Origin of the sequence: Streptomyces sp. DSM 15324 (genome assembly GCF_001514285.1) — a bacterium.
Taxonomy (GTDB): Bacteria; Actinomycetota; Actinomycetes; order Streptomycetales; family Streptomycetaceae; genus Streptomyces.
On the sequence record NZ_KQ949034.1, the window covers coordinates 108,540 to 166,210 of the forward strand.

The following is a 57,671-nucleotide window of genomic DNA, read 5'->3' on the forward strand; positions in this document are numbered from 1 at the left end:
GGAGTGGGCGCGGGGGTGGGGGTCGGGGTGGCGTTCGCTGTGGGAGGGGGTGCTGTTGGGGCGGCTGGCGGCGGCGCGGTGGACGTCGACAGCGAGCCCGCAGCCGGCGGTGCGGAGGCCGTCGGCGGCGAGCCCTCGGTCGACGGCAGCGAGTCCGCAGCCGACAGCGCGGAGGCCATCGCCAGCGCGGCGGCCACCGGCAGCGAGCCCGCAGCCCGCGGTGCGGAGGCCGTCGGCAGCGAGCCCGCAGCCGGCGGCGCGGCGGCCGGCGGCGCGGCGGTCGTCGGCGCGGCGGTCGTCGGCGCGGCGGTCGTCGGCGCGGCGGTCGTCGGCAAGGTGGTGGTTCCCGTGGCGAGTTCGCGGGCGAAGTCCCGTACGAGGTCGTGGGGGGTGTAGCGGCCGTAGGTGGTCTCCTCCAGGAGGGCCACGTCCACGAGCCGGTCCAGGGCGGTCTCGGCGCGGCGCTCGTCGGTGCCGGTGAGGCGGGCGAGCAGTGGGGCGCTGTACGAGGGCAGGTCCAGGGCGCCGACGCGGCGCAGGGCGAGGGCGGCGTCCCGGTCGGCCTCGCGCTCGGAGGCGGCGAGCGCGTCATGGGCGACGGCGAGCGAGCGCCGCACGCTCAGGTCGTCGTACTCGAGGTGGTGCAGTCTGCTCTGCGTCGCATTCAGCTGCCCGGCGAGCGCGTCCGGGGTGAGGGCCCTGCGGGCGGCGAGGCGGGCGGCGACGATCCGCAGCGCCAGCGGGAGCCGGCCCGTCAGCTCGACCAGGGGGTGATGGGCGTCGAGCCCGTCGCCGTCGCCCGCGTCGTCACGGCCGGAGAGTGCGCGCAGCAGGGCCGCGCTGTCCTCGGCGGACAGGGGCGCGAGGGGGAAACGGTGGGCGCCGTCCAGGGCGGTGAGCGGGGAACGGCTGGTGACGAGGACCGCGCAGCCGGGTCCGGCCGGCAGGAGCGGGCGGATCTGGGCGGCGGAGGCGGCGTCGTCGAGGACGAGGAGCGTCCGGGTGGGCGCGAGGAGGGTGCGCAGCAACGCCGCTGCCGCGTCCGGGTGTTCGGGGATGCGGCGCGGCTCGGTGCCGAGGTCGCGGAGGAGCGCCGCGAGGGCCTGCGGTGCCGCGAGCGGGGTCATGCCGGGGGTCGCGCCGTGCAGGTTGAAGTAGAGCTGGCCATCGGGGAAACGTTCCCTCATGGCGTGGGCCAGGTGCAGGGCGAGCGCGCTCTTGCCGACGCCGGCCATGCCGGTGATGACGGCGAGCGCCGGGCGGCCGTCCGGCGAGGGCGCCGAGAGGAGGTCGGCGAGGCGGCGCAGGGTGCGGTCGCGGCCGGTGAAGTGAGCAGGGGGCGGCGGAAGTTGGGCCGGGTCGGGGTGCGGCGGGGTGAGAGGTGGACGGGGGGCGGGGGTGGCGTCGGGGTCTTTTTGCCCCTCTTCCCGGGCCTGCCCGGCGGCGGCCTCCCCGTGGGCCTGCCCGCCGTCGGCCTCCCCCCGGGCCTCCCTGGCGGCGGCCTCCGCCCGGGTCTGTCCGGCGGCTTCCGCCTCCCCTACCCCGCGCAGCACCTCCACATGGGCTTCGCGCACCGCCGGGCCCGGTTCGGCGCCGAGTTCCTCCACGAGGCGGGTGCGCAGATCACGGTGGACGGCGAGGGCCTCGGCCTGGCGGCCGGTGCGGTGCAGGGCCAGCATCAGCTGGCGGTGGTACGCCTCCCGCAGCGGGTGCTCGGCGGCCAGCGCCGTCAGCTCCGGCACGATCCGGGCCACCCTCGCCACCCGGGCCACCCGGCCGACCCGGCTCACACCCTCCGGACCGTGCGTCCCGTCCCCCTGGTCCATTCCGCTGCCGCCGAGGGCGAGTTCGGCGTCGTAGCGCCACTCCAGCAGGAGCAGCCGGGCCTCCCGCAGCCGTCGTACGAGGGCATAGCCGCCCAGGTCGGCGGGGAGGCCGCTGAGCGGCGTGCCGCGCCACAGCGCGAGCGCGGCGGCGCACTCGGCGAGGACGCGCTCCCAGTTGCGGGCGGCGTGCGCGCCGCGCGCGGTGGCGAGGTGCCGCTCGAAGACATGGACGTCGAGTTCGCCCTGCTCGACACGGAGTTGGTAGCCGGGCGGGACGGCCCGCAGCCGCTCCGGATCGTCGAGGAGCCGGCGCAGCCGGGCGACGTGGTTGTGCAGGGAGGCGTGCGCGGAGGCCGGGGGCGCACCCGCCCACAGGGCCTCCTTGAGCGCGTCGACGGGGACGATCCGGTTGGCGTCCAGGAGGAGGGCGGCGAGGAGGGTGCGGAGTTTGGCGCTGCGGATCGGCCGGGTGATGTCGTCCGGCGGGCCGGGGCAGTGGAGGACGGGCGGTCCCAGCAGTCCGAACCGCAGCCCGTCCTGCCGCATCACGTCCGCCATCGCCTTTCCGTCCATGTGCAAACCTTCGCGGCAGACGCTCTGACCAGCGACGACATGGACACTCGTTGGCAACATATTAGCGATCCGTTGGTGCCGCCTGATGTGATCACATCATCGGAGCCGGCCCGTCGGTGCGCGCGTGTGAACGCGGTACTCGGGGGAGTGTCGCCGCCGCGGCCGGATCCGGAGGCGCGTCGGGCCCCGGTCGGCGGAGGTGAACGACCGGGGCCCGCGCCGTGCCGCTCCCCGCGTGGGGTCGCACGGCCGTGCGATCAGATGACGGGCGGTCGGCCCAGGCGCGTGAGGCGCCACACCGTGCGCCACCGCATGGGCCGCCGGGGACCGGCCGGCTTGCGCACGCCTTCCGCGAACCCGCCGAACCAGGCCTTGAGGCCGGCCGGCGAGCGGGTGCGCAGCAGGGTGACGGCGATCCACACGCCGAGGTGGACGGGGATGAGCGGCAGTGGCAGGTTGCGCCGGACGAGCCAGACGCGGTTGCGGGCGGTGACGCGGTAGTAGATCGCGTGCCGGGCGGGCGAGGTCTTGGGGTGCTGGAGCAGCAGCTCCGGGGCGTAGAGGATCTTCCAGCCGGCGTCGGCGGCGCGCCAGGCGAGGTCGGTCTCCTCGTGCGCGAAGAAGAACTCGGCGGGCCAGTCGCCGGTTTCGGCGAGCATGGCCATGCTGAGGCCGTGGCCGCCGCCGAGGAAGCCGGTGACGTACCCGCCCTCCATCGGGTCGGCGGAACCGACGCGCGGGACGTGCCGGCGCTGGGTCTCGCCGTTCTCGTCGGCGATGCGGAAGCCGACGATGCCGAGGCGGGGGTCGGCGGCGAACAGGTCCCGGACGCGGCGCAGTACGTCGGCGTCGACGAGCAGTCCGTCGTCGTCGAGTTCCACGACGACGTCGATGTCGCCGTACTGGCGGAGCCGTTCGAGACCGACGTTGCGGCCACCGGGGCAGCCGAGGTTCTCGTCGAGGTCGATGGTGGTGACCTCGCCGGGCAGGCCCAGGCGTTCGGCGAACTCGGGGAGCCGGCAGCCGTTGCCGACGACGACGATCCGGTCGGGTGCGAGGTCCTGCTTGGCGACGGACTCCAGCAGGGCGTCGACCTCGGCGGGCCGGTTGCCCATGGTCACCACGGCAACGGCGATCCTCGGCTCCACCACGTCGCTCAACCTCTTCACTTGGTCCGGCAGAAGACGGCACTCTTCCGCGCTCCCGTCGCGCGACGCCCGTCATTCACCAAGATGTTGCCTCAGATACGGAGGTTGCCCGAACGCCGGTTCACTTTGCGTCGCTTTTACGGCGATTTTCCCGCCTTCGGACGAACTTCAGGCCGGACCAGTCCTCCCCCAGCGCGGCGACCTTCACGTCGACGAGGCCGAGGGGCAGGAAGAGGTCGCGCAGAGCGTTCTCGGTGAGGTCGCTGACATGGCCGGCGGCCTTGCGGGGCCAGGCGATCCAGAGCATGGCGTGGTCGGCGAGGTCGCGGGCGAGGCCTTCGCCTTCCGCGGCGAGATCGGCGTACGACCGGTAGAAGGCGACGGTGAGATCGGCGCCGCCGGGGCCGCCGGCAGCGAGGTCGACGTCGCCGGGGAGTCCGGGCACCGTCCAGTCGGGCCCCGCGTGCAGCAGGCGCAGCCGCTGCCCCTGCCCCGCCCTGACGCCGAGTTTCTTGGCGAGGGGGGTGCCGGAGCGGCGGTCACCGCTCGCCGGGGTGTCGCTCACCGTCCCACCGTAACGCGCCGGTGCGGGGCGCACATGGAGTGGACGCGTGAACGCGTGAACGCGTGAGGCAGGTGCGGCGCCGGTGCTCAACCAGCTGGGACGAGCCCGGTGCGCAGGGTCTCCAGGGCGGGGCCGGCCCGGCTGCTCGCCCCGCGCCCCCGCCGTACTGAGTACGCCTACTCATGCCAAGTCCCGGGGTGGCGGAGACGATGAACGAAAGTCGACGAACCGACGGGGGACAGGGGCATGGGCAGATTTCTGGGGGCGGTGCTGGCCGTCGCGGCGGCGGCCGGAGCGCTGGTCCTCGCCCACGTGGCGGGGGCACCGACGACGGTGGTGTTCGCGCTCGGAGCGGGCGTACTGAGCCTGCTGTGGCTGACGCTCCTGCTGACCCTCCCCTGGAACCTCTGCTTCCGCGCGCATGCGGTGCTCGCCGAGATCGCGGTGAGCCGGGAGAAGGGGATGGAGATCTCCGAGGCCCGGGACGCGGAGGCGGCGCGGATAGCCCGCGTGATGTTCCGGTCGGCGGTGGCGGGCCATGTCGTGACGGCGGCGGTCGTCCTCGCGGTCACCTGGGCGACGGGCGCGTTCACGGGCTACTGGTTCGCCGCGTTCTTCCTCCTGAGCACCTTCTTCCGCCCGGCCGGCGCCTACTTCGGACAGCTCCGCCGCCGCCTCGGGACCCTCCTGAAGGAGGTGACGTACCCGCGGGACGACGTCGTGGAGCTGCGGGCCCGACTGGACCGCGCCGAGACCGGCACGCGGGTCCTGGAGGAGAAGGCCGAGGAACAGTACGAGGCCCTCGCCGAACTCCGCCGCACCGTGGACGCGCTGGCCCTGAGCACGCACGACCGGGCGGACGCGACGGACCGCCGACTCGCCGCGCTGGGCCGCGAGTTCGAGTCCACGGTGAACCGCCTCACGGACAACCAGGAGATCATCGCGGGGGTGAAGGCGTTCCTGCGCCTGCTGCGCACCGACGACCTGGGCGGTGGCGGGACGACCCCGGCTTCGGGGTGACGACCCCACCCCGGGGTGAGACCCCGGCCTCATGCCGAGGCCCCGGCCTCGGGTGAAGCCCCGGCCTCGGCATGAAGCTCCCGGCCCCGGGGTGAGGCCCCCGCCCCGGCACGAGGCCCCCGGCCCCGGGTGAAGCCCCGGCCCAGGGTGAGGCCCTGGCCTCGGCATGAGGCCCGGCCTCGGGGTGAGGCCCCGGCCTCGGCATGAGGCCCCCGGCCTTGGGTGAAGCCCCGGCCCCGGCATGAGGCCCCCGCCCCGGCACGAGGTCCCCGCCCCCGGGTGAAGCCCCGGCCCCGGCATGAAGCCCCGGTCTCGGGGTGAGGCCCCGGCCCCGGCCCCGGGGTGAGGCCCCCGCCCGGCATGAGGTCCCCGGCCCGGAAGCCCCGGCCCCGGCATGAAGCTCCCGGTCTCGGGGTGAAGCCCCGGCCCCGGCATGAAGCCCCCAACCCCGGGGTGAGGCCCCGGCCCCGGCATGAGACCCCCGGCCTCGGGTGAAGACCCCGCCCGGGGTGAGGCCCCGGCCCAGCATGAGAGCCCCGCCCCGGCGTGACGACCCCGGCCTTCCCCAGGAAATACCCAGCCGTCCGGCGCGGGCGACTGGACCGGGTCCCGGATCGCCGCGGGCGGGAGCCGGGCTCCCGTTGTCTCCGGCGTGGTTTCGCCTGGCAAGGTGTCCCCGTGAGGAACCGGACCATGCCCACCGTCGTGATCACCGGAGCCGGCGGATTCATCGGCCGGCACGTCGTCCGCGAGGCCGAACGCCGCGGCCTCACCCTACGGCTGACGGCCCATCGCAGCGAGGTGCGCGCCGGTGCGCCCGGCACGACGGTCGTGCCCGCCGACCTGACCGACCCGGCCTCGCTGCGCGGCCTGTGCGACGGCGCCGACGCCCTGGTGCACTGCGCCTCGCAGATCGGCGGCCCGGACGCACGCTGCGAGGCGGTCAACGCACGCGGCACGGCGGCGCTCGTGGCCGAGGCCCGTCGGGCCGGCGTCGGCCGCGTCGTCCACCTCAGCACCGCCGCCGTGTACGGGCGCGGCACCTTCCGCCAGGCCCGGCCGCAGGATCTGGACCGCGCGCCGGTCTCGGCCACCTCACGGACCAGGGCGGCCGGCGAGGACGCCGTCCTGGCCGCCGGCGGCACGGTCGTACGGCCCCACCTCGTGTACGGCGAGGGCGACACCCGGATGGTCCCCGCGCTGGCCCGGCTGCTGCGCGGTCTGCCCGGCACGGTGGAGGGCTGGCGCGCCCGGGTCTCCCTGATCGCCGCGGAGGACCTGGCCCACGCCCTGGTCGCCGCCGCCCTGGCCCCCGCCGAACGGCTCACCGCGCCCGTCTACCACGCCTGTCACCCCGAGCCCGTGCCCTGGCACACGGTCCTCGGCACGGTCGCCGACCTCGCGGCCGTCCCCCGGCCGCGCGGCGACCTCACCCTCGACGAGGCCCACGCCTGGTGCCGCGAGCACGGAGTCCCGCGGCACGACCTGGACATGCTGGTCACCGACCACTGGTTCGACGGCGCGCCCCTGTGGGCGGCCGTCGACCACGCACCCGGGTCCTTCGGCGAACGGTTCGCCCGGTACGAGAAGTGGTACCGGCGGACGCTCTCCCCCGCCCTCGGCAATCCCTAGGTCGTCCTAGCCGACGGTGAAGTCCACCGCCTCCGTGTCCAGGGCCGTGGTGCCGTCGGCGGCGGTGGCGAGGGTGGCGACGTGCCAGGAGCCGCGCGGGAAGGAAGCGGCATCGGCACCGGTCACCTTGACCGTGTATACGCAGCGCACGGTGTCCTCACCGGCGGGCGTGCAACGGGCGGACTCCGCCCGGCGCATCTCGGCGGCGGTCGGCTGCTTCTTGGCGAGTCCGGACTTCTCCGGCCAGGCCAGCACCTTCAGGCTCTTGACGCCGGACGACGCCTCGACCTGGGTGGAGAAGGTGAACGAGCCGTCCCGCGCGCCGTCGGGCGCGGAGTACCGGGCGGTGCTGTGCGTCAGGCGGGGCGCCGGGTCGGCGGCGTGGGCGAGAGCGAAGGCTCCCGCACCGGCGAGGACGACGGCACCGGCGACGACGGACAGGGCGGTACGACGGGACATGACGGATCTCCGTAACTGGCTCGGACACTCTTGGCTGCGGAAGCCGGCGCTCTCGACCGCGCCGCTGCACCGATGCTCGCAAGGCGGAGCCGCCCCGGACCTGAGTACGCAAGCTCAACTCGGCCTGGGTGATGGGACGCTGGGGCCGCCGGCGCGGGGCTCAGCCCCGAGCCGGCGGCATGCCCTCCCGATGCCCGCGGGACGCCCATACGGTTTCGCCCGTGCGGGTGAAGGCCGTTGCGAAGATCGGTGGCAGGTCGGGCGGTTCGGCCAGGCTGGTCACCGCCCCGCACGCGGCGGTGCCGGGCGGTCCCGTCGGCGTCGTCCGATCGGGGCCCCTTGTGAGGGATGGGGGACGGGTCATGGCGCTCGGCACGGTGCTGTTCGCACTGCGGGAGGACCCGCTCGGCGGTGGGGTGGGCGCCGAGCAGTTGCGGCGGATCGGTAAGGAGCTGGAGAACCGGGGCCTGGAGCTGCGGCGGGCCGGTGACGCCCGTGACGCCACGGCGCTCCTTCAGACGGAGGCCGGTGTCGCGGCCGCGGTGGTGGCCTGGGACCTGCCTTCCCGAACCACCTCCGGGCACGGCGAGCACGCGGGAGCGACGGCCGGGGGTGTGGAGGTGCCGACGGGCGGGGCGGAGGTCCTGGACAGGCTCCGGCGTCGTTTCAAGGACCTGCCCGTCTTCCTGCTGATGACCGACGGCTCCGACCACGAGCTCGAGCACCTGCCGCTGTGGGTGTCGGAGACGGTCGTCGGCTTCATCTGGCCGCTGGAGGACACTCCCGCCTTCATCGCCGGCCGCGTCGCGGCCGCCGCCCGCTCCTACCTGGCGGACGTCCTGCCGCCGTTCTTCCGCGCCCTGAAACGGTTCGAGGACGCGCACGAGTACTCCTGGCACACGCCCGCCCACTCCGGCGGGGTCGCGTTCCTGAAATCACCGGCCGGCCGAGCGTTCTTCGACTACTACGGCGAGCGCGTCTTCCGCACCGACCTGTCGATCTCCGTCGGGGAGCTCGGCTCGCTCTACGAGCACAGCGGGCCGATCGGCGAGGCCGAACGCAACGCCGCCCGGGTCTTCGGCGCCGAGCGCACCTACTTCGTTCTGCACGGCGACTCCACCTGCAACCGCATGGTCGGCCACTACAGCGTCACGGCCGACGAGATCGCCCTGGTCGACCGCAACTGCCACAAGTCGGTCCTGCACGGCCTGGTCGTCTCCGGCGCCCGGCCCGTCTACCTGGTGCCGACCCGCAACGGATACGGCCTCGCCGGACCCCTCCCGCCCGCCACCACCGCCCCGGCCGCGATCGCCGCCCGTATCGCCGCCAACCCCCTCACCGCCGGCGCCGTCTCACCCGACGCCCAGTACGCGGTCGTCACCAACTCCACGTACGACGGCCTGTGCTACGACACCGTGGTCACCGCCCGAACGCTCGCCCCCAGCACCCCGCGCCTCCACTTCGACGAGGCATGGTTCGCCTACGCCCGCTTCCACCCCCTCTACCGGGGGCGCTACGGCATGGCCGTGACCGCGGATACGCTCCCGGGCGACGACCGGCCCACCGTCTTCGCCACCCACTCCACGCACAAACTCCTCGCCGCGCTGTCCCAGTGCGCCATGGTCCACGTCCGCTCCGCGCCGCGTGCGCCGGTGGAACACGACCGCTTCAACGAGGCGTTCATGATGCACGGCACCACCTCCGCGTTCTATCCGGGGATCGCCTCCCTCGACGTGGCCACCGCGATGATGGACGGCCCCCAGGGCCGGTGGTTGATCGACGAGGCCGTCACGGAGGCGATCCGCTTCCGGCAGGCAGTCGTCCGCACCGGCCGCCGTATCACCGCCGCCGCGGACCGCCCGGACTGGTTCTTCGGCGTCTGGCAGCCCGACCACGTCACCGACCCCGCGACCGGCGCCCGCATCCCCCTCGCCGACGCTCCCGCTGCCCTCCTGGCCGGCGACCCCGCCTGCTGGCAGCTCGAACCCGGCGCGGCCTGGCACGGCTTCGACGGTCTCACCGACGGCCACTGCCTCCTCGATCCGGTCAAGGTCACCCTCACCTGCCCCGGCGTCACCGCCTCCGGCCGGACCCAGCCCTGGGGCATCCCCGCCCGCGTCCTGACCGAGTACCTCGCCACCCGCGGCATCGTCGTGGAGAAGACCGACAGCTACACCACCCTCATCCTGTTCTCCATGGGCATCACCAAGGGCAAGTGGGGAACGCTCATGGACGCCCTGATGGACTTCAAGGCCCTCTACGACACCGACGCTCCCCTCGACCGGGTCCTGCCCGCCCTCGTCGCACGCCACCGGTCCCGCTACCGCGACACCACCCTGCCCGAGCTGTGCGCCCAGATGCACGAGCACCTGGCCCACGGCGCCTTCATCACCGCCCTCGACGAGGCCTTCCACGACCTGCCCACCCCGGTCCACCCGCCGCGCCACTGCTACCAGCAGCTCATCCGCGGCCGCACCGAACGCGTCCGCCTGGCCGACGCGGCCGGCCGGATCGCGGCGGCCATGGTCACCGTCACCCCGCCCGGAATCCCCGTCCTGATGCCCGGCGAATCCCTCGGCGCCCCCGACGGCCCCATCCTGCGCTATCTCACCGCACTCGAAGCCTTCGACCGCGCCTTCCCCGGCTTCGGCAGCGAGGCGCACGGCGTCACCACCGACCCCGACACCGGCGACCACCTCGTCGAATGCCTCCGCACACCGCTTCCAGAACCCCGCTGACACGGCACGGGTGTCGCCTGATCGGCGCCCGAAGTCCGCGCTGTGCGACCGATGTGACCCGCTGACCGCACTGGAGGCGAGCGCCGACGGGTGACCGACACCGGCGGCACGGTGGTCGACGTAGCCGCGGTGGAGCGGGCCGTCACCTACCTGCCGGCCAGGAGAGCCGGGTACGGCGTCGCCGGGCCGCCCCCGGCACACCCCGGCACACCCCCGGCACACCGGACGCACAGACCACGGTCCACGGACCAGGACGGGGGACACCGATGACGACTGTTCATGCGTCGCTCGACGGACGGGGCGGTGCACCGCCGCAGAGCGACACGGTCATCGACGTACGCGAGTTATGCATGGGCTATCGCAGCCAGGACGTACTGAAGGGGGTCGGCTTCACGGCCCGGCGGGGTGAGGTGCTTGTCCTGCTCGGCCCGAACGGCGCCGGCAAGATCTGGAGACGGCGGGGGTGCTGGCCCTCTGGGCGGTCGCCGGACTGGTGCTTGCCCCCTCCGTCCTGCGCAGGATGGCCCGCCGGGAGTCCGGTTCGGCGATGGCGGAACGGCGCCGGAGGGCAATGCAGCGGGTCGGCTGAAGCAGTTGCCGCGTCAGGTACTCGGGCCCGGCGGAAGGTGCCGCGGACGCTGACCGCCTCGCACCGGGCGTCCGGGCCGCCGATCCGCGAGGCGCAGTGCACCACGGCGTCGGCGCCGTCGCGCAGGCCGTGCCGCGCAGGCCGTGCAGCGAGGCCGGGTCGGTCGGGTCGACGGGGACGGCCGTCGCGCCGTTGCGCGCCGCTGCGCGCTGGGCGCTCCGTTGCGCGCCGGGGGCACACCTCCCCGCGATGGGCCGTCAGCCGCCTTGAGGCCGCAGCGTGACGCCGCAGCGTGCGGCCGCGGCGTTCGGCCTCGCGGACGACGTGCGGGCCGGTGAATCCGACCGGCTCCGGTGATCAGGACGGCGGTGGACAGGGTCCGCTTCCTCACGGGGAGACCCGCTCGGAAGGAGCGCACGGTCGAAGGACGCGATCCGCAGGCCCGGCGGGCAGGCCTGCGGATCGCGCGGGTCACTTCGCCAGGAAGGCGAGGAGCGCGGCGTTGACCTCCTCCGCGTGGGTCCACAGCAGTCCGTGCGGGGCGCCCTCGATCTCCACGTAGTCCGCGGACGGCAGGGCCTTGTGGAAGCGCCGTGCCGTGCCCTCGACGGGCAGGATGCGGTCGCCCGTGCCGTGCAGGATCAGCGCGGGCACGTCGACGGCCGGGATGTCGGCACGGAAGTCGGTGTACCAGGTCGACGGCGCGGCGGCGGCGGCGAAGAAGCCGCCGCCCGCGGCGACGTCCCAGCTACGGCGGACGGCCTCCTCGCTGATCCGGCTGCCGAGGTTCTCGTCCAGGTTGTAGAAGTCCTGGTAGAAGGCGGTGTAGTAGGCGTAGCGGTCCGCCTTGACGGCCGCGACGACGCCGTCGAAGAACTCCTTCGGGGCGACTCCGTCCGGGTTGTCGTCGCTCTTGAGCAGGCACGGTTCCAGCGACGCGAGGAAGGCGACCTTGGCGACCCGGGCGGTGCCGTAGCGGGACACGTACCGGGCGACCTCGCCGGTGCCCATCGAGAAGCCGACCAGGACGGCGTCGGTCAGGTCGAGGGTCTTCATCACCGTGTCGAGGTCGGCGGCGAAGGTGTCGTAGTCGTAGCCGGTCGTGGGCTGGCTGGACTGTCCGAAGCCGCGGCGGTCATAGGTGATCACGCGGTAGCCGGCGTCGAGCAGCACGGCGCTCTGCCGCTCCCAGGAGTGGCCGTCGAGCGGGAAGCCGTGGATGAGGACGACCGGCTGCCCGGTTCCGTGGTCCTCGTAGTAGAGGTCGATGGTGGTGGAGTTCTCCTGGCCCACTGTGATGTACGGCAACGTCTCGTCTCCTTCGTCCGAAGCGACTGGCCGCACTGCACGGACGGCATCGGCACACAGGCGGCCGTCGTCCGGCCGTTCGCGGCAGGGATGGCCTCACGCTAGGGCGCGCGTCGCGAGGCCGGTTGCCCTCCAGCGCACCACTTCTGGCCTGGAAGTGCCCTGCTGGAAGTGCCCTGCCGGAGGGCGAGGCCGGCGCCCTCGTACAGGGCGAGGCGGCCGAGTTCGCGCCGCGACCAGCCGGTGGCGCCGAGTACGGCGAGGTCGGCGGCCCGCTCCCGCTGGGAGAGAACCAGGACGTCCACGGCGCCGGCCGCGCCGAGCAGCAGCGACAGCGCCACGCTGACGTAGTCGGCGGTACGGGCCTGGGCGACGACGGCGAGCACGGTGCGGCCGGGGGCGCGCAGCAGGTTGCGCAGCGCGAGGCCGACGACCGAGCGGACGGCGACCGCCCGGCGGACACCGGTGACCGGGGGTGTCACCGCGTCCAGCGGCTGCACCCGGATCGCGCGCGGCGGGCAGCACGCCCGCGGTCAGCGAGCTTTCTCGATCCTTTCCGGTCCTTCCGTTCCCAGCGTTCCCCCTGGTTCCCCGTCAGGCCCCGCGAAGAGTCGTCGTGACAGCCGTCGGCAGCACATTCGCTGATGGGGGCGCGGAATACGAACCTTGGAGCGAGGCACGTCCAATGAGGCAAGCCAGACGCCGGACCGTGGGTGGTTGTCAGCCGAAGCGTCCGTTGACGTAGTCCGCCGTGCGCTGATCCTGTGGGCTGTTGAACATGGCGTCGGTCGGACCGTACTCGACGATGCCGCCCGGGACGCCCTGCTCGGCGAGGAAGAAGGCGCACTGGTCGGAGACGCGCGCGGCCTGCTGCATGTTGTGGGTCACGATGACGACGGTGACCTCCTGCGACAGGCTGTGGATCGTCTCCTCCACGCGGCGCGTGGACGTCGGGTCCAGCGCCGAGCACGGCTCGTCCATCAGCAGCACGCGCGGGCGTACGGCGAGGGCCCGGGCTATGCACAGACGCTGCTGCTGGCCGCCGGACAGGGCGCCGCCCGGCCGGCGCAGCCGGTCCCGCACCTCCTGCCACAGGCCGGCGCGGGTCAGGCACTCCTCGACCAGGGTGTCCTTGGTGGAACGGCCGGCCTTGACTCCGGTCAGCCTGAGCCCCGCCACCACGTTGTCGTAGATCGACATCGCCGGGAAGGGGTTGGGCTTCTGGAACACCATGCCGATGTCCCGCCGCGCCTGGGTGAGTCTGCGCCCGGGCGCGTACAGGTCGGTGCCGTCCAGCAGTACCTCGCCGGCGAAGGCCGCGCCACCCACCAGCTCGTGCATGCGGTTGAGGGTGCGCAGGAAGGTGGACTTCCCACAGCCGGACGGACCGATCAGGGCCGTGACCCGGCCGGCGGGCATGGTCAGGGAGACCCGGTCGAGCACCTTGTGGCTGCCGAACCAGGCGGACACGCCGCGGGCGTCCAGCTCGGCGGGACCGGGACCCGCACCCTGGTCCTCCACGACGGCCAGGGGCCTGGTCTCTTCGGTCTCTGCGACTGCTTCGGGGGTGGCGGTGTCGGTCATCTGGGAAACCTCGGTCCTGGGCGGGGCGGTCAGAGCAGATTGGGGAGGAGGCGGGTGATCTGTTCCGCCAGTTGCAGGCCTACGGCGCCGAGCAGCCCGGTGAACACGATCCAGGTCTGTCGGCGTCCCCAGCGGAACCAGGCCCAGACCGCGGCCACGGAGGCGGCGGCCAGCGCCTGGAGCCAGAGCACCAGCTCCCACCAGACGACGGAGCCGCCGCGCAGCGGGAGTTCGCTCGACGGGAGGGAGTCCGGGGCGATCCTCAGCGCCGGGGTGTCGGCTGCCTTGCCGACCAGGTCGGCGTCGAGACGCAGCACGCCCTTCGGCAGATACGAGGGCCCGGTCGCGGTCATCAGCACGACACGGCCCTTGCCGGACGCGGGCGCGGCAGGGGCGCGCTCGCCCGCGCGCCGCAGGTCCAGGACCCGGAAGGTGAAGCGTCCCTGGCCCGTCGTGATCCGGAAGGCGGTACCGGGGGTCAGGTCCTCCAGGTGCCCGAACGGTCCGCCGTAGGCAGCGGCCCGGCCCATGATCACGCTGGTCCCGGCCTGGCCGGGCAGCAGCGTGTCCCGGCGGTGGCCGGGTCCCTTGGCCAGTACGTCGGAGTCGGTGCCCTCGAAGACCACCTCGCGGACGTGCAGCTTCGGGATCTCCAGCAGCATCAGCGGGGTGCCCGGGGTGAGCAGCCGCCCGGCCTGGTCGCTCTGGGAGACGGCCACGGTTCCGGCGGCCAGCTCGCCGCGCAGCCTGTCGAAGCCGGCCGCCTGGGCGGCGCGGTGCTGCAACGGGCTGAGCAGGACCATCTGGGCGCAGATGCCGAGCAGCAGCACGCTCACCGTGAGCAGCGCGCCGCCCACGGCGTAGGGCTTAGCCGAGCCGCGCTTCCTTGCCTTGGCCGGCTTGGCCGACTTGGCCCCGGCCGACTTGGCCGTTCCGGTCGTCTCGATCGTGGCGGTCACCTGCGGAACCTCCCCACCAGTCGGCGAGTCGTACGGCGGGCGAAGGCCGACGCGCCGGAGAGCGCGATGGCCGAACCCTGGGGACGCCAGCCGGCCGCGAACGGCGCGATCAGCCCGGCGAGCGCGCCGAGTCCCGCGCCGAGGGGAAGGGCCAGGCGGAACGGGACCGCCGGGTCGGCCGGGGTGAGGCCGCCTGCGGTGTTGATCAGGTCGGGTGCGGTGCTGCCGTGCGGGGCGGTGGAGGCGGACGACGGGGACGCCGTGGTGCCGGCCGGGGTCCCGGCGCCGGTGCCGCCGCCCCCGGTGGTGGCACCCGCTCCCCCTGAGCCGCCCGTGCCGCCCCCGGTCCCCGAGCCGGTCGAACCGCCGGTCGTCCCCTCGCCCCGGTAGGTCTCCAGCAGCTTCGCCGCGGTCAGCGCCTTGCCGCGCAGCGCGCGGCCCAGCGGCGCGTAGCCGAGCGGCAGGTCGCCGAGTTCGATGCCGGTGTGCTGGCCCGCCTGCACGGCGTAGCGCAGCAGCGCGCCGTAGCTCTTGCGCTCGGCCGCCTTGAGCTGCCCCGGTCGGACCACCGCGTCGACCAGCATGGCCAGCGGGTACGCGCCCGTCCGGGAAGCGGTGACCGGGACGACGGCGGGGCTGCCCTTGGCCGAGGTGGCCGCGGCGGTCAGGGACGCCGAGGTCGGAGTGACGTACCTGCCCGCGGAGTTGAGCAGACCGGCGGTCTGCAGACCGTAACGGGCCGCCGCTGCCGCGTCGGTGACGACCAGTTGGACGCGCTGGCCGACGTTCTGCGGACCGGGGGACTTCCACACCGGGGGGTTGGCGGTCGCGTCCCAGCTGGACTTCCACAGCTGGTCACCGCGGCGCGCGTGCTGCGCGGCGAGGAGCATGTCGTCCACGTAGGGGTGGAAGTCGGTCATGCCCTGCTTGACGGTGGCCTCGGCGGAACCCGGCGGGATGGTGGTCCACGGGTCGGCCTTGGGATAGTCGTCGCGGGCCGCGGTGAAGGCGGAACCCATGGGGTTGAGGTCGGCGTTGGCGCTGTAATAGGGGTTGACCCGCATGCCGTCGTCGTCGGGTACGCCGGCCAGGAACCGCCGGGCGTCCTTGTCGGCGAGCACGTAGTTCCACAGCTGCCGGGCCGCGTCGGTGTGGCCGAGCGCGACCTCGAGGTCGGTGTCGGTGCTGGGGTTCTCGGGGATGGACTGGTTGGCGTACTCGGGGTTGAGTGTCAGGAACTCGGGGTCGGACAGCAGGCCTGCCGGGTTGTGCAGGGCCCAGCCGTAGCCCTTGGCGGCGGTCAGGGTGGCGGTACCGTTCGCGTAGACGGTCTTGACCGCTCCCCAGGGCGAGCCGCGGTACGACTCGGTGAGCAGCTTGGCGATCAGCCGCGGGTTGAGCTTCATGGAGGTGAACCGGGTCCCCTCCAGGGCCTTCTGTTCGCTGGTCGCCGTGGAACCGGGTTGTCGATCGATGGTGAAGCCGATGACGACGCCGGAGAGCGCGACGGGGGCGTAGGTGACTGTGCCCGTGGGGGCGGTCGTCCCGTCGTCCGAGCCGAGCGGCCGGGTGACGAAGCCGAGGGTGTCGGCGCCGGAGGTGATCCGGGCGCGGGTGTCGGCGTCGCCGAGCTGGGTGAAGCCGTAGACGGTGCCGGAGGCGCAGAGCTTGGCCTGCCAGCTGCTCATGGCCTCGGCGACGAGTTCGCTGCCGATGGTGTCCTGCTGCTCGGCGCCGATCGTGCAGGAGGCGCCGACGGGGTTGAAGCCGAGCCGGACGGCGATGCGGTTCTTCCAGTTGGTCGAGGACACCGGGGATCCGGCGTTGACCTGGGTCCGGTCCTCGTAGGGCTCGCCGTCGAGGTCGAGGTGGCCCTGCGGGACGATGACCAGCCAGCAGGAGCGGCCGGTGACGGTGCCGTCGGCGTGGGTGAGGGGGGCGCCGCAGCCGAGCTGCGGGGCCTCGTTGAGGGTCTGGGTCTCGAAGATCTCCGTACCGGTGCCGTCCGCCTGGGTGCGGGCGAAGTCGATCTCGTTGGTGGTGGCGTGGTTGAAGAACCTGTTGTTCTGCGTGCCGCTGGTGACGACGGTGCCGTCGACCGCCTTGAAGGGCACCTCGCCGAGGCCGTACGGCATGGTGGAGCCGTAGGTGTCGTCCTGCCCGTAGTGGGCGGGCTTCGCGCGGTAGACGGCGGCGCGGGTGTCGTCGTCGCCGTTGCCGGGCCAGTTGGAGCGGTCGGTGGTGGGTGAGGCGCCGTACTCGCACTGGGTGCGCGGCGGGCCGGGGTTGTCCGGGTGGGTGCCGTCGTCGTCGCCCCAGCACTGCATGATCTGGACGAAGTCGGTGTTGAACTGGTTCCCGGCGAAGGTGGTGGGCGTACCGCCGGTCCAGGAGACGGTGATGGCCCGGTCGGTCAGGCCCTCGGTCTGGCTCACCGTGAACCTCATGTCCGCGAACTCGCCGCGCCCGGAGACGGTCACGGCGGAACCGGCCGTGGTGGGGGCCGCGCCCGCGCCGGGCGCCGCCGCCACGGAGAGCAGCGCGCCCGCGAGGGCTCCCGCCACCCCGCCCACGGCCATCTGCAAGAGTCGGCGTGTCCTCACTTCTGCTCCCCCTTGGCGTTGCGTCCGGCCAGCACCTGGGCGGTGACGGCGGGCACCAGGACCACGACGAGCAGGGTGAGTCCGGCCAGCACCATCAGGGTCTGCGAGGTGCTCCAGCCGTCGTCGGCCGCCACGGAGACGGGCGAGGCCAGCACGGTGGTGCCGCCGCTGCCGCCCGAGGCGGCCGGGTTCACGGTCTGACCGGTGTCCGGGTCGACGCTCGCGCCGGCCGTGGAGCCGGTCGCCCCGGCCGTTCCCCCGGTGGCTGCCGTACCACCGGTCGCCGAACCACCGCCCGTGGATCCGCCGGTCGAGCCACCGCTCGCCGATCCGCCGGAGCCGTTGTTCGTGGTCGTCGTCTGCCTCGCCCCGCCGGAGCCGGTGGCGCACTGCTTGGTCGCGCCCTTCTTGTCGCAGGCGGACGGCATGGGCGCGGTGGTGGCGAGCCGGTTGGTGCCGTCCGCGCTGAAGGTCGGGTTGTTGCAGCCCTTGATGTTGATGTTCTTGGGCACCACGCCGGGAATCTTGCGGATCTGGTCGAAGCCCGCCTTCACCAGGTTGATCGGCAGGGGTGAGTAGCCCAGCTCGGGCGCCTGCTGCTGCCCCTCGCACATGAAGTAGTAGGAGTACGCGCCGAGTGTCTTGCCCTTGGCGGTGGTGAAGGTCCCCTGCTCCTTGAGCGGGAGGATCATGTACGCGTAGCTGGAGAGGACGTAGGAGCGCGGATCGGGGTCGCTGTAGACGGCGTCCAGGTTCTGGGTGAGGTAGTCCGCGGAGTTCTTGTTCGTGTTGATCCTCGCCTTGAGCAGCGACACCGCGACGTTCTGCGCGGTCGGCTCGGTGTAGTACCCGGCCGTGTTCAGGAGCTTGGCGACGGGGTAGTGCGCGTTGAGGGCGTAGGAGTAGTTGACGTATCCGATGGATCCCTCGCCGTAGCCCTGGGAGATGTACCCGGCAACGCCGAGGTCGCCGGACTGGGCGATCATGCCGGTGACGGTCGGGTAGTAGGAGGTCTCCCCGCAGGCGTTGCTGCGGCCGACCTTGGCGCAGTACGTCTTCCACAGCGCACTCTGCCGCTTCGCCATCCAGAGCGTGAGCTGGGCCGTGGCGCCCGAGCCGTCCGAGCGGACGACCGGCACGATGGCCCGGTGCGGCAGCTTCAGGCCCGGGTTGTCCGCCCGGATCGCCGAATCGTCCCAGTACCGTACGGCCGAGGTGAAGATCTTGGTCAGGGTGTCCTGGCCCAGCCGCAGGTTGGTGACCCGCTGCCCGTTGATCGTCAGGTGGTACATGAACGCGGTGCCGCCCGCCACGATGGGCATGTACGCGTACGACCCGGCCACCGGCCGCTCCGGCGCGGAGCCGTCCTTCGGGTTGGTCTGGAAGGGGATGTCCGAGACGGCGAAGTCCGTGGTGCCGGCCAGGAACTGCTGACGGCCGTAGGAGGAGCCCTGGGGACTGTAGGAGATCTGCATGCCGTACTGCCGGACGTCACGGCGCCACTGGTCGACGGCGTTGAAGGCCCAGCTGGAACCCGACCCGCTGATCGGGGTGTAGCCCGCTGCGGCCGCGGGCGTGGCGCCGGCGCCGAGCAGCAGCGCCGGCGCCAGGACGAGGGCCGCGACGGCGGATCGCAGCGAGGAACGTATCCGACGGAGCATCAGTCCACCTCGGCGGGAGCGGGGGTCGGTTCGGCGGGAGCGGGGGTCGGTTCCGCGGGAGCGGACGCCGGAGCCGCAGGAACGGACGCCGACTCGACGGCAGCGGACGCCGGATCCGCGAGAACGGACGCCGGAGCCTCGAAGCGGCTCAGGTCACGCTGGGAGCGGCGGTCCGCGCGGCGGGACTGGCGGGGGCTCAGGTGTCCGGGACCGCGGCCGCCGACGACGCGGGCGAGTGTGAAGAGGAGCAGCACCAGTGCCAGCAGCACGAGTGCGGTGCCGAAGGCCCGCGTGATCATGGCGGGCTGGGGTGACCTGATGAAGGTGAACACCGCGAGCGGCAGCGACATCATGGGGCCCCGGGCCGGGTCGACGTTGAGCGCGGCGGTGGCACCTGCGGTGAGCAGCACCGGGGAGGTCTCGCCGATGCCGCGCGCGGTGCCGAGGATGACGGCGGTGGCCAGGCCCGAGCGCGCGGAGGGGAGCACCACGTGCCAGACGGTGCGCCAGCGCGGCGCGCCCAGCGCCTCCGCGGCCTCGGTGAGCGTGCCCGGCACCAGGCGCAGCACCACGTCGGCGGCACGGATGACGATCGGCAGCATCATCACGCTGATGGCGAGCCCCGCCGCCAGGCCCGACTTCTCGAAGCCCAGCATGAGGATCCAGCTCGCGTAGATGAAGAGGCCGGCCACGATCGAGGGCAGCGCGGTCATCGCCTCGACGATGGTGCGGACGAACCGGGAGAACCGTCCGGGCACCTGCCCGAGGTAGACGGCGCAGGTGATGCCCAGCGGGATGGTGATGGCGAGCGCGATGCCGATCTGGATCAGGGTGCCGGCGACCGCGTGCTGGACGCCACCGACGGTGATCGGGTCCAGCGGGCCCGCCGCCTGCATGTCCTGCGTGTAGAAGCCGGCGTGCGGCAGTGCCCGCCAGCCGCGGACGGCGGTGAAGCCGATGACCAGAACCAGCGCGGCGAACAGCAGCACGGCGGCGGAGTGCAGTACGACGGTCAGCAGCCGGTCCCGCACCAGGGGCCCGGCGGAGGAGCCGCCGCCGGCCGAGGTGTCCATCCACACCAGCACCGCGTAGACCAGCAGGAAGATCGCATAGGCGACGACGGCGAATCCGAGCGGCCCCGAGAGCGGCGCCAGTTCACCGAAGAGCAGCCAGGCCAGGCTGAGGCCGGTCGTGGCCGCGCCGCCGAGGGCGAGCAGGTCGTCGCGGCGCAGTCCGCCCAGGCGTCTGTGCTCCTCCGGTTCGTCCGGCGGCTCGGGGCGCGGTACGACGGTGGTGACGATGCCGGCCTTGTCGAGAGTGGTCGTCATGGGCTCACGCCTCGCTCTGGGCGCCGGACCGGGAACGGGCCACGATCGACGACGCGGTGAAGTTGACCACCAGGGTCAGCAGGAACAGGGCCAGCCCGGCCGCCATCAGCGCGGAGACCCCGAAGCCGGAGGAGTCGCCGTAGTGCAGAGCGATCAGGGAGGAGACCGAGTTCGCACCGGTCTGCAGGATGTGCGGCTGGATGGTGAACACCGGCGAGATGATCAGATACACCGCGATGGTCTCGCCCAGGGCGCGGCCGAGCCCGAGCATGGTGCCGCCGATGATGCCGGCGGCGCCGTACGGCAGGACGACGCTGCGGATCATGCCGGCACGGGTCGAGCCGAGCGCGTACGCACCCTCCCGTTCACCGACGGGAGCGCGGCTGAACACCTCGCGCATCACCGAGCACTGGATCGGCGCCACCATCAGGCCGACCACGATGCCCGCGACGAATGTCGAGGCGGTGTACACACTGGCGGACGCGAGCGGGTCGTCCTGGTGCGCCCCGTCCACGTGCAGGAACGGGATCCAGCCGAACCAGGTGGAGAGCCAGCGGGACAGGCCGATCACCTCGCCCTGCAGGAAGAACAGGCCCCACAGGCCGTAGACCACCGACGGCACCGCGGCCATCAGGTCCACCAGCGCGATCAGGGTGCGCCGCAGCCGCTCCGGCGCGATCTCGGAGATGTACAGCGCGCTCCCGAGCGCCAGCGGCACCGACACCACCACGGCCACGGCCGCGATCAGCAGGGTGCCGGTGAGGACGGCGGCGATGCCGAAGTCGTGTGTGTCGGGTTCCCACCGCTCGGTGGTCAGGAAGGAGAACCCGGCGGTGCGCAGTGCCTGGAGGGCGCGCAGCAGCAGAAACAGCCCGACGGCCGCCATGATGGCGAGCACGGCGAGACCGGAGCCGCGCAGCGCGCCCCGGAAGAGGCGGTCGCCGGTGCCCCGCGCGGTGGACAGCCGTCGTGGCGTGTCCTCGCCGGGCGGCGGCGCGGTCAGGGGGAGGCCCAAGGTCGTGCTCCTTTCTGGTGGTGGCTGCGCGGCGCCCGGGGCCGGAGCCGACACGTCGGTCGGCTCCAGCCCCTTTCAGGCGATTTCGGGGTGCTGCTCGGGCGTCAGTAGCTGGTGACGACGACGCTCTTGGACTTGGCGTTCACGACGCTGTTGCCGGCGTAGCGGACGCTGAGCGTGTGCCTGCCCGTGGCGAGCTTGGCGATGGTGACGCTGACCTTGCCGCCGCTGAGGGTGCCGGTGCCGACCAGCGTGGAGCCCTTGTAGATCCGGACCTTGCCGGTCGGGGTCACGCCGGTGGCGCTCACCTTGACGGTGATCGTGGCGTGCTTGGTGTGGCTGATCCGGGCCGGGGCGGTGACGGTCAGGGTCGGGGTGGCCTTGACGACGGTGAAGCCGACGTTCTTGCTGGAGGTGTTGTGGGCGCTGTCGCCGCCGTAGCGGATGCTCAGGGTCTTCGCACCGACGGCGCCGAGCTTCGTGGTGGCGACCTTGACCGTGGCCTTGCCGGAGGCGTTCAGGGTGGCCGACCCCACCTTGGTGCTGCCGTAGTACGCCGCGACGGTGCCGGTCGGCACGGTGGCGTCGGTGTGGCCGACGGTCACCGCGATCGACTCGGTGGTCCCGTACGCGGGCTTGGCCACCGCGGCCGAGGCGGTCACGGTCGTCGCCGTCTTCGCGGCGCCGACCACCACGCCGGTCGTGGTCGCGTCGCTGTTGCCGTTGATGTCGGCGGCGTAGACCGTGACGGTGTACGAACCGGCCGTCAGGCCCGTCAGGTTGGCTCCGGTGGTGGAGGCGGGCACGTCCTTGTACGCGTAGCCGCTCACGGCCGCGCCGTTGCCGTCCTTCACGGTGACGCGGTAGTCGCTCACCGCGGCACCGGCGTTCGGGGCCCAGGACAGGGCGAGGGCACCTGCGCCCGGTGTGGCGGTCACGGACGGGGCGGCCGGGACCGCCTTGGAGAGGTTGGTGTCCTCCAGGCCTCCCAGCTTGACGTGCTTGTTGGTCGGGTCGGCGACGCCGTTGTAACTGACGTTCAGGAAGCCGAACTTCGCGATCACGGACTGGGCGGAGTTGGAGGCGAGGGCCGCCGTGTGGCTGTCGTCGGTCACGAAGACGTCGTAGAGAGGCTGGTTGAAGAAGACGCTGGTCGGGTCGATCGCCCGGGTGGAGACCACGTTGGAGACGTCGCGGCCGAAGGTGGCGTCGCCGAAGAAGTCGGGGTTGGAGGAGATCGTGCCGTCGGCGTTCTGGATCACCGGCGCGGTGTAGGTGCCGCCGTTCGTCTCGTCCAGCGAGCCGACGAACGCGCCGCCCGCGACGGCGGTCGCACTGCGGTCCGGGGCGGTGCCGTTGTGCTGGGCGACGAAGCTGGCGATGGAGAGCGGGACGATGTCACCGTCGTTCTCGACGACCTTGTTCAGGCGGTTCTGCTGGACGGCCTTGCCGTCGTAGTCCAGCGTGTCGACGTTGCTGCCGAGCTGGGCGTCGGTGACCCCGATGGCCTTCTGGAAGAAGGTGCGGGTGCCGGCACCGGAGTTGGGTATGAACGGGTGGATCTTCACCCCGTTGATCTCCGTCAGCGCGCCGGTGTAGATGTCGTGCAGCTGCTGCTTCGTCAGCTGGGAGAGCGCCGAGCCCTTGGCCGCGTAGCCCACGGCGTCGCGGGCGAAGGGGATCGCGGTCAGCGCGGTGCCGGAGGCCGCGGGCGCGCTGGTGTTACGGGCGAAGTCGATCTGGTCCTGGATGTTCACCGTGCCGTCGTTCGCGCTCGAGGAGACGGCGTAGTTGCCGCCCGCGACGGAGTCGCTCAGGGCGAGGCGGCCCGCGTTGGCGCCGTTGGGACGCAGGAACGTCGGTCCGCTCGTCCTGGTCTTGATCTGCGAGGTCGTGGAGCCGGTGCCGGGCTCGGTCGCGTCGTAGGACGCGAGCGTGTAGCCGTCCGCGGTGACGGCGGTCGCGGCGTAGCTGGTGCCGTTGACCGTCTCACCGGCCAGCGCGTCCAGGACGTCCTGGGTGACGTCGGAGCCGACGCCGACCAACTGGTGGGCGGTGATCCCCGTGCCGGGATCGGCGAACGCGGTGCCCGAGGTCAGGGCGAGAGGGGAGGTGAGCGTGGCGACGACGACAGCGGTCGCCACGACGGAAGTACGTCTCGAACGCATGGGTGAACTCCTCGAAAGGCGGCCCACGGGCAGGGCGCCTCCGCGCAGGGGACAGCGAGCGCGGACGCGGTGCGGGCGGGCAGGCACGGAAAGAAGCGGGAAGCGGATGACCGCAGAGCTGAATCACCGGAAACCGAAAGGCAGTTGGCCGAACGTCCGGGAGAAGGATTCGCCTAGGCGTGCCCGCGCACGTGGGGATCACGGCCGGGAGGAGTGAGCGCGCGTGTGAGTGTCGTTCAGACTCAGCAGCAGGCCACGGCGACGCCGCGACAACAGCTCGCGCTGCGCACACGCATCAGATCGACGGCGAGACGCCGCGTCAGCGCCGGGGTGGATGTCCTGATCACGGCGGGAACAGTAGCAGCGGCTTTCACGAGAACAGCACAACTCCGGCATCATCTCATATGCCGATACAAGGCCGTTCAGAAAAAACCCCTTCGCGCCGATTTACCCACACCGGTTTTGAGACAACCCCATCCCACATCTCGTCGGCGACCCTCCGGCGCCGGCGGAACACAAGGGGCGCCGCTCGTTCCCCGTATGTTCCCCCGGGCACGACAAAGGCCCTCCGCCAACCCGGCGGAGGGCCTTACGCTCGTCGTGCAGACTGCTCGATGTGTGGGGACGGTGGGGTCAGGAAGGCTTGACCGCCGAGACCGGGGTGGCGGTCACCTTGTTGTCACACTCGGCCCACCACCCGTTGTCCAGGGCGACCTGGTGCTTCCCGGAGTGGGGCAGCCCGATGACCATCGTCGGATACGCCACCGGGTCCGTGCCCGACACGCAGTAGCCGTCGGCCTCCCCTTGGACCTGGACGAAGGTCAGCTTCACCCACGCCTTGCCGTGCGGCCGGACCGTCACGGTGGCCGCCCTGCCGGTGCGGGTGACCTTGAGCGGGGTGTTGTGGGTGGGGGAGCCGTTGCCGGCGCCCGCGACCGTCGGATAGCCCTTCAGGACGCACGTCCTGCGGGAGACGTTGGTGAACTGCACGACCGCCGCGCCGGTCCCGGTCCCGACGGGCCGGTGGACGGCCTCCCGGGCGCTGACCTGGAGGGCGGAGGCCGAGCAGGCGGGCGGCGGGGTGGAGGCGGTGGTGCTCGCCGCCATGGCGGTGCCGGGCAGGATGCCGGTCACCGCCGCCGCGACGGCCGTGACCGCCGTCGTCGCCAGAGCCGCCCTGCGAATGCCGTTGCTGTGCCGCATGCTGTCGTCCCCCTGAGTCATCTCGTCCGCGGGTTTCGGTCGTCGGTTGTTGCCCCGCGGTACGCGTGGTCGGTACGTGAGTGCAGACAGGGCGGGAGAGCGGCGGGGTTCCGTGCGGCGATTCCTTGTGACGGAACGGTGACGACGGGCTGCACCCGTACAGAGGGCCGTCCTCGGGATACGCGGGAGGCATGTCGGGCTGGAGTCTGCATGTCCGCGACTGTTGAGATCGCCTCGTTCGGCTACGTGCACAACGCGCCCTCGGCGGCGGGGGAGAGCCCATCCCCGCTCGGGCGTCGACGGCTTCCACGCCTGGGCGGTGGCATCGGACAGCCGCTTTGCCGGGACGGGCCGGTTCCCGCCGGCCGTGTGGTCAGCCCCGTGCGGGGCGGGTGCGGCGTGCGGTGTGTGCGGGCCGTCCGACTGCGGCGTACCAGACCAGGGCCGCACAGATGAAGGCCGTCGCCGCGGAGACCAGTGACCTGGTGAGGGTGTCGCTCCGTGCGCCGGAGACGAGGGCGACGGCCAGTGCCGGCGTCAGGGTGATGACGGGCAGCGCTCGGGGGCTCCGGATGGCGCCCGGCGCGGCGGCCGGCGGCAGCAGCCAGGTCGCGAGGCCGTACCAGGCACAGGCCAGCAGTGTGGCCCCCAGCACTTCGCTGGGCCGGTGGCCGCCGTTGGTCGCGCTGTAGGCGGCAATGCAGGCGAGCCACAGCACACCGGCCGTGGCGACGTAGGGGCGGATACGGGGGGAGACCACGAGGACGGCGGCGAGGGTCAGCGCGGCGGGGATGGCCGTGTGCCCGCTGGGGAAACCCTGATCGAGGAGATTCTCGGGCGCGCCCACCAGATCGGGGCGGGGCAGGCTCGATTTGAGCACCTCCTTGCCTCCGGTCGTGAGAAGGACGACCCCGAGCGCCGCGCCCCCCTGCCACCAGCACCGCCGCACCAGGGTGAGGAGCACGATGACGGCCAGACCCACCATCAGGGTGGGCTTGGCGCTTAATTCCAGCGGCGGCAGGGGCGTCGAGCCGTATTCCGCTCCTGACAGGGGGTAGAACCATGCGGCTTCGGGGTTCCCTTTACCGAGACCGAACAGGGCGTTCTCGGCTCGTTGCCCCCACGGGGTGCAGATGGCGAGCAGGTAGACCGTCAGGAACCCCAGGGTGTACAGCAGAGCCGGCATCCACGGCCGTGCCGTACGCGACAGGCTGGGGGCGTCGGAAACCTCGGGGGCCTGCCTCGAGGCCCCCGGACGGTGCGCGGGCAGGGTCGGAGAATCGTGCTCAGTCATGGCTCTGTTTCTTCCGTCGGTCCGTCGGGGGGAGTTGGGTCACGCACGCACGTCTTGTGGCACGACGTGGGCCGCCGGGCTCGGCCGGCCCACCGGGGTCCGCTCCTATTCGGGGAGTGCCTGCCCCTGTCGGCGCTGAGCGGTGATCGCCAGGGCGGGGAGGGGCGCGATCAGCAGGAGGAGAACGACCAGGTGCGGAAAGGACTGCATGAACGCGTCCGGCTGGACGACGATCGCCTGCGTGCGGACGATCGCGACCGCCGCGACGGGGATCAGCCACCGGTGGTCGCCGGTGGCCGCCGTCGCCGCCCACGCGCCGAGCAGCGCGGCGACCTCGAGGACGAACAACCCGCGCTGGAAGGCCGGACTGACAGAGATGATGTGCAGGCCCCCGGCCACGAACATGGCGAGCACGACGGGGGCCAGCCAACGGTACGAGCGGCGACGCAGACGGCTGGGTCGGCAGAGCGCCAACACGGCGCACGCGGCGCACAGTGTCCCCGAGAGCGCCAGGTCGCGGGCGGTTATCGGGGCGCCCAACCCGTAGTAGCTCAGGCCCGCCTTGCCCTCGTCGCCGAAGAAGGTGCGGCCGTGGGTCGTGGCGCCGGCCCAGATCATGGCTGCCGCGGCCGGCAGCGCGAACCACGCTCTGCCACGCAGCAGAGCGATCAGGCAGCCCAGCGGGAGCAGCCCGTAGGGCAGCAGCCGTATCCGGGTGGGGCCTCCGGCCCACGGATACCAGCCGGAGAAGCGGAAGGCGATGGCGTGCTGTCCGGGGTCGATGTGCAGTGCCCAGTGCCACACATCCTGCAAGTACGGAACCAGCGCCAGCGCGGCGAGGGCCAGGGCGGCCAGATGGATGCCGTCCAGCCACCACGGCCGAGTGGTGTCGTCAACGGTGGCACGGGCGCGGGCCTGCACCCCGGCACGCGCCAGGGCGACGACCTCCCGCGGTGGGGGCCAGGAGCGGCCGGGATACGCCTCGGCCAGGCAGGTCAGCAACTCCTTGCCCTGCCGGGAACGGTAGGACTTGGGATACGCCGCGAGCAGCAGACGGTTCATGCGGGGGCCGCTCCGGTGCTCCGTGAGCGTCCGATGACGACGGCCGCCGCCTGCTGCATCCTGAGCGCCTCCCGGCCGAGTGCCCGGGTGCCGTCCTCGGTGAGCCGGTAGTAGCGCCGCGCCCGTCCGTCGACGATCTCCTCGTCGCCGGGGGCCACCCACCCGGCCCGCTCCATCCGCTCCAGCGCGCCGTAGAGCGTGCCGACAGCGATCCGGAGGCGGCCGTCGGTGGCCTGCTCGGCGGCCTTGATGATGCCGTAACCGTGCAACGGGCCATCCATGAGCGCGGCAAGGATGAAGTACTGCGGTTCCGTCAAGGGCGGGTTCCGTCTGGTCATGCATCGAGCATATATCGAGCTACGAAATATATCTGCCAGTGTCGGATGATGGCCGGCAGCGCGACCGGATGCCATTCCCGCCGTGTCCGCAAACCCGACTCGCCCCGGTTGAACCGCCCACGGGCCAGACCGTGTTCGCCCGGACCGGCCGGCGAAGCCGGCGAGGCAGCCTTCGACAAGGCCCGACCCGAGCGACCGCTTCCCCAGTCCTCGACCGAAGCGCATCTTCGTGCCGCCGCAGCCGCTGTGCCGCCGCAGCAGTCGCTCCCGTCGGCCCCGGCTGCGGTCCCCCACTGAGACCGGAAATGAGACCACCGACACCCGTGCGGCACGCTCCCTGCGTCACCGCCGCCTCCGTTGAACGCAAAAAGCCCAGCTCAGACAATGTCTGGGCTGGGCTTCAAAAGAGCCGCCTTCGGGATTCGAACCCGAGACCTACGCATTACGAGTGCGTTGCTCTGGCCATCTGAGCTAAGGCGGCGCGCCGTCCGCACCATGGTGCGATCGGCAACGTCGGTAAGTCTACACAGTTTCCGGGGGTGCTCCGTACCACCCCCGGAGGGATGCGTTCCGGGGCGGGGAAGGGGCTATGAGCAGCGCTTTCCCCGGGGCGGGGGCGTTCCGTCGAGGAGGTAGGCGTCGATCGTGGAGTCGATGCAGGCGCTGCCGCGGCCGTAGGCGGTGTGGCCGTCGCCGACGTAGGTGAGGAGGCGGGCGGAGGAGAGCTGGCCGGCCAGGGACTTCGCCCAGCGGTAGGGGGTGGCCGGGTCCCGGGTGGTGCCGACGACGACGATCGGGGCGGCGCCCTTCGCCGTGATGGCGTGCGGCCGGCCCGTGGGTTGCACCGGCCAGTAGGCGCAGTTCAGGGAGGCCCAGGCGAGGCCCTCGCCGAAGACCGGGGAGGCCTCCTCGAAGGCCGGCAGGGCCTGCTCGACCTGCTCGGGCGTGGCGAAGGCGGCCGGGAGGTCGAGGCAGTTCACGGCGGCGTTGGCGGACATCAGGTTCGAGTACCGGCCGTCGGGGGCGCGCTGGTAGTAGCTGTCGGACAGCGCGAGCAGACCGGCGCCGTCCCGGTCCTCGATCGCCGCGGTCAGCGCGGCGCGCAGCTGCTCCCAACTGCTCTCGTCGTACATCGCCGCGATCACCCCGGTCGTGGCGAGGGCCTCGCCCAGCCTGCGGCCGTCGGGGTCGCCGGTGGGGAGGGGACGCCGGTCCAGTGCGCCGAAGAACGCCTTGAGGCGCGGGCCGATCTCGCTCTCCGCGCGGCCGAGGGGGCAGTCCTTGCGCCGTGCGCAGTCCTTGGCGAAGGACCGGAACGCCGTCTCGAAGCCCGCCGTCTGCTCCAGGTTCAGCTCACGGGCGGCCAGCGACGGGTCCAGCGCGCCGTCCAGGACCAGCCGCCCCACCCGGTCCGGGAACAGCCCCGCGTAGGTCGCCCCGAGGAACGTGCCGTACGACGCCCCCACGTACGTCAGCCGCCGGTCCCCCAGTGCCGCCCGAAGGACGTCCATGTCACGGGCCGCCTCGACGGTGGAGACATGGCGCAGCAGCCGGGCCGCGTGCGCGCCGCAGGCCTCGGCGAACCCCCGGTACGCCTCGACCAGCCCGTCCGTCTCCCGCCGGTCGTCGGGGGTCGTGTCCGTCTGCGTGTACGCGTCCATCCGGCGCCCGTCGAGGCACTCCACGGGCTCGCTGCGGCCCACGCCCCGGGGGTCGGCGGCGACCAGGTCGTACCGGGCGCGGACGGGGGCCGGGTAGCCGACACCGGCGTACGACTGAAGGTAGCCGACCGCCGAGCCGCCCGGTCCGCCGGGGTTCACCAGGAGCGATCCGAGCCGCTTCGCGGGGTCCGTCGCCCTCGTGCGGGACACGGCGAGCCGGACGTCCCCGGCGCCCGGATGGGCGTAGTCCAGCGGCACCGTCATCGTGGCGCACTGGAAGCCGGGGGCGCCGCAGGACCGCCAGGACAGCTTCTGCCGGTAGTACGGCACGAGCGCCGAGGGCGTCGCCTTCGGCAGCGCCGCCAGTTCCGCCCGCGCCGCGGAGCCGGCGGTGGTCGTCGAGCCGCCGGAGGAGCACGCGGACAGGGCGAGCAGGGCGGCGAGGGGGAGGACGGACAGGGCGCGGAGGGCGGTGCCGGTGCGGGTCCTGCGGGGAGTACGGGGCCTGCGGTGACAGCTCCTGAGGTGCATCCAGCGAGCCTAACTGTGCGCTACGGATCGAGTGCTTTCCGTGGGCGAACCGCCACGGACGAGCGACACCGTCAATCGTCGGCCGCCGTTCACCCGGGCCGCAGCACCGCTTCGGCCCCCTCACCCGGGCCGCAGCACCGCTTCGGGCGCCCGCTCGCCCGCGCCGCCGTCAGCCCGCTCTCAGCGCCATCGTCATCGCCTCCACCGCCAGCAGCGGCGCCACATTGCGGTCGAGGGCCTCTCGGCACGCGCCGATGGCCTCGATCCGGCGCAGGGTGGACTCGGGGGTGGTCCCGCGGGCCAGCCGCTCCAGAGTGTCCTCGGCGTCCGCGTTGGCGATGGCGACACGGGAGCCGAGCTGGAGCGCGAGGACGTCCCGGTAGAAGGCGGTGAGGTCGGTCAGCGCGAGATCGAGGCTGTCGCGCTGGGTGCGGGTGCGCCGGCGCTTCTGCTTGTCCTCCAGGTCCTTCATCACCCCCGCCGTACCGCGCGGCATCCGGCCGCCCTGGGCCGCGCCCAGCGCCGCCTTCAGCTCCTCGGTCTCCTTGGCGTCCCTCTCCTCCGCGAGCACCTTGGCGTCCTCCGCCGCCGCGTCCACCAGCTCCTGGGCGGCCTTCAGGCAGCCCCCGACGTCCTCGATCCGCAGCGGCAGCTTCAGCACCGACGCGCGGCGCTCCCGCGCGGCCGGGTCGGTGGCCAGGCGGCGGGCCCGGTCCACGTGCCCCTGGGTGGCGCGGGCGACCGCGGCGGCCACCCCGGGCTCGATGCCCTCGCGCCGGACGAGCATGTCGGCGACGGCGTCGACGGACGGCGTCCGCAGGTTCAGGTGGCGGCAGCGGGAGCGGATGGTGGGCAGCACGTCCTCCAGGGAGGGCGCGCACAGCAGCCACACCGTCCGGGGAGCGGGCTCCTCGACCGCCTTGAGCACGGCGTTCGCCGACTTCTCGTTGAGCCGCTCGGCGTCCTCGACGAGGATGACCTGCCAGCGGCCGGTGGCCGGTGAGGTGTAGGACTTGCGGACGGTGTCCCGCATGTCCTCGGCGAGGATCTGGGTGCCGACGGCGGCGACGGTCGTGACATCTGCGTGGGTGCCGATCAGCGCCGTGTGGCAGCCGTCGCAGAAGCCGCAGCCGGGGGCGCCGCCGAGCGCGCGGTCGGGGCTCACGCACTGCAACGCGGCGGCGAACGCCCGCGCCACCTGCGTCCGCCCGGCCCCCGGCGGGCCCGTGAAGAGCCAGGCGTGGGTCATCTTCGAGGCCTCGGGCGGCGGTGCCTGGGAAACGGCCGCGGTGACGAACGCGTCGGCGTCCCGGGCGGCAGCGGTCAACTGCTCGCTCACCCTCTCCTGCCCGACGAGGTCGTCCCACACGCTCATGGGTCACGCCGCCCTTCCGTCACGTCCGCTGCCGGTCTCCATTGTGCGGGCCCCCACTGACAACGGGGGCCACCGGCCGAAACGGCCAGGTGACCCCCGTGACGCTCAGGCCCGCGTGCGGCTCACCGCCGCCGGCCGCGGCCCCGGCCGCCGTCCCGGTCCTCGTCGAACCCGTCGTCGTCACGGTGCGGGCCCAGCAGTTCGTCGGCGAGGGACGGCAGGTCGTCCAGCGGCGTCTCCTCCGCCCAGTCCCGCCGGGGGCGCTGCCGGGGCGCGCCCGCCTCGTCGACCTGGGGCAGCTCGCGCGTCCGGCTCTCGGAGCCGTCGGGCCCGGCGCCCTCCCGCTCGTCCCGGAAGAACCCGGACGGCATCCGGTCCGCGAGGGCGTCCTGCCGTACCGGAGGCAGTACGGCCGTCTCGTCCGACGCGCCGCGGTCGTCGCGCACCGGCGGAAGCACCGCGGTCTCGTCCGTGGCGCCGGGAGCGTCCTGGCGTAGCGGGGGCAGTACGGCCGTCTCGTCGGCCGCGCCGGCGGGCGGGACCGGCGGCTGGGGCAGCTCGGCCGTCACCTCGGCGTCGGAGGCGTTCTCGGCCGGCCGCGCGGGCTCCGGGTCCTTGTCCATGCGGATCCGGGGCAGCGGGGTGGTGTCCTCCATCGGCCGCCTGTCCGCGACCGGCCGCTTGCTCATGTCCGGCCGCTTGCTCATGTCCGCCTTCTTGCCCATCGGCACCCGCGGCGGGACAGCCGTCTCCTCCGTCGGCGCGGGCGAGGTGCCCGGCGCGACCACCGGCGTCGGCACGGTCGCCGCCCCCGGGGCGGCCGGCGGCCGGGACCGCGGGCCGAACTGGGCCGCCGCCGCGGCCTGCTCCGCCGCGCGCCGCGCCTCCTCGGCCCGCAGCAGCGCCTCCTCCGCCTTGCGCTGCTTCTCCAGCCGCGCCGCCTCGGCCTTGCGCAGCTCCTCCTGGCGGACCGCCTCGGCCTCGGCGCGCCGGCGGGCCTCCTCCTCGGCCAGCTTGCGCTGCCGCTCCTCCTGGGCCCTGCGCCGCTCCTCCTCGACCTTGCGGCGGGCCTCGGCCTCGGCACGGGCCTTCTCCTCGGCGAGGAGCCGCTGACGCTCCTCCTCCGCACGCCTGCGTGCCTCCTCGGCGCGCAGCCGGGCCTCCTCGGCCTGGCGCTCGGCCTCACGGCGCTGCGCCTCCTCCAGCTCGCGCCGCTTGCGCTCCTCCTCCTCGGCGCGCAACTTGGCGAGCTGCTCCTGGCGCTCCCGCTCCAGGCGCTCCTCCTCGGCCTTGCGGGCGGCCTCCTCCTCGGCCTTGCGCCGCGCCTCCTCCTCGGCCTTCCGCCGCGCCTCCTCCTGGGCCTTGATCTCGGCCTCGGACAGCGGCAGCATCCGGTCGAGCCGGTGGCGTACGACGGTGGTGACGGCCTCGGGCTCCTGACCCGCGTCGACCACCAGGTAGCGGCCGGGGTCGGCGGCGGCCAGGGTGAGGAAGCCGGAGCGCACCCGCGCGTGGAACTCGGCGGGCTCCGACTCCAGCCGGTCCGGCGCCTCCGTGAAGCGCTCGCGGGCGGTCTCCGGGGAAACGTCCAGCAGGACCGTCAGATGCGGCACCAGGCCGTCGGTCGCCCAGCGCGAGATACGGGCGATCTCGGTCGGGGACAGATCGCGGCCGGCGCCCTGGTAGGCGACGGACGAGTCGATGTACCGGTCGCTGATCACGACGGCGCCGCGCTCCAGGGCGGGCCGCACGACGGTGTCCACGTGCTCCGCGCGGTCCGCCGCGTACAGCAGGGCCTCCGCGCGGTGGGACAGGCCGGCGCTGGACACGTCGAGGAGGATCGAGCGCAGCCGCTTGCCGACGGGCGTGGCGCCCGGTTCGCGGGTGAGGACGACCTCGTGGCCCTTGGCCCTGATCCAGTCGGCGAGCGCCTCGGCCTGGGTGGACTTGCCGGCGCCGTCGCCGCCCTCCAGGGCGATGAAGAAGCCGTGCGCGGCGGGGGCCTCGGCCGGGTCGTCGCCGCCGAGCAGCGCGTCGCGCAGGTCGAGGCGGAGCGGGACGCCCGAGCGGTCGTCGATCTTGGCCAGCACCAGCACGGCGACGGGCAGCAGCAGCGCGCCGACCAGCATCAGGGTGAACGCGGCGCCGCCGTGCGCGAACACGAACCTGCCGTTCACCAGCCGGTGCGGTCCGATCAGCGCCGCGAGCAGCGGGGCGCCCACCGCGGCGAGCGCCACGCACACCCGCACCACCGCGTGCAGGTGTTCCGTCGTGCGGGTACGGCGGACGTCCTCGGTCTCCTGGTCGAGCAGCGCGTGCCCGGTGTTCGCCGCGACGCCCGCGGAGACGCCGGCCAGCCCGGTGATCAGCAGCACGCTGGTGACGTCGGGGACGAGTCCGGCGGCGAGCAGGGCCACACCGGTGACGGCGATCGCCAGCGCGAGAAGGCGGCGCCGCGACAGCGCCACCAGCACCTTGGGTGCCGTACGGATGCCGAGGGCGACTCCGCCGGTCAGCGCGAGCACCAGAAGTCCGTAGAGCACGGGGCCGCCGCCCAGGTCCTTGGCGTGCAGCACGGCGACGGCCGCCGCGGCGGCGACGGCACCGGCGACGGCCGCGCAGGCGAGGACCAGCAGCGGGACGACGCCCGTGCGCCCCTTGTCGACGCCCGCGGCCGTCTTCGGGCGGCGCAGCCCCTCCAGCGGCGACCGCGCGCGCGGGGTGCGCACCGAGGGCAGTTCCAGGAAGACCACGACCGACAGGGACCCGGCGAAGAGCCCTCCGGCGACATAGGAGGCGAGGGCCGCCTGGTGCTCGGCGAACCACTCGATCCCGACGCCCAGGAGATTGTTGAACAATGCGGCGACGACCAGGGTGGCGGCGCCGAGGGGAATCGCCAGGAAGCCCGTGCGCAGCGACAGCCGGCGCAGGGCGTCCAGGTGGTCCGGCAGCGGTCGTACCGTCGCGCCCTCGAGCGGCGGGGCGGGCAGCAGGGCGGGGGCCGCGCTCTCCCGGGCGACCGTCCAGAAGCGCTCGGCGACACCGGTGACGAACGCGGTGACGAGCAGCAGGGCCAGCGCGTCGTCCGGTGTCCAGTCGATCCACAGCGGCGCGACGAGCAGCAGCGCGGCGCGCAGCCCGTCCGCGCCGACCATGGTCCAGCGGCGGTCGAGCGGGCCCTCGGGTGAGGTGAGCGAGGTCAGCGGGCCCAGCAGGACGGCGCCGAAGAGCAGGGTGGCCAGAATGCGTACGGCGAACACGGTCGCCACCGCGAACGCCACACCCCGGTAGCCGCCCCCGAACGAGCCCTCGGCGATGGCCGCCTGGAGGACGAGGAGGACGAACACGAGGAGTGCGAGCGCGTCGGCGACACCACCCACCAACTGGGCGCTCCACAGCCGCTTCAGCTGGGGCTCGCGCAACAGGGCGCGCACGGCGCGCTCGCGGGAATCCGCCACCAGGGCGTCGTCCGGTGCCGGGGGGAGGGCCGTTGGCTGCTCGGCTCGCGTCATGCTTTCAGCCTATCCGCAGCGACTGACAGCACGAGGCGTCCGGCCTGGTGTACGACCACCCCGACACCAAAGTGATGCCGGGGCGTTCGCTTCGTGAAGCCGCTGTGGGGAAACCGTGGCCGAACCCGAGCGGTCCGGCCGACGGTCCGTCAGCCGGACCGTCGCCCGAGCCCTCGTCCGGTCCAGCGGTCCGGCGACTCAGTCCTCCTGCGTCGTCGTCCGCGAGGCCGTCGTCTTCTTCGCGGCCGTGGCCGTCGTCTTCTTCGCGGCGGCCGTCGTGGTCTTCTTCGCCGCGGTCTTCTTGGCGGCCGTCTTCTTCGCCGGAGCCGCCTTCTTGGCCGCGGTCGCGGTCTTCTTCGCGGGGGCCTTCTTCGCCGTCTTCTTGGCGGGCCCCTTCGCGCGCTTCTCCGCGAGCAGCTCGAAGCCGCGCTCCGGGGTGATCGTCTCGACGCTGTCGCCGGAGCGCAGGGTCGCGTTGGTCTCCCCGTCGGTGACGTACGCCCCGAAACGACCGTCCTTGATGACGACCGGCTTCTTGCTGACCGGGTCCTCGCCCAGCTCCTTCAGCGGCGGCTTGGCGGCGGCCCGGCCGCGCTGCTTGGGCTGGGCGTAGATCGCCAGCGCCTCTTCGAGGGTGATCGTGAAGAGCTGGTCCTCGGTCTGCAGCGACCGCGAGTCCGTGCCCTTCTTCAGGTACGGCCCGTAGCGACCGTTCTGTGCGGTGATCTCCTGGCCCTCGGCGTCCACGCCGACGACACGCGGCAGGGACATCAGCCGCAGGGCGTCCTCGAGCGTCACCGTGTCCAGGGACATCGACTTGAACAGCGAGGCGGTACGCGGCTTGACGGCGTTCTTGCCGGTCTTCGGGGTGCCCTCGGGGAGCACCTCGGTGACGTACGGACCGTAGCGGCCGGCCTTGGCGACGATCTCGTGGCCGGTGGCGGGGTCGGTGCCCAGCTCGAAGTCGCCGCTCGGCTTGGCGAGCAGTTCCTCGGCCAGCTCGACGGAGAGCTCGTCGGGGGCGAGGTCCTCGGGGATGTCGGCGCGCTGGTGGCCCTCGCTGTCCTTCTCGCCGCGCTCGATGTACGGCCCGAAGCGGCCGACCCGCAGCACGATGCCGTTGCCCACGGGGAACGACGACACCTCGCGCGCGTCGATCGCGCCCAGGTCGGTCACCAGCTCCTTGAGGCCGCCGAGGTGGTCCCCGTCGCCGTTGCCGGCGTCGGCCGCGCCGCCCTCGGCGCCCGCGGGGATGCCGCTGTCGGGTGCCGTCTCGCCGAAGTAGAAGCGCTTGAGCCACGGCACGGACTGGGCCTCGCCGCGCGCGATGCGGTCGAGGTCGTCCTCCATCTTCGCGGTGAAGTCGTAGTCGACGAGCCGCCCGAAGTGCTTCTCCAGGAGGTTGACCACGGCGAAGGACAGGAAGGACGGGACGAGCGCCGTGCCCTTCTTGAACACGTAGCCGCGGTCGAGGATCGTGCCGATGATCGAGGCGTACGTCGACGGGCGGCCGATCTCGCGCTCTTCGAGCTCCTTGACCAGGCTGGCCTCGGTGTAGCGGGCCGGGGGCTTGGTGGCGTGCCCGTCGACCGTGATCTCCTCGGCGCTCAGCGGGTCGCCCTCGGCGACCTGGGGCAGCCGGCGCTCGCGGTCGTCGAGCTCGGCGTTCGGGTCGTCGGCGCCCTCGACGTAGGCCTTCAGGAAGCCGTGGAAGGTGATCGTCTTGCCGGAGGCGCTGAACTCGACGTCCCGGCCGTCGGCGGCGGTGCCACCGATCCGCACGGTCACGCTGTTGCCGGTCGCGTCCTTCATCTGGGAGGCGACGGTCCGCTTCCAGATCAGCTCGTAGAGCTTGAACTGGTCGCCGGTGAGCCCGGTCTCGGCGGGGGTGCGGAAACGATCACCCGAGGGGCGGATCGCCTCGTGCGCCTCCTGCGCGTTCTTGACCTTGCCGGCGTACGTGCGCGGCTGGGCCGGCAGGTAGTCGGCGCCGTACAGCTGCGTGACCTGCGCACGGGCGGCGGCCACGGCGGTGTCGCTCAGCGTCGTGGAGTCCGTACGCATGTACGTGATGTAGCCGTTCTCGTACAGCTTCTGCGCGACCTGCATGGTGGCCTTGGCGCCGAAGCCGAGCTTGCGGCTGGCCTCCTGCTGGAGCGTCGTCGTACGGAACGGGGCGTACGGCGAGCGGCGGTACGGCTTGGACTCGACGGACCGGACGGAGAACCGGGTGTTCTCCAGCGCGGCGGCGAGCGCGCGGGCGTTCGCCTCGTCGAGGTGGAGGGTGTTCTCGCTCTTGATCCGGCCGAGGGAGTCGAAGTCACGGCCCTGCGCGACCCGCCGGCCCTCGACGGTCAGCAGCCGGGCGACCAGCGACGACGGGTCGGACGGGTCCCCGGCGCGGCCGGTGCCGAAGGTGCCGGTCAGGTCCCAGTACTCGGCCGAGCGGAACGCGATGCGCTCGCGCTCGCGCTGGACGACGAGCCGGGTCGCGACGGACTGGACCCGGCCGGCCGACAGGCGCGGCATGACCTTCTTCCACAGGACCGGCGAGACCTCGTAGCCGTAGAGGCGGTCGAGGATGCGGCGGGTCTCCTGGGCGTCGACGAGCTTCTGGTTGAGCTGGCGCGGGTTGGCGACGGCGGCCCGGATCGCGTCCTTGGTGATCTCGTGGAAGACCATCCGCTTGACGGGGATCTTCGGCTTGAGGACCTCCTGGAGGTGCCATGCGATCGCCTCGCCCTCCCGGTCCTCATCGGTGGCGAGGAAGAGCTCGTCGGACTCCTTGAGCAGGTCCTTGAGCTTCTTGACCTGGGCGCGTTTGTCGGCGTTCACCACATAGATGGGCTGGAAGTCGTGCTCGACGTCCACGCCGAGGCGGCGGACCTCACCGGTGTACGACTCCGGCACCTCCGCGGCGCCGTTCGGAAGGTCGCGGATGTGCCCGACGCTGGCCTCGACGATGTAACCGGGGCCGAGGTAACCCTTGATCGTCTTCGCCTTGGCAGGCGACTCGACGATGACGAGTCGGCGGCCGCCCTTCGCGGTCTCGCTGGTCGGGGACAACTTCGCTCTTCTCTCCGGTCGACGGGTGTGGGGCCTCCCCAGGCCTTGCTCCCGGGGTCGGGTCATGGTGACGCTGCGGAGTGTGACGGTACATCCCGCCCCCGTGTCAAACGGGAAAAGCCCACAACGGCCACTCGAACGGTAACCCGACTACCGCCATTCCTGCCGCCCGGAGTGCCGACCGGTCCTTTTCCGCCGGAGCGGAACGCGTCCTCTCCTTTACCGTGGGCCACCTGTGTGCCCTGTTTGCGCGGCGCGAACGGGGGCCGCGGCGGGATCCTCGCCGCCGGGCCGGGACCGGGGTTCAGAGGCGGGTGAGGCACCACGTTCCGGCGGCCAGCGCGAGGAGCGCGGCGAGGGTCGCGAGGGCCGCCGATGCGACGGGGCTCACATCGTGGGCGACGGGCTCGCGATGCCGTACCCGGACGGCGGTCCACACCAGCAGTGCGGCTCCGAACAGGGCGAACACCGTCCCCGCGAAGATCGCCGGCCCGCTCTCCATGATCGCCCCGCCTCTTTTCCGTCCCACGCGCGTGCATCGCCCCTCGGAGGCTGACACGCGCGGGCGGCGCCCGGACGAACCCGAGGTGAACGGGAGCCCTCCGGACGGGGGCGACGGGCCACCACCGAGGCACACGGCCGACCGCCCCAACGCACTTCCCCCGTCTCGACGCCGGCACCCCCGACTGCGACAGGGCTCACACCGCATCCGACGCGGGGCATGTTCTTGTCGCTCTTTTTGCCGAGACCCGCTACTGGGCGGACGGCCATCACCGGGGATGTTGGCCGGTTTCGGGTGCCGGTGGGGGTGGGGGGTGGTTCCGGGAGGCGGGGTGGGGGTGGGGGTGGCGTGGGGTGGGGTGGAGGATGGTTACGGGACGAGGTGGGGGTTCGCGGGCGGGGTGACGGCAGGGATCCCGAGGCGGGGTGACGGCAGGGATCCCGGAGCCGAGCGGGCGGCAAGGGTCCGGGGCCGGGCAGGGGCAAAGGGCCCTTGGGCCGGGCGGGCGGCAAGGCTCCCCGAGCCGGGCGGCGGCAAGGCAGCTCCTCCCGGCTCCACCCAGGCGACGGGCCCCGGCCGGCCCGGGCAGCCGCCGAACTCAGCTCGTCGGTTCCAGGAAGCCCTGTTCGACCAGCAGCCGGATCTGCGCGGGGGTGCGGTCGCGCAGGGACACCGGTTCCTCGCCGACCAGTTGGGCGATGGCGTCCAGGATGCGCCCGGCGCTCAGCGAGCCGTCGCACACACCGGCGAAGCCCGCGCCCACCGTGTCCACCTTCGTGGCGCGGCGCATCCCGCGGTGCTGGCGCAGCACCACGTGCTCCGGGTCCTCGGCGCCGGGCATGCCGACCTGCTCCTGGACGATCTCGCCGGCCAGCCTGAAGTGACCGGCGAGCAGGGCCGCGTCGTCGTGCGCCCGCAGGTAGTCGAGCCGTTCGAAGTGCGCGCGGACGGTGTCCCCGAGCGGCTGTTCGACCGGGTGCGGCCACTCCTCGACGGTGATGACGGGCTCCGCCGCGGTCCTGCGCAGGGTGATCCAGCCGAACCCGACGGCCTTCACCTTGCGCGCCTCGAACTCGTCGAGCCACGCGTCGTACCGCGCCTGGTACTCGGCCGGGTCGCCCCGGTGGTCACCGGCGTCCCTGAGCCACAGCTCGGCGTACTGCGTGACGTCCTGGACCTCGCGCTGGACGATCCAGGCGTCGCAGTCGCGCGGCACCCACGACCTGAGCCGGTCCTGCCAGTCCTCCCCCTCCACGTGCTGCCAGTTGGCGAGGAACTGCGCGAACCCGCCCTCGGTCAGCCGTTCCCCCGCTCCCTGAACGAGCGAGCGGCACAGATCGTCCCCGCCCATCCCGCCGTCCCGGTACGTCAGCCGGGCGCCCGGCGAGATCACGAAGGGCGGGTTGGACACGACGAGGTCGTACCGCTCGTCGTGGCGGAGCGGCTCGAACAGGGAGCCCTCGCGCAGGTCCGCGGCCGGGGCGCCGGACAGGGCCAGGGTGAGCGCGGTGATGTGCAGGGCGCGCGGGTTGAGGTCGGTCGCCGTCACGCGCGTGGCGTGCCGGGCCGCGTGCAGCGCCTGGATGCCGGAGCCGGTGCCGAGGTCGAGGGCCGACGACACGGGCGTACGGACGGTGATGCCGGCGAGGGTCGTCGAGGCGCCGCCGACGCCGAGGACGACGCCCTCGTCGCGGCTGCCGATGCCGCCGGCGCCGCCGACCGCACAGCCCAGGTCGGAGACGATGAACCAGTCCTCGCCGTCCGGGCCGCCGTACGGGCGGACGTCCACGGTCGCGGCGACCTCGTCGGTACCGACCCGGGCCAGCCAGCCGCTCTCCACGCACGCGTGTACCGGCAGGAATTCCTCCACGCGTGCGTGCGGCACGGGCTGCTGGAGGAGGAAGAGACGCACGAGCGTCTCCAGCGGTGTGTCCCCGCGGGTGGCCCGGAGAGCGGGCACGGTCTCGCTGCGGGCCAGGGCGGCGTAGGCGGGGGCGCCGAGCAGGTCGAGCAGGCCGTCGGCGGTGAAGGAGGCCGCGAGCAGGGCCTCCCGCAGCCGTGCGGCCACGTCGGGGCGGTCGGCGGAGGGCAGGGGGGACAGGGTGGCGTCACTCACGCCCCCATTGTCCCCGCTCCCCCAGCCCTTGTCCCCGCCCCGTGCAGCCACTTGCCCCCGGAAAGCACCCGCGCCCCGGACCGAGCCCCCGCCGCGCTCCCCGCACGACCGAGCCCGTCACATGAGCCGTCGATGAGCCGTCCCCGCATGAGCCGTCCTCACATGAGCCGTCCCCGCGCGGGCCTCAGCTCGTCGTCGCCCGGGCCGACGCCGACGCCGCGACCTTCTTGCAGCTGTCCTGCTTGGCCATGGCGTCCTTGACGTCGCCCTGTTCCAGGTTCTTCAGCGCGGTGTTGCCCGTCTGGCTGAGGGTGCCGAGCTGGGTGGCGATGTTCGCGAGGCCGTCGGCGAACTTCGCCTGGTCCTTGACGTCCAGCGCGTCGACCGACTTCTTCAGGTCGGCGTAGGAGGTGGAGAGCGTGTTGAGCGCCGCGACGGCGTCCGTCTGCTTCTTCGCGCCCTCTTCGATCCCGGGCGGCGTGCCGGCCTTCTGGACGGCCTGGGCGAGCGCCGCGTACGCGTCGGACATGTCCTGGAAGGCCTGCGAGTCGGTCTTCTGGACGTTCGCCGGGGCGTTGTTGTCCGTGGCCGCCTGCTTGATCGCGGCGTTCGCGGCGTCGACCTTGGCATCCTGCGCCGGCAGCGCGTCGCAGACGCTCTTGGCCCAGGCGTCGAGCTCCTTGTTGCCTTCGTCGCTGCTGCATCCGGACAGCGCCAGTACCAGTACCGCACCGCCGGACAGTGCGGCCGCGAGCTTCTTGTTCACCGGTTTGGTCCCTTCCATGGCCCTCGGCCCCGGAACATACACGCCCACCGGTGGACAACCCCAGGCCGAATATCCACTCCGTGACGGTTTGAAGCCATTTGCACCAGGAGAGAGAAGGCTCACGGCCGCCCCACACGCACAGCACAGCGGGCGGGCGACGCGTCAACACGCGCCGCCCGCCCGCTTCTTGAGCAGGGCCCCGACGGCCGGTCTACGAAACCACCGCGGGATCGGCCGACTTGGAGGACCTGTCGGCGTTGCCCTCGTCCCCCATGGCGATACCGCGCCGCTTGGAGACGTACACCGCGCCGACGATCACCGCGAGCGCGAGGATCGCGATCACGATCCGTACGCCGATGTTCTTGTCGTCGCCGTAGCTGAACTTGATCACGGCCGGTGCGATCAGCAGCGCGACCAGGTTCATGACCTTGAGCAGCGGGTTGATCGCGGGCCCCGCGGTGTCCTTGAAGGGATCGCCGACGGTGTCGCCGATCACCGTCGCCGCGTGGGCCTCGCTGCCCTTGCCGCCGTGGTGGCCGTCCTCGACGAGTTTCTTGGCGTTGTCCCACGCGCCGCCGGAGTTGGCGAGGAAGACCGCCATCAGCGTGCCCGCGCCGATCGCGCCCGCGAGGTAGGCGCCGAGCGCGCCCACGCCGAGCGTGAACCCGATGAAGATCGGCGCCAGGACGGCGAGCAGTCCGGGCGTGGCCAGCTCGCGCAGGGCGTCACGGGTGCAGATGTCGACGACCTTGCCGTACTCCGGTGTCTCGGTGTGGTTCATGATCCCGGGGTGCTCGCGGAACTGCCGCCGCACCTCGAACACCACCGATCCCGCCGACCGCGAGACCGCGTTGATCGCCAGCCCCGAGAAGAGGAAGACGACCGCCGCGCCCGCGATGAGGCCGACCAGGTTGTTGGGCTGCGAGATGTCCATCATCAGGCTCATCGGGGCGCCGGGCCCGGAGAGTTTCTCCCCGACGTCGTTCGCGCCGGTCGTGATCGCGTCACGGTACGACCCGAAGAGCGCCGACGCCGCGAGGACCGCGGTGGCGATGGCGATGCCCTTGGTGATGGCCTTGGTGGTGTTGCCGACCGCGTCGAGGTTGGTGAGCACCTGGGCGCCCGCGCCCTCGACGTCGCCGGACATCTCGGCGATGCCCTGGGCGTTGTCGGAGACGGGCCCGAAGGTGTCCATGGCGACGATCACACCGACCGTGGTGAGCAGGCCGGTGCCGGCCAGCGCGACCGCGAACAGCGCCAGCATGATCGACGTACCGCCGAGCAGGAACGCCCCGTACACACCGAGCCCGATGAGCAGGGCGGTGTAGACGGCTGATTCGAGGCCCACGGAGATGCCGGCCAGGACGACCGTGGCGGGGCCCGTCAGGGACGTCTTGCCGATGTCCCGGACCGGGCGGCGGGTGGTCTCGGTGAAGTAGCCGGTCAGCTGCTGGATGACGGCGGCCAGGAGGATGCCGATCGCCACCGCGACGAGCGCGAGGACGCGCGGGTCGCCGTCCTTGCCGATGATCGCCGGGTCGGTGACCCCGTCGAGGTCGGCGTACGTGCCGGGCAGGTAGACGTAGACGGCGACGGCCACCAGCACGAGCGAGATCACCGCGGAGACGAAGAAACCCCGGTTGATCGCGGACATGCCGCTGCGGTCGGTGCGGCGCGGCGCGACGGCGAAGATGCCGACCATCGCCGTGAGCACGCCGATCGCGGGCACGAGCAGCGGGAACACCAACCCGAAGTCGCCGAAGGCCGCCTTGCCGAGGATCAACGCGGCGACCAGGGTCACGGCGTACGACTCGAAGAGGTCGGCGGCCATGCCCGCGCAGTCGCCGACGTTGTCGCCCACGTTGTCGGCGATGGTCGCGGCATTGCGCGGGTCGTCCTCCGGGATGCCCTGTTCGACCTTGCCGACCAGGTCGGCGCCGACGTCGGCGGCCTTGGTGAAGATGCCGCCGCCGACCCTCATGAACATCGCGATGAGCGCCGCGCCGAGGCCGAATCCCTCCAGCACCTTGGGCGCGTCGGCCGCGTAGACCAGCACCACGCAGGAGGCGCCGAACAGCCCGAGCCCCACCGTGAACATGCCGACTACGCCACCCGTGCGAAAAGCGATCTTCATGGCCTTGTGGGAGACGGCGGTGAGATCCTTTTCCGGTTCGCCGGGCCCCGGGGTGGCCTCACGGGCCGCCGCCGCGACGCGCACATTGCTGCGCACCGCGAGCCACATGCCGATATAACCGGTGGCCGCCGAGAACGCGGCGCCGATCAAGAAGAACAATGATCTGCCGGCCCGCTGATTCCAGTCGTCCGCGGGCAGCAACATCAACAGGAAGAACACCACGACGGCGAATACGCCGAGGGTGCGCAGCTGCCGGGCCAGATACGCGTTGGCGCCTTCCTGGACCGCTGCCGCGATCTTCTTCATGCTGTCGGTTCCCTCGCCCGCCGCGAGCACTTGGCGCAGCAGGACACCCGCGACCACGAGGGCGGCCAGGGCGACGAGCCCGATGACCACCACGAGGAGACGGTTGCCGTCGGTCAGCACTGCGGCCGCGAAGGTTGTCGGATGGTCCAACCGATGAGGGGTAGAAAGCCCCGCCATTCGTCCTCCTTGACGCTTGGGCTGAGCTCAAGATTGTGGACGGATTGTAGGTACCGGAACCTGATCAAAACAGTGCGCGGTAAACAGAATTCGCCTACACGTCCAGTAATGCCTTCGGGGCATTCTCCGATCATTGAACTGGGCCATTGATCGTGAATTGCTTCACGAAATCCGAGGAGTGATTCTTGGACTCAAGATTCGCTTCCCGGAACGGCTGGGACAACTGTAAGCACGAGTACCCGGGTGGGCGCATGCCAAAGGGCCCCACCGGAGTGGGGCCCTTCGGGTACGGATACGGCCGGGGCGGCCGGCGCGGGTCAGCCGACCGTCGCCGCGGCCGGTGTCCTCGGCCAGGTCATACGGATCAGACCGCCGTTCTCACCGGCGGTGACCTCCACGTCGTCGACGAGGCCGCTGATGACCGCGAGGCCCATCTCGTCCTCCTCGGCGTCCGCGTCGTCCGCGCCGGAGCCGGGAAACCGGTCTCCGGGGGCGGCGCGCGGCGCCTCGTCGCCGACCTCGATGGAGAACTGCTTCTCCTCCTCGATCAGCGCCACCTTCACGGGAGCGGTGATACCGCCACTCTGGTGAAGGCCGACGGCGCGGGTGCAGGCCTCGCCGACGGCGAGTCTCACCTCGTCGAGGACGGCCTCGTCCACTCCGGCCCTGCGCGCCACCGCTGCCGCCACCAGACGGGCGGTCCTGACGTGCTCGGGCAGCGCGCTGAAGCGGAGTTCAACGGTGGCCATGCGTCCCCCTCGGAACTCGGGCGTGCTGTCGGGGGGCCGGGCTGCCGAAAGCCCGGTCCCCCGGTGTACAACTGGGCCGTTCGGGTCACCGGACCCGGACGGACGGGTCAGTCGGTGGCTTGGACCGCGTCCTCGACCGAGGTGTGAATCGGGAACACCTTGGTCAGGCCGGTGATGCGGAAGATCTTCAGAATGCGCTCCTGGTTGCACACCAGGCGCAGCGAGCCCTCGTGGGCACGCACACGCTTCAGGCCGCCGACCAGTACGCCGAGCCCGGTGGAGTCGAGGAAGTCCACGCCCTCCATGTCCACGACGAGGTGGAAATTCCCGTCGTTCACCAGCTCGACCAACTGTTCGCGCAGCTTGGGCGCGGTATATACGTCGATTTCGCCACCGACCTTGACGATCGTGCGATCGCCGACGGTCTCGGTCGACAGGGACAGGTCCACGGATCCTCCAGCACCTTGCTATCGAGCGGTCGCCCCTCGGGACACCTCGGCAGAGCCCCCTGGACGGTTCGCCAGCCGCGATGGCATTCAATCACTTACCGGCAGGCGTGCACGACGCCTTGGCTCCATTGTCCGTCACGCCAGTGACACACTCGGTGCCGATGGCCAAGAATCACCGATCCGATCGATCCTCGGCACAGCCCGCGCCCCGCCTGTCGCCGGGCGCGCTCCTGGACCGGCTCGCCCCGGGCCCGAGCCGGGCTTCGCGCATCACTCATACGGAGCACTTGCCCCCGCGCGCGGGCCGCCATGCCGTCTGGCCTGACCGGATTCGCCCGGAAGTGATCGCGGCGGTTCAGAACTGCGGGATCGACCACCCCTGGGCCCACCAGGCGCTCGCCGCCGAGCACGCCCTGGACGGCGACTCGGTGGTCGTCGCCACGGGCACCGCCTCCGGCAAGTCCCTGGCCTATCTCGTCCCCGTGCTGTCCACCCTTCTGGACGGCTCCGAGGCCCCGAACGGCCGCGGCGCGACCGCCCTGTACCTCGCCCCGACCAAGGCCCTCGCCGCCGACCAGCGCCGCTCTGTGAAAGAACTCTCACACCCGCTCGGCAACGCGGTGCGTCCGGCCGTGTACGACGGCGACACGCCGTTCGAGGAACGCGAATGGGTCCGCCAGTACGCCAACTACGTCCTCACCAACCCCGACATGCTGCACCGCGGGATCCTCCCGTCCCACCCCCGCTGGTCCTCCTTCCTGAAGTCGCTGAAGTACGTCGTCGTCGACGAGTGCCACACCTACCGCGGCGTCTTCGGCTCCCACGTCGCCCAGGTGCTGCGCCGCCTGCGCCGCCTGTGCGCCCGCTACGGCTCCTGCCCGGTCTTCCTGCTGGCCTCCGCGACGGCCGCCGAGCCCGCGGTCGCCGCCGGCCGGCTCACCGGCCTGCCGGTGGTGGAGGTCGCCGACGACGCCTCACCCCGAGGGGAACTGGTGTTCGCCCTCTGGGAGCCGCCGCTCACCGAGCTCCAGGGCGAGAAGGGCGCACCCGTCCGGCGTACCGCCACCGCCGAGACCGCCGACCTCCTCACCGACCTCGCCGTCCAGGGCGTGCGCACGGTCGCCTTCGTCCGCTCCCGGCGCGGCGCCGAGCTGATCTCGGTGATCGCCCAGGAACGGCTCGCCGAGGTGGACCGCTCGCTCGCCCGGCGTGTCGCGGCGTACCGGGGCGGTTACCTGCCCGAGGAGCGCCGCGCCCTCGAACAGGCCCTGCACTCCGGCGAGCTCCTGGGCCTCGCCGCCACCACGGCCCTCGAACTCGGCATCGACGTCTCCGGCCTCGACGCCGTCCTGATCGCCGGCTATCCGGGCACCCGCGCCTCCCTGTGGCAGCAGGCGGGCCGCGCCGGACGGTCCGGCCAGGGCGCGCTGGCGGTGCTGGTCGCCCGCGACGACCCGCTGGACACCTTCCTCGTCCACCACCCGGAGGCCCTCTTCGAGCGTCCGGTGGAATCGACGGTCCTCGACCCCGACAACCCCTACGTCCTCGCCCCGCACCTGTGCGCCGCCGCCGCTGAACTCCCGCTGACGGAGGAGGACCTGGCGCTGTTCGGCCCGGAGACCGAGGCCCTGCTGCCCCAGCTGGAGGCCGCCAGGCTGCTGCGCCGCCGCACGAAGGCCTGGCACTGGACGCGCCGGGAACGCGCCGCCGACCTCACCGACATCCGCGGCGAGGGCGGCCGGCCGGTGCAGATCGTCGAGGAGGGCACGGGCCGGCTGCTCGGCACGGTCGATGCGGGCGCCGCCCACACCACCGTCCACGAGGGCGCCGTCCACCTCCACCTGGGCCGCACCTACCTCGTCCGCTCCCTGGACCTCGACGACGCGGTCGCCCTGGTCGAGGAGGCCGCCCCGCCCTACACGACCGTCGCCCGCGACACCACCGCCATCGCCGTCCTGGAGACCGACACCGAAATCCCCTGGGGCCAGGGCCGGTTGTGCTACGGCTCCGTCGAAGTCACCAACCAGGTCGTCTCCTTCCTGCGCCGACGTGTCATCACCGGTGAAGTCCTGGGCGAGTCGAAGCTCGACCTCCCTCCTCGTACGCTGCGCACCCGCGCGGTGTGGTGGACGGTCACCGAGGACCAGCTCGACGCCGCCCGTATCGATCCCGAGATCCTCGGCGGCGCCCTGCACGCCGCCGAACACGCCTCCATCGGCCTCCTCCCGCTCTTCGCGACCTGCGACCGCTGGGACATCGGCGGCGTGTCGATCCCGCTGCATCCCGACACGCTCCTGCCGACGGTCTTCGTCTACGACGGCCATCCGGGCGGGGCGGGCTTCGCGGAGCGCGCCTTCCACACCGCCCGCGCCTGGCTCGCCGCCACCCGCGAGGCCATCGCCTCCTGCGAGTGCGACGCCGGCTGCCCGTCCTGCATCCAGTCCCCCAAGTGCGGCAACGGCAACGAACCGCTGCACAAGAGGGGGGCGGTGCGGCTCCTCACGGAACTACTCCGAGGGGCGCCGGAGGAGACGGCCCCGGGGCCGGTCCCTGAGGGCGGGGAGAAGCCGCAGCCCGCGCCTCGGGGCCCCGCCCCTCAAGAGCCCGCGCCCCAGGAACCCACCCTTCCTGGACCCGCCCCTCAAGCCGACCCGCAGGAGCCCGGACCTCGGACGATGGAAGCGGGGCCGGGGCCGGCCCCGGGAGCGGCGATACCGGCCCCGGAGGGCCCGCACGCGCCCTGACCTCGGCCGTGAAGGGTCCCCGGCCCGCCGCCGCCGTCACGTCCGCGATCTCCCCGGCGACCGCGCAGCGCACCAGCCGGACGCCCTGGGCCCGCGCCACCCGGCCGGCCCGGGCACAGGCTCCCTCCTCGCCCTCCGGCCAGTGGTCCGCCGCCGCGAGCGCCGCGAGGTCCGCGCCCCCGGCGGCCCGGTGCCGGACCACGACGGCCTGCCCCAGGGCCAGTACGGCCCCGAAGACCACGCAGAGCACCGCGATCGCCCCGAGACTCCAGACGGTGGCCGACCCCCGGTCGCCTCGCCTGCGCAGCCACGCTCCGACGCCACGAGCCGCCTTCACGGCCCACCTCCGCCGTCCGGCCCGGCTCCCGTGTCCGGCCCGGCCACGCCGTCCGGCCGCACGGCCCCGCTCTCCGCCCCGACACCGTCCGGCTGGCGCCCGCTCTCCGACCCGCCTCCGCCGTCCGGCCCACCTCCGCCGCCCGACTCGGCTCCCCTGTCCGGCCCGGCCACGCCGCCCGGCCGCACCGCCCCGCTCTCCGCCCCGACACCGTCCGGCTGGCGCCCGCTCTCCGACCCGCTCCCGCCGCCCCAGCCACCTCCACCGTCCGGCCCGGCTCCACCGTCCGTACCGCCTCCCACGGCCTCCTCGGCCGCCGCCACCGCCTCCTCCCGTACCTCGAAGGGCAAGCCCCTCAGCAGGGGCGGACTCGCCACGACCTCCACGCGCACCTGGTCGCCCTCCCGGCCGACCGTCACGCGCGCCCCCCGCGGTGCGACCGCGCGGGCCAGTTCGACGACCGTCCCGGTGGGGTCCTGCCGGGCCGCCGCCCGGGCGCCGGTCCTGGCCGCGTCCACGCACTGGATCCGGGCCGCCATCACGAGCAGCCCCCACACCAGCGCCATCGCGAACACCACCAGCACCGGCAGCACCACCGCCGACTCGGCCGTCACGAACCCACGGTCCCCGCCGAGCCGCCGCCGTTCACATCCCCCCACTGAGCGCCCGCCTCACCAGGTCCTGGAGCTGTGTGCTGACGGCGTCACTCGTCACCACCTGGTAGAGGAGCACGGCGAAACCCACCGCCGCCACGATCCCCATCGCATACTCGGACGTCACCATTCCGCCGTCCTTGCGCGCGCCCCGCATCCCGCACACCAGGGCACGCAGCCGCGCCCGTACCGCCTTGCACATCTCAACCCCCGTAAGGTCCGGCCCTGTCGGCCTCTGACTGTTCGACCACCGTTTGATCCGTCGTGTCCCCGCCTGGCGCCCTGGGCGCCGGTTCAGCACCTGGTCATCCACCGCCCCCTCCTCCCATCACCCCGCCCGCGAGCCCGATCACGACCGGTACGACGCCGACCGCGATGAAGGCGGGCAGGAAGCACAGCCCCACCGGCGCGGCGACCAGGACGCCGGCGCGTCGGGCCCTGGCCGTCGCGGCCCGGGTCCACTCGGCCCGGGCGTCCCCGGCGAGCCGGGCCACGGGACCGGCCGCCGGGACGCCCGTCACATCGGCGTGTTCCAACAGCCGCGCCAGGGCCTCCGCACCCGGGGCACCGGCCAACCCCCGCCATGCCGTGCCGGGTTCGCCGCCCAGCCGCACCTCGGCGGCACCCCGCGCCAACGCCTCCCCCACCGGCCCGCCCAGGGCCTCTCCGACGGCCTGCGCGGCGATCACCGGGGCGGCGCCCGCCGCGATGCAGGCGGCCAGCAGATCGGCGGCGAGGGGCAGCTGCCCGGCGGCGAGCCGCGCGTCGGCCTCGCCCACGGCGGTGGCCGCCCGCTGCCGACCGCGCCACCGCCACAGCCCGAAGGCACCGGCCACCCCGGCCACGGCCCCCACGACACCGCCGATCAGCACCCATCCGGCGCCCGCCACCGCCACCAACGGCAGCCAGGTCCCCACCGCGTCCCGCACCCCCACGCGCGGGACGTCCCGCGCCCTCTCCCGCCCCAGCAGCCCGGCCGCTCTCCCCCGGGCCCTGCGGGCGCGCCGTACCCGCTCCAGCCACCACACCGGCGCCCCGAGGACCGTCACGATCCCCACGGCCACCCCCAGCCTGTGGACAACTTCCGCGCTCATGTCGCCTCCCACCTCGTCACATCCCTCACGCTCCCTCCGCGTTCCGTACGATCCACCGCACCCACCACACCCCCGCGCCCTCCAGCAACCCCCCGACGAGCAGGCAGCCCAGCCCTGCCACGCTGTGGAACAGCACCCGCAACGGGTCGGCGCCGAGCGCGGCGCCCAGGACGAGCCCCAGAGCGGGCAGACAGGCCAGCATCACGGCGGTGGCGCGTGGTCCCGACAACTGCGCTCGCAGGTCGGCCCGTTGATCGCGCTCGGCGCGCAACGCCCCCTCCAGACGGTCGAGTCCGGCCGCGAGGCCCGCCCCCTGGTCCACGGCCACCCGCCAGCACGCCGCCAGCCCCAGCAGTCCGCCGGCCCCCGGCTGCCGTGCGGCGACCGCGAGCGCCCGGGGCACATCCCCGCCGAACCGCGCAGCCGCCAGCACCGCCGCCCGCGCCTCGCCCAGCCCACCGGAGTCCCGCGCGGCCCGCTGCAACGCCTCCCCGGGCTGCCGTCCGGCGCGCACCTCCCCGGCGAGCGCGGCACAGAGCGCGATCACGGCGTCCGCCGTGCGTTCCCCGGTCCGGCGCGCCTGTGCGGCCCGCCTCGCCCGGCGCAGCAGGGGCACCGCCGCGGCCCCGACGACGACCGGAAGCGGCGAGGCTCCCAGCAGCGCCAGCACCACTCCGACGACCGACGCCCACCACTCGGGCCGCCATCGCGCACGGAGCCCGAGCAGCTCGCGCCATCCGAGGGCCGGGTCCCGCCAGGCCGGTGGTCCGCCGCCGACCACCCCGCCTCCGGCAAGCAGCAGCTGCGCCCGCCGGCCACCCGAGTGCGGACCGCCCAGCAGCCACGCCGCCGCCCCGGCACAGGCGACGGCCACCGCCGTCGACGCCTCATCCGTCACGTACATCGCCCACCCCGTTCCCTTCCACCCCGGGCTGCTCGCCCCTCAGCAGCTCCCGCAGCCGCCCCCACCCGCGCTCGTACGCGAAGGCGTCCGGCTGCCAGCGCAGTGCCGGTACCGTCCGCACCAGCCCCGTGGGGTCACGCTCCAGCACGTGCACCTCGGCGATCCGGCGCCGCCCGGCCGGGTCGCGGACGAGGTGCAGGACCACGCAGAGCGCGGCAGCCACCTGGCTGTGCAGTGCGGCCCGGTCCAGTCCCGCCGCCGTACCGAGCGCCTCCAGCCGGGCGGGGACGTCCGCCGCGGCGTTGGCGTGGACGGTCCCGCAGCCGCCTTCGTGGCCCGTGTTGAGCGCGGCCAGCAGATGGACCACCTCCGGTCCGCGCACCTCGCCGACGACGAGCCGGTCCGGCCGCATCCGCAGGGCCTGCCGCACCAGGTCCTCGAGCGTGACGCGCCCGGCGCCCTCCTGGTTGGCGGGTCTGGTCTCCAGGCGGACCACGTGGGGATGGTCCGGCCGCAGCTCCGCGGAGTCCTCGGCGAGCACGATCCGCTCCCCGGGGCCGACGAGGCCGAGCAGTGCGCTCAGCAGGGTGGTCTTGCCGCTGCCGGTGCCACCGCTGACCAGGAAGGACAGTCGCGCTGCGACCAGGGCCCGCAGCACCCGATCGCCGCCCGGCGGTACGGTGCCCGCGGCCACGAGTTCATCGAGCGTGAACGCCCGCGGACGTACCACGCGCAGCGACAGACAGGCGCAGCCGACGGCCACCGGGGGCAGCACGGCGTGCAGCCGGGTCCCGTCGGGCAGCCGGGCGTCGGCCCAGGGCCGGGCGTCGTCCAGGCGCCGTCCGGCCACGGCGGCCAGCCGCTGCGCGAGACGTCGTACGGCGGCGGCGTCCGGGAAGGAGACGGCGGTCAGCTCCAGGCCGCCGCCCCGGTCGACCCAGACCCGGTCCGGGGCGGACACCAGGACGTCGGTCACCGAGGGGTCGGCGAGCAGCGGCTCCAGCGGCCCGCTGCCGATCAGCTCGGAGCGCAGTTGCTCGGCCGCCCCGAGCACCTCGGCGTCCCCGAGCACCCGGCCCTGTTCCCGCAGGGCCTGTGCCACGCGCGCGGGCGTCGGCTCGGCCCCGCTCGCGGCGAGCCACTGCCGTACGCCGTCCAGCAGCGCGCCCTCCAGTGCCGGTGCCGTGCTCACCGGGGGCGCACCCGCACGTGCCGTACTCACCCGTGGCGTACTCACGCGCCACCCGCCTCGATCAGCGCCCGCTCCCAGAACTGCTTGCAGAAGCGGGCGAGGGGCCCGCGCGCGGCGGCGCCCGGGGGTGCCTTGCCTCCGTCGGGGCGGAGCAGTGTCTGCTCCACCGGCACCTCGCCGACCAGCGGCAGCCGGAGCAGTGCGGCCACCTCGCGGTCGTCGAGGCCGGGTGCGTACGGGCCCCGGACCGCCACCCTGAGGTCGCGCAGGACCATCCCGGCCGCGGCGGCCACCCGGCCGGCGGCCGCGACGGCGCGCAGTTCGGCGGGGACCACGAGGAGTCCGAGGTCGATCTGGGCGAGTGCCTCGGCGGCCCCGTCGTCGATGCGGCGCGGCAGGTCCACGACGACGGTGCCGCCCCGGCGGCGCGCGGCGGCGAGAACCGCGCGGACGGCCTGCGGCGGGACGGCCACGCAGTCGCCGCGGTCCCAGCTGAGCACGCGCAGCGCGTGCAGTTCGGGCAGGGACTCCTCCAGGGCGCCGCCGCCGACCCGCCCGCGTGAGGCGGCGAAGGCGGGCCAGCGCAGGCCTTCGCTCGTCTCCCCGCCGAGCAGTACGTCGAGTCCGCCTCCGAGCGGATCGGCGTCCACCAGGAGTGTGCGCAGGCCTTCGCGCGCGGAGGTGACGGCGAGGGCGCACGCGAGCGTGGACGCTCCGGCGCCTCCGCGGCCGCCGATGACGCCGACGGTGAGTGCGGGCCGTCCGACGCCCTCGGCGACGTCGGCGATACGGTCGACCAGCCATTGTTCGCCGTCGGGCAGCATCAGGACGTGGTCGGCTCCGATCTCGACGGCGCGCTGCCAGACGCCGGGGTCGTCCTGGTCGCGTCCGACGAGGACCACTCCGCGCCTGCGGGTGGCCCCGCGCACCCGGCGGGCGGCGTCGTCGCCGACGAGGACGAGCGGCGCGGTCTCCCAGCTGCCGCGGCGCTCCGGCACCGAGGGGTGGACCTCGGGCGTCGCGCCGGCCGCGGCGCACAGGCGCAGCAGGTCGTCGAGGAGGTCGGCGTCCTCGGTGACGATGAGCGGTTTGCCCTGCCGGTGGGAAGCGGCGGGCGACGGGTCGTGAGTGACGGCTCCGGCCATGTTTTCGTCCCCCTTTGTCGTGGGTCGCGCAGCCCCTGCGGCCCCGCGATTCCCGAGCGTGCGAAGAACCGGACAAGTGGCCTCCGCAAGAACGGCCGACAGAAAACCGGCCGCGCGCACCCGGCAAACGGAACCGGCCATGAAGTCCGGCCCGAGCGGACGCGTCGGAATCACGGTGCGGCCCACCGGGAAATCTTGTGGATCTTGGTGAAAATCTGTGGACGGGCGGCCGGTTGTGAATATCGCCGTCACCCATACCGGTGATGACCACCCGCCTCCTGTGCGACTTCCGCAGAGCAGTCCGACCGCTACCCAACGTGACGGATCACGGACATGCCGAAGGGGCGGCCTGAGCCGCCTCACAGACGCGGCCGTACCGCGCGAAGAAGGGGAAAATGCATCCGGACATGCGACGACCCCCGCCGGGGGGGAGAGCGGGGGTCGTCTCCACGGCCGACTCGGGGGGGGAGGAGCCGGACCGGGTTAGCACGGTCGCGAACGATCCGTGACTTCCATGGTGTACCCGAGAGCCCTCTCAGGCAAACCCACGCGCCCACCTTACGCCGAATGGGCTGCCCCTATGCTCTTGGTTGTGGAAAACCACTCCTTGCCCCGCACAGCGGCCTTCTTTGACCTGGACAAGACGGTCATTGCGAAGTCGAGCACGCTCACCTTCAGCAAGTCCTTCTACCAAGGCGGTCTGATCAACCGCAGGGCCGCCTTGCGGACCGCATATGCCCAGTTCGTCTTCCGCGTCGGCGGTATGGACCACGATCAGATGGAGCGGACCCGGGAGTACCTGTCCGGGATGGTGCGCGGCTGGAACGTGCAGCAGGTGAAGGAGATCGTCGCCGAGACGCTGCACGATCTGATCGACCCGCTCATCTACGACGAGGCGGCCTCTCTCATCGAGGAGCACCACACGGCCGGCCGCGATGTCGTGATCGTGTCCACGTCGGGCGCGGAGGTGGTCGAGCCGATCGGGGAGCTGCTGGGCGCGGACCGCGTGGTGGCGACCCGGATGGTGGTCGGCGAGGACGGCTGCTACACCGGCGAGGTGGAGTACTACGCCTACGGCCCGACGAAGGCGGAGGCGATCAAGGAGCTGGCCCTTTCGGAGGGGTACGACCTGGAGCGCTGTTTCGCGTACAGCGACTCGGCGACCGATCTGCCGATGCTCCAGTCGGTGGGCCGTCCGCACGCCGTGAACCCGGACCGGGCCCTGCGGCGAGAGGCCCTCGCGCGCGGGTGGCCGATTCTCGACTTCCACCGGCCTGTACGGCTCAAGCAGCGGATCCCCTCGTTCTCCGTACCGCCGCGCCCGGCCCTCGTCGCGGCGGCCGCCATAGGCGCGGCGGCGGCGACGGCGGGCCTGGTCTGGTACGCGAGTCGGCGCCGGACGGCGACCGCCTGAGCTGCGGAGACCGTTTCGAACCCCTTTGGCGCCAAAAGTAAAGAACTGGCGGCGGGGGTTCCGCTTGTCCTGGTCCTGGAGTAGAAAGGACTCACGGCCCGCGAGACCAAGGACATCCGAAAGGATCACCTTAATAACGCATTTGGCCCCACGGACCGATGCATGGACATCGAGCACCCACGCGACGTCGACCCGTCGATTACGGGCCAGCCGCACCAGGTCACGGGCAAAGAACCCGGCCTGATGGGCACCATATCGAGGACGCTTGGTAACCCGGTGAACATGCCAGCGGCGGTACGAATTCTCGTACCGCCGCAACCCGTTACCGGGACTTTCCGCTTCTGCGCCGGCTTCCGCGCCCGCCTCTGCACCGGCCCTTACGCAGCGCCGCGCTGCAACGCCTCGCACACCGCCGTCGACTCCCGGGCACCCAGCTCGACCGCCCTGCCGCAGTGCGTGATCCAGGCCGCCATACCCTCGGGAGTGCCGGACACATAACCGTCCAGTGCCGCCAGATAGGCGGCCCGGCCCAGTTCCGCGTGGCCCACCTCGGCCGGGCAGACCGACTTGGGATCGAGACCGCTGCCGATCAGCACGATGCGCTCGGCGGCCCGCGCGACCAGGCCGTTGTGCGAGGTGAAGGGGCGCAGGGCGAGCAGCTCGCCATGCACCACGGCGGCCGTCACCAGGGCGGGTGCCGAGCTCCCCGCGATGATCAGCCCGGAGAGCCCGTCCAGCCGGCCGGCCACGTCAGCGGCTCCGGGCAGCGGCAGCTCGACGAGCGGTTCGTCGACCGGCTCCCCCGCCTGCCGCGGCCGCCCGATCTCGTCACCGCCACCCGCAGCGGCCACCAGATGCAGCCGTGCGAGCACCCGCAGCGGCGACTGCCGCCAGATGGACAGCAGCTGCCCGGCCTCGGCCGTCAGCCGCAGGGCGGCGCCCATCACCCGCGCCTCGTCGTCGACGCCGAAGTCACTGCGCCGCCGCACCTCCTCCAGGGCCCAGTCCGCGCCGGACAGCGCCGCCGAACCACGGGCGCCGCGCAGGGCGGCCTCGGAGGTGACCGCGTTGCTGCGGCGCCGCATGACCCGGTGTCCGTAGACCCGGTCCACGGCCTTGCGCACGGACTCCACGGACTCGGCCACACCGGGCAACGAGGCCAGGGCCGCGAGCGGATCGGCGGACGCGCCTGTCGTACTCATGAGTACGACATTACGCACCCTGGGCCGCACCCCTCGAAGGAGTGGTCTTCTTCACGCACCACTGCCACGCACAGCCACCATCACACTACTCTTGGTGAACATGAAAATTGCTTTCGTCGGGAAGGGTGGCAGCGGCAAGACGACGCTGTCGTCCCTGTTCATCCGCCACCTCGCCACCCTGGGCGCCCCCGTGCTCGCCGTGGACGCCGACATCAACCAGCACCTGGGGCCCGCTCTCGGCCTCGACGAGAGCGAGGCCGCCACCCTGCCCGCACTGGGCGATCACCTGCCGCTGATCAAGGAGTACCTGCGCGGTTCCAACCCGCGCATCGCCTCGGCCGAGTCGATGATCAAGACGACCCCGCCCGGCCGGGGCTCACGGCTGCTGCGGGTGCGCGAGGACAATCCGGTCTACGACGCCTGCGCCAGGCCGGTGGAACTCGACGGGGGCGCCGTCCGTTTGATGGTCACCGGCCCCTTCACGGACGCCGACCTGGGGGTCGCCTGCTACCACTCCAAGACGGGAGCGGTGGAGCTGTGCCTGAACCACCTCGTGGACGGCCGCGACGAGTACGTCGTGGTCGACATGACGGCGGGCTCGGACTCCTTCGCCTCCGGCCTGTTCACCCGCTTCGACGTCACGTTCCTCGTCGCCGAGCCGACCCGTAAGGGGGTCTCCGTCTACCGTCAGTACAAGGAGTACGCCCGCGACTTCGGCGTCGAGCTGAAGGTCGTCGGCAACAAGGTGCAAGGGCAGGACGACCTCGACTTCCTCCGCGCCGAAGTCGGTGAGGACCTGCTCGTCACAGTCGGGCACTCGAACTGGGTGCGCGCCATGGAGAAGGGCCGACCGCCCCGGTTCGACCTCCTGGACGCGCCCGACCGCGAGGCCCTGCATCTGCTGCGGACGACCGTCGACGCCGCCCACGAGCGGCGCGACCGGGACCGCTACACACGCCAGATGGTGCACTTCCACCTGAAGAACGCCCAGTCCTGGGGCAACGAACGCACAGGGGCCGACCTGGCGGCCCAGGTCGACCCCGACTTCGTGCTCGGCGAGGGCGTGGCCGCCGCCGTCTAGAACATCCGGGCGGCGGCTACCGCCGGACCGCCGGGCCGCCCGGGATGCCCTGGGGGGCCGGGGCCGGCCCGTCGGACAGGAAGGACGCCCAACCCTGCTCCGGGGCCTCGCCGACATCCAGTGAGCGCAGCTTGCTCAGGGTCTGCGGGTCCTGGGCGTCCAGCCAGTCAGCCAGCTGCCGGAACGACACACAGCGCACGTCGGCCTGGTTGCACACGGTCTCCACGACCTCCTGGACGGCCCGCATGTACGTTCCGCCGTTCCAGGACTCGAAGTGGTTGCCGATGATCAGCGGAGCGCGGTTGCCGTTGTAGGCGCGGTGGAAGCCCCTGAGCAGGCCGTCGCGCATCTGCTCGCCCCAGAAGGCGCGCTTGGCGGGGTCGCCCTGGGTCTTGGTTCCGGACTGGTTGACCATGAAGTTGTAGTCCATGGTGAGCTGCTCGAACGTGCGTCCCGGGAAGGGCACGAGCTGCATCGACAGGTCCCACAGCCCCATCCGCTTGCGGGGCCAGACCTGCTGGTTGACGCCGCTGGTGTCATAGCGGAAGCCCAGTCGGCTCGCCGCCCGCATGAAGTTCTTCTGGCCCTCCAGGCAGGGGGTGCGGGCGCCGATCAGCTCCTTGTCGTAGTCAAAGGGCAGCGGGGCGGCCTTGGTCATGCCGGTGTTGGTCTTCCAGGTCTTCACGAACTGCTTGGCCTGGGCGATCTCGTCCCGCCACTCCGCCGGGGACCACGCGCCGACCCCGCCGTTCCTGCCGCAGAAGTGGCCGTTGAAGTGGGTGCCGATCTCGTTGCCCTCCAGCCACGCCAGCCGTAGCTGCTTCACGGTGTCGGCGATGCCCTGCTCGTCGTTGAAGCCGATGTCGGAACGGCCAAGCGAGTGCTGTGGGGGCCGGTAGAGGTCGGCCTTCTCCTGCGGCAGCATGTACACGCCGCTGAGGAAGTACGTCATGGTCGCGTGGTTGGCCTTGGCCACCTTGCGGAAGTGCGAGAACAGCTTCTGGCTGTCCTCTCCGGCCCCGTCCCAGGAGAACACCACGAACTGCGGGGGCTTCTGACCGGGCTTCAGACGTTGCGGTCGGGGCAGGTGCGGCTGCGGTCCGGTGTACGCGGTGGAGCCGTCGCCGATCAGCCGGAGCACCCGCTTGGGCGCCGGGGCGCCCTGGTGCGGGGTCTGCGTCGTCGTCTTGGCGGCGTCGGTCGCCGTGGCACAACCGGCGAGTGATGCGGCGGCCGTCGCGGCGACCACGACGGCCGCGGCGATTCTCTGGGTGGCGGTCATGCTCCGCCCACCTTCTTCCTTCTCTCGGCCCACGCCGACGAGGGCGTGCTGTCGGTGCGTGCCGGGGCGAGCCGGCAGCGCGGTCAAGGTCGCACGGGACCGAGAAGGAATTAATACGACAAGCCGATGAAATGCTCACTTCACCCAAGTAGGTGATTCATTGCCCTATTTGCCACATAAATCCATGCCTGACCTTTACTCTGCAT

Annotated in this window: 40 protein-coding genes, 1 tRNA gene and 4 pseudogenes; 8 read left to right on the forward strand and 37 right to left on the reverse strand. The window is 72.7% G+C overall.

Going from position 1 to position 57,671, the window contains the following annotated elements; translation table 11 throughout:
- The 3 genes from AQJ58_RS31910 to AQJ58_RS31920 form a co-directional block, all read right to left on the reverse strand.
- The coding region (locus AQJ58_RS31910) for an AfsR/SARP family transcriptional regulator (RefSeq protein ID WP_420712195.1) at positions 1-2,399 on the reverse strand (2,399 nt) is incomplete at its 3' end.
- A gap of 257 nt (positions 2,400-2,656) precedes the next feature.
- A complete protein-coding gene (locus tag AQJ58_RS31915; protein WP_067256738.1) occupies positions 2,657-3,550 on the reverse strand; it encodes a glycosyltransferase family 2 protein in 894 nt (297 codons plus the stop codon).
- Between the two features lie 118 nt (positions 3,551-3,668).
- Positions 3,669-4,112 carry a DUF3052 domain-containing protein gene (locus AQJ58_RS31920; protein WP_067256461.1) on the reverse strand — a complete coding sequence of 148 codons (444 nt, stop codon included), beginning with the start codon at positions 4,110-4,112 and terminating at the stop codon, positions 3,669-3,671.
- Positions 4,113-4,358: 246 nt separating this feature from the next.
- Between AQJ58_RS31920 and AQJ58_RS31925 the strand changes: the two genes are divergently transcribed.
- Together AQJ58_RS31925 and AQJ58_RS31930 are read left to right on the forward strand one after the other, a co-directional pair.
- Entirely contained in the window at positions 4,359-5,132 is a 774-nt protein-coding gene (locus AQJ58_RS31925) for a hypothetical protein (RefSeq protein ID WP_067256463.1), read from the forward strand.
- 693 nt (positions 5,133-5,825) lie between these two features.
- The gene (locus AQJ58_RS31930) at positions 5,826-6,764 is read left to right on the forward strand and encodes an NAD-dependent epimerase/dehydratase family protein (RefSeq protein WP_067256465.1); all 939 of its coding nucleotides are present in this window, start codon (positions 5,826-5,828) and stop codon (positions 6,762-6,764) included.
- A gap of 6 nt (positions 6,765-6,770) precedes the next feature.
- Here the strand turns inward: AQJ58_RS31930 and AQJ58_RS31935 are convergent, their stop codons facing one another.
- Complete coding sequence (locus AQJ58_RS31935) at positions 6,771-7,223, reverse strand: DUF5707 domain-containing protein (protein WP_067256467.1); 453 nt, start codon at positions 7,221-7,223, stop codon at positions 6,771-6,773.
- A gap of 362 nt (positions 7,224-7,585) precedes the next feature.
- Between AQJ58_RS31935 and AQJ58_RS31940 the strand changes: the two genes are divergently transcribed.
- From AQJ58_RS31940 to AQJ58_RS44965, 3 genes and pseudogenes are all read left to right on the forward strand, one after another.
- The gene (locus AQJ58_RS31940; protein ID WP_067256469.1) at positions 7,586-9,961 is read left to right on the forward strand and encodes an Orn/Lys/Arg family decarboxylase; all 2,376 of its coding nucleotides are present in this window, start codon (positions 7,586-7,588) and stop codon (positions 9,959-9,961) included.
- A 266-nt stretch (positions 9,962-10,227) separates the two neighbouring features.
- Positions 10,228-10,407, forward strand: a pseudogene (locus AQJ58_RS44960) (ABC transporter ATP-binding protein); the annotation flags it as partial.
- Positions 10,408-10,409: 2 nt separating this feature from the next.
- Positions 10,410-10,550 (forward strand): annotated as a pseudogene (locus AQJ58_RS44965) (ABC transporter permease); the annotation flags it as partial.
- A gap of 471 nt (positions 10,551-11,021) precedes the next feature.
- On the opposite strand, the gene AQJ58_RS31945 reads toward AQJ58_RS44965, so the two are convergent.
- From AQJ58_RS31945 to bldG, 24 genes are all read right to left on the reverse strand, one after another.
- A complete protein-coding gene (locus tag AQJ58_RS31945) occupies positions 11,022-11,858 on the reverse strand; it encodes an alpha/beta fold hydrolase (protein WP_067256471.1) in 837 nt (278 codons plus the stop codon).
- Positions 11,859-11,959: 101 nt separating this feature from the next.
- Complete coding sequence (locus AQJ58_RS31950; protein ID WP_234360360.1) at positions 11,960-12,340, reverse strand: ABC transporter permease family protein; 381 nt, start codon at positions 12,338-12,340, stop codon at positions 11,960-11,962.
- A 238-nt stretch (positions 12,341-12,578) separates the two neighbouring features.
- Positions 12,579-13,442, reverse strand: a complete 864-nt coding sequence (locus tag AQJ58_RS31955; RefSeq protein WP_079079361.1) for a phosphate ABC transporter ATP-binding protein — start codon at positions 13,440-13,442, stop codon at positions 12,579-12,581.
- 29 nt (positions 13,443-13,471) lie between these two features.
- Entirely contained in the window at positions 13,472-14,401 is a 930-nt protein-coding gene (locus tag AQJ58_RS31960; protein WP_079079362.1) for a sortase, read from the reverse strand.
- Positions 14,398-17,004, reverse strand: a complete 2,607-nt coding sequence (locus tag AQJ58_RS31965) for a hypothetical protein (protein ID WP_159056355.1) — start codon at positions 17,002-17,004, stop codon at positions 14,398-14,400. The genes AQJ58_RS31960 and AQJ58_RS31965 overlap by 4 nt, the downstream gene beginning before the upstream one ends.
- Complete coding sequence (locus AQJ58_RS31970) at positions 17,001-18,665, reverse strand: substrate-binding domain-containing protein (protein WP_067256476.1); 1,665 nt, start codon at positions 18,663-18,665, stop codon at positions 17,001-17,003. Before AQJ58_RS31970 ends, AQJ58_RS31965 begins: the two co-directional genes overlap by 4 nt.
- Positions 18,665-19,993 (reverse strand): phosphate ABC transporter permease PstA, encoded by a 1,329-nt coding sequence (gene pstA / locus AQJ58_RS31975; protein WP_067256478.1) that lies wholly within the window; start codon positions 19,991-19,993, stop codon positions 18,665-18,667. Before pstA ends, AQJ58_RS31970 begins: the two co-directional genes overlap by 1 nt.
- A 4-nt stretch (positions 19,994-19,997) precedes the next feature.
- On the reverse strand, positions 19,998-21,008 hold the full coding sequence (gene pstC / locus AQJ58_RS31980; protein WP_067256480.1) for a phosphate ABC transporter permease subunit PstC: 1,011 nt from the start codon (positions 21,006-21,008) through the stop codon (positions 19,998-20,000).
- Between the two features lie 104 nt (positions 21,009-21,112).
- A complete protein-coding gene (locus AQJ58_RS31985) occupies positions 21,113-23,176 on the reverse strand; it encodes an Ig-like domain repeat protein (protein WP_159056356.1) in 2,064 nt (687 codons plus the stop codon).
- Between the two features lie 633 nt (positions 23,177-23,809).
- Positions 23,810-24,379, reverse strand: coding sequence for a DUF4232 domain-containing protein (locus tag AQJ58_RS31990; RefSeq protein ID WP_067256483.1), 570 nt, complete (start codon positions 24,377-24,379; stop codon positions 23,810-23,812).
- Positions 24,380-24,752: 373 nt separating this feature from the next.
- Positions 24,753-25,673, reverse strand: a complete 921-nt coding sequence (locus AQJ58_RS31995) for a phosphatase PAP2 family protein (RefSeq protein ID WP_067256485.1) — start codon at positions 25,671-25,673, stop codon at positions 24,753-24,755.
- Positions 25,674-25,778: 105 nt separating this feature from the next.
- A complete protein-coding gene (locus tag AQJ58_RS32000) occupies positions 25,779-26,735 on the reverse strand; it encodes a hypothetical protein (RefSeq protein ID WP_067256487.1) in 957 nt (318 codons plus the stop codon).
- Positions 26,732-27,073 carry a PadR family transcriptional regulator gene (locus AQJ58_RS32005; protein WP_067256489.1) on the reverse strand — a complete coding sequence of 114 codons (342 nt, stop codon included), beginning with the start codon at positions 27,071-27,073 and terminating at the stop codon, positions 26,732-26,734. Before AQJ58_RS32005 ends, AQJ58_RS32000 begins: the two co-directional genes overlap by 4 nt.
- A gap of 407 nt (positions 27,074-27,480) precedes the next feature.
- A tRNA-Thr gene (locus AQJ58_RS32010) sits at positions 27,481-27,554 on the reverse strand.
- Between the two features lie 106 nt (positions 27,555-27,660).
- Entirely contained in the window at positions 27,661-29,265 is a 1,605-nt protein-coding gene (locus AQJ58_RS32015) for an alpha/beta hydrolase (RefSeq protein WP_067256490.1), read from the reverse strand.
- A gap of 169 nt (positions 29,266-29,434) precedes the next feature.
- Complete coding sequence (locus AQJ58_RS32020) at positions 29,435-30,640, reverse strand: DNA polymerase III subunit delta' (protein WP_067256491.1); 1,206 nt, start codon at positions 30,638-30,640, stop codon at positions 29,435-29,437.
- A 122-nt stretch (positions 30,641-30,762) separates the two neighbouring features.
- The gene (gene tmk / locus AQJ58_RS32025) at positions 30,763-34,152 is read right to left on the reverse strand and encodes a dTMP kinase (RefSeq protein WP_067256493.1); all 3,390 of its coding nucleotides are present in this window, start codon (positions 34,150-34,152) and stop codon (positions 30,763-30,765) included.
- 198 nt (positions 34,153-34,350) lie between these two features.
- On the reverse strand, positions 34,351-37,218 hold the full coding sequence (gene topA / locus AQJ58_RS32030; RefSeq protein WP_067256494.1) for a type I DNA topoisomerase: 2,868 nt from the start codon (positions 37,216-37,218) through the stop codon (positions 34,351-34,353).
- A gap of 304 nt (positions 37,219-37,522) precedes the next feature.
- A complete protein-coding gene (locus AQJ58_RS32035) occupies positions 37,523-37,720 on the reverse strand; it encodes a hypothetical protein (RefSeq protein WP_067256495.1) in 198 nt (65 codons plus the stop codon).
- A 598-nt stretch (positions 37,721-38,318) separates the two neighbouring features.
- Positions 38,319-39,836 (reverse strand): DUF7059 domain-containing protein, encoded by a 1,518-nt coding sequence (locus AQJ58_RS32040; RefSeq protein ID WP_067256497.1) that lies wholly within the window; start codon positions 39,834-39,836, stop codon positions 38,319-38,321.
- 184 nt (positions 39,837-40,020) lie between these two features.
- Positions 40,021-40,620, reverse strand: a complete 600-nt coding sequence (locus AQJ58_RS32045) for a small secreted protein (protein WP_067256499.1) — start codon at positions 40,618-40,620, stop codon at positions 40,021-40,023.
- A 193-nt stretch (positions 40,621-40,813) separates the two neighbouring features.
- A complete protein-coding gene (locus AQJ58_RS32050; RefSeq protein WP_067256501.1) occupies positions 40,814-43,219 on the reverse strand; it encodes a sodium-translocating pyrophosphatase in 2,406 nt (801 codons plus the stop codon).
- Between the two features lie 317 nt (positions 43,220-43,536).
- A complete protein-coding gene (locus AQJ58_RS32055; protein WP_067256503.1) occupies positions 43,537-43,968 on the reverse strand; it encodes an ATP-binding protein in 432 nt (143 codons plus the stop codon).
- Between the two features lie 107 nt (positions 43,969-44,075).
- Positions 44,076-44,417: an anti-sigma factor antagonist BldG gene (gene bldG, locus AQJ58_RS32060; RefSeq protein ID WP_055636390.1), complete on the reverse strand. Its 342-nt coding sequence runs from the start codon at positions 44,415-44,417 to the stop codon at positions 44,076-44,078.
- Between the two features lie 80 nt (positions 44,418-44,497).
- Between bldG and AQJ58_RS32065 the strand changes: the two genes are divergently transcribed.
- A complete protein-coding gene (locus tag AQJ58_RS32065; protein ID WP_234360362.1) occupies positions 44,498-47,161 on the forward strand; it encodes a DEAD/DEAH box helicase in 2,664 nt (887 codons plus the stop codon).
- Here AQJ58_RS32065 and AQJ58_RS41780 read toward each other — a convergent pair.
- The 7 genes and pseudogenes from AQJ58_RS41780 to ssd all read right to left on the reverse strand — a co-directional run.
- Positions 47,106-47,498: pseudogene (locus tag AQJ58_RS41780) on the reverse strand (Rv3654c family TadE-like protein); the annotation flags it as partial. The gene AQJ58_RS32065 and the pseudogene AQJ58_RS41780 sit on opposite strands and share 56 nt — an antisense overlap.
- 290 nt (positions 47,499-47,788) lie before the next feature.
- Positions 47,789-48,157, reverse strand: a pseudogene (locus AQJ58_RS32070) (TadE family type IV pilus minor pilin); the annotation flags it as partial.
- Entirely contained in the window at positions 48,144-48,353 is a 210-nt protein-coding gene (locus tag AQJ58_RS32075; protein ID WP_067256744.1) for a DUF4244 domain-containing protein, read from the reverse strand. The gene AQJ58_RS32075 and the pseudogene AQJ58_RS32070, both read right to left, overlap by 14 nt.
- Before the next feature lie 103 nt (positions 48,354-48,456).
- The gene (locus AQJ58_RS32080; protein WP_067256506.1) at positions 48,457-49,245 is read right to left on the reverse strand and encodes a type II secretion system F family protein; all 789 of its coding nucleotides are present in this window, start codon (positions 49,243-49,245) and stop codon (positions 48,457-48,459) included.
- A 25-nt stretch (positions 49,246-49,270) separates the two neighbouring features.
- Positions 49,271-50,149 carry a type II secretion system F family protein gene (locus tag AQJ58_RS32085; protein WP_067256508.1) on the reverse strand — a complete coding sequence of 293 codons (879 nt, stop codon included), beginning with the start codon at positions 50,147-50,149 and terminating at the stop codon, positions 49,271-49,273.
- The gene (locus tag AQJ58_RS32090) at positions 50,133-51,371 is read right to left on the reverse strand and encodes a TadA family conjugal transfer-associated ATPase (protein WP_067256509.1); all 1,239 of its coding nucleotides are present in this window, start codon (positions 51,369-51,371) and stop codon (positions 50,133-50,135) included. Before AQJ58_RS32090 ends, AQJ58_RS32085 begins: the two co-directional genes overlap by 17 nt.
- An 11-nt stretch (positions 51,372-51,382) precedes the next feature.
- On the reverse strand, positions 51,383-52,486 hold the full coding sequence (gene ssd / locus AQJ58_RS32095) for a septum site-determining protein Ssd (RefSeq protein WP_067256511.1): 1,104 nt from the start codon (positions 52,484-52,486) through the stop codon (positions 51,383-51,385).
- 580 nt (positions 52,487-53,066) lie between these two features.
- On the opposite strand from ssd, the gene AQJ58_RS32100 reads away from it, so the two are divergent.
- Complete coding sequence (locus tag AQJ58_RS32100) at positions 53,067-53,900, forward strand: HAD family hydrolase (protein WP_067256512.1); 834 nt, start codon at positions 53,067-53,069, stop codon at positions 53,898-53,900.
- A 377-nt stretch (positions 53,901-54,277) separates the two neighbouring features.
- Here the strand turns inward: AQJ58_RS32100 and AQJ58_RS32105 are convergent, their stop codons facing one another.
- Entirely contained in the window at positions 54,278-55,102 is an 825-nt protein-coding gene (locus AQJ58_RS32105) for a Fic family protein (protein WP_067256514.1), read from the reverse strand.
- A gap of 100 nt (positions 55,103-55,202) precedes the next feature.
- Between AQJ58_RS32105 and AQJ58_RS32110 the strand changes: the two genes are divergently transcribed.
- Complete coding sequence (locus AQJ58_RS32110; RefSeq protein WP_067256515.1) at positions 55,203-56,183, forward strand: ATP-binding protein; 981 nt, start codon at positions 55,203-55,205, stop codon at positions 56,181-56,183.
- A 16-nt stretch (positions 56,184-56,199) separates the two neighbouring features.
- Here the strand turns inward: AQJ58_RS32110 and AQJ58_RS32115 are convergent, their stop codons facing one another.
- Positions 56,200-57,465, reverse strand: coding sequence for a polysaccharide deacetylase family protein (locus tag AQJ58_RS32115; RefSeq protein WP_067256517.1), 1,266 nt, complete (start codon positions 57,463-57,465; stop codon positions 56,200-56,202).
- Between the last annotated feature and the right edge of the window lie 206 nt (positions 57,466-57,671).

What these genes read in the sequence shown, in the direction of transcription:
- AQJ58_RS31925 (WP_067256463.1), top strand. Translation starts at nt 4,359, where the DNA reads ATGGGCAGATTTCTGGGGGCGGTGCTGGCCGTCGCGGCGGCGGCCGGA.
- AQJ58_RS31930 (WP_067256465.1), top strand. Translation starts at nt 5,826, where the DNA reads ATGCCCACCGTCGTGATCACCGGAGCCGGCGGATTCATCGGCCGGCAC.
- AQJ58_RS31935 (WP_067256467.1), bottom strand. Translation starts at nt 7,223, where the DNA reads ATGTCCCGTCGTACCGCCCTGTCCGTCGTCGCCGGTGCCGTCGTCCTC.
- AQJ58_RS31940 (WP_067256469.1), top strand. Translation starts at nt 7,586, where the DNA reads ATGGCGCTCGGCACGGTGCTGTTCGCACTGCGGGAGGACCCGCTCGGC.
- AQJ58_RS31955 (WP_079079361.1), bottom strand. Translation starts at nt 13,442, where the DNA reads ATGACCGACACCGCCACCCCCGAAGCAGTCGCAGAGACCGAAGAGACC.
- AQJ58_RS31970 (WP_067256476.1), bottom strand. Translation starts at nt 18,665, where the DNA reads ATGCTCCGTCGGATACGTTCCTCGCTGCGATCCGCCGTCGCGGCCCTC.
- pstA (WP_067256478.1), bottom strand. Translation starts at nt 19,993, where the DNA reads ATGACGACCACTCTCGACAAGGCCGGCATCGTCACCACCGTCGTACCG.
- AQJ58_RS31985 (WP_159056356.1), bottom strand. Translation starts at nt 23,176, where the DNA reads ATGCGTTCGAGACGTACTTCCGTCGTGGCGACCGCTGTCGTCGTCGCC.
- AQJ58_RS31990 (WP_067256483.1), bottom strand. Translation starts at nt 24,379, where the DNA reads ATGCGGCACAGCAACGGCATTCGCAGGGCGGCTCTGGCGACGACGGCG.
- AQJ58_RS31995 (WP_067256485.1), bottom strand. Translation starts at nt 25,673, where the DNA reads ATGACTGAGCACGATTCTCCGACCCTGCCCGCGCACCGTCCGGGGGCC.
- AQJ58_RS32000 (WP_067256487.1), bottom strand. Translation starts at nt 26,735, where the DNA reads ATGAACCGTCTGCTGCTCGCGGCGTATCCCAAGTCCTACCGTTCCCGG.
- AQJ58_RS32005 (WP_067256489.1), bottom strand. Translation starts at nt 27,073, where the DNA reads ATGACCAGACGGAACCCGCCCTTGACGGAACCGCAGTACTTCATCCTT.
- AQJ58_RS32015 (WP_067256490.1), bottom strand. Translation starts at nt 29,265, where the DNA reads ATGCACCTCAGGAGCTGTCACCGCAGGCCCCGTACTCCCCGCAGGACC.
- AQJ58_RS32020 (WP_067256491.1), bottom strand. Translation starts at nt 30,640, where the DNA reads ATGAGCGTGTGGGACGACCTCGTCGGGCAGGAGAGGGTGAGCGAGCAG.
- tmk (WP_067256493.1), bottom strand. Translation starts at nt 34,152, where the DNA reads ATGACGCGAGCCGAGCAGCCAACGGCCCTCCCCCCGGCACCGGACGAC.
- AQJ58_RS32035 (WP_067256495.1), bottom strand. Translation starts at nt 37,720, where the DNA reads ATGGAGAGCGGGCCGGCGATCTTCGCGGGGACGGTGTTCGCCCTGTTC.
- AQJ58_RS32045 (WP_067256499.1), bottom strand. Translation starts at nt 40,620, where the DNA reads ATGGAAGGGACCAAACCGGTGAACAAGAAGCTCGCGGCCGCACTGTCC.
- AQJ58_RS32050 (WP_067256501.1), bottom strand. Translation starts at nt 43,219, where the DNA reads ATGGCGGGGCTTTCTACCCCTCATCGGTTGGACCATCCGACAACCTTC.
- AQJ58_RS32055 (WP_067256503.1), bottom strand. Translation starts at nt 43,968, where the DNA reads ATGGCCACCGTTGAACTCCGCTTCAGCGCGCTGCCCGAGCACGTCAGG.
- AQJ58_RS32065 (WP_234360362.1), top strand. Translation starts at nt 44,498, where the DNA reads ATGGCATTCAATCACTTACCGGCAGGCGTGCACGACGCCTTGGCTCCA.
- AQJ58_RS32075 (WP_067256744.1), bottom strand. Translation starts at nt 48,353, where the DNA reads ATGTGCAAGGCGGTACGGGCGCGGCTGCGTGCCCTGGTGTGCGGGATG.
- AQJ58_RS32080 (WP_067256506.1), bottom strand. Translation starts at nt 49,245, where the DNA reads ATGAGCGCGGAAGTTGTCCACAGGCTGGGGGTGGCCGTGGGGATCGTG.
- AQJ58_RS32085 (WP_067256508.1), bottom strand. Translation starts at nt 50,149, where the DNA reads ATGTACGTGACGGATGAGGCGTCGACGGCGGTGGCCGTCGCCTGTGCC.
- ssd (WP_067256511.1), bottom strand. Translation starts at nt 52,486, where the DNA reads ATGGCCGGAGCCGTCACTCACGACCCGTCGCCCGCCGCTTCCCACCGG.
- AQJ58_RS32100 (WP_067256512.1), top strand. Translation starts at nt 53,067, where the DNA reads ATGCTCTTGGTTGTGGAAAACCACTCCTTGCCCCGCACAGCGGCCTTC.
- AQJ58_RS32105 (WP_067256514.1), bottom strand. Translation starts at nt 55,102, where the DNA reads ATGAGTACGACAGGCGCGTCCGCCGATCCGCTCGCGGCCCTGGCCTCG.
- AQJ58_RS32110 (WP_067256515.1), top strand. Translation starts at nt 55,203, where the DNA reads ATGAAAATTGCTTTCGTCGGGAAGGGTGGCAGCGGCAAGACGACGCTG.
- AQJ58_RS32115 (WP_067256517.1), bottom strand. Translation starts at nt 57,465, where the DNA reads ATGACCGCCACCCAGAGAATCGCCGCGGCCGTCGTGGTCGCCGCGACG.